54 protein-coding genes and 1 tRNA gene are annotated in these 55140 nt (G+C 69.5%); 30 read left to right on the top strand and 25 right to left on the bottom strand.

Annotated features, from left to right (window positions below):
• Positions 1-23: 23 nt before the first annotated feature.
• The 5 genes from ACWEOW_RS15385 to ACWEOW_RS15365 form a co-directional block, all read right to left on the bottom strand.
• The gene (locus ACWEOW_RS15385; protein ID WP_452270089.1) at positions 24-557 is read right to left on the bottom strand and encodes a hypothetical protein; all 534 of its coding nucleotides are present in this window, start codon (positions 555-557) and stop codon (positions 24-26) included.
• A 244-nt stretch (positions 558-801) separates the two neighbouring features.
• On the bottom strand, positions 802-2298 hold the full coding sequence (locus ACWEOW_RS15380; RefSeq protein WP_452270088.1) for an alkaline phosphatase: 1497 nt from the start codon (positions 2296-2298) through the stop codon (positions 802-804).
• A 226-nt stretch (positions 2299-2524) separates the two neighbouring features.
• Entirely contained in the window at positions 2525-2905 is a 381-nt protein-coding gene (locus ACWEOW_RS15375) for a hypothetical protein (protein WP_452270087.1), read from the bottom strand.
• Between the two features lie 434 nt (positions 2906-3339).
• A complete protein-coding gene (locus tag ACWEOW_RS15370) occupies positions 3340-5859 on the bottom strand; it encodes a LuxR C-terminal-related transcriptional regulator (RefSeq protein ID WP_452270086.1) in 2520 nt (839 codons plus the stop codon).
• Between the two features lie 375 nt (positions 5860-6234).
• Positions 6235-6621 (bottom strand): DUF7144 family membrane protein, encoded by a 387-nt coding sequence (locus ACWEOW_RS15365; RefSeq protein ID WP_452270085.1) that lies wholly within the window; start codon positions 6619-6621, stop codon positions 6235-6237.
• A 166-nt stretch (positions 6622-6787) separates the two neighbouring features.
• Here ACWEOW_RS15365 and ACWEOW_RS15360 point away from each other — a divergent pair, with 166 nt between their 5' ends.
• The gene (locus tag ACWEOW_RS15360) at positions 6788-7030 is read left to right on the top strand and encodes a hypothetical protein (protein ID WP_452270084.1); all 243 of its coding nucleotides are present in this window, start codon (positions 6788-6790) and stop codon (positions 7028-7030) included.
• 62 nt (positions 7031-7092) lie between these two features.
• Entirely contained in the window at positions 7093-8403 is a 1311-nt protein-coding gene (locus ACWEOW_RS15355) for an MFS transporter (protein ID WP_452270083.1), read from the top strand.
• Here the strand turns inward: ACWEOW_RS15355 and ACWEOW_RS15350 are convergent.
• From ACWEOW_RS15350 to ACWEOW_RS15340, 3 genes are all read right to left on the bottom strand, one after another.
• A complete protein-coding gene (locus ACWEOW_RS15350) occupies positions 8400-8957 on the bottom strand; it encodes a hypothetical protein (protein ID WP_452270082.1) in 558 nt (185 codons plus the stop codon). The genes ACWEOW_RS15355 and ACWEOW_RS15350 overlap by 4 nt on opposite strands.
• A 214-nt stretch (positions 8958-9171) precedes the next feature.
• Complete coding sequence (locus ACWEOW_RS15345) at positions 9172-10845, bottom strand: M28 family peptidase (protein WP_452270081.1); 1674 nt, start codon at positions 10843-10845, stop codon at positions 9172-9174.
• 308 nt (positions 10846-11153) lie between these two features.
• A complete protein-coding gene (locus tag ACWEOW_RS15340; RefSeq protein ID WP_452270080.1) occupies positions 11154-13604 on the bottom strand; it encodes a carboxypeptidase regulatory-like domain-containing protein in 2451 nt (816 codons plus the stop codon).
• A gap of 155 nt (positions 13605-13759) precedes the next feature.
• Here ACWEOW_RS15340 and ACWEOW_RS15335 point away from each other — a divergent pair, with 155 nt between their 5' ends.
• The 3 genes from ACWEOW_RS15335 (at position 13760) to ACWEOW_RS15325 (ending at position 16103) form a co-directional block, all read left to right on the top strand.
• Positions 13760-15013, top strand: a complete 1254-nt coding sequence (locus ACWEOW_RS15335) for a DUF2652 domain-containing protein (RefSeq protein WP_452270079.1) — start codon at positions 13760-13762, stop codon at positions 15011-15013.
• 17 nt (positions 15014-15030) lie between these two features.
• Positions 15031-15240, top strand: a complete 210-nt coding sequence (locus ACWEOW_RS15330; RefSeq protein ID WP_452270078.1) for a hypothetical protein — start codon at positions 15031-15033, stop codon at positions 15238-15240.
• Positions 15241-15350: 110 nt separating this feature from the next.
• Positions 15351-16103 carry an SDR family NAD(P)-dependent oxidoreductase gene (locus ACWEOW_RS15325; RefSeq protein ID WP_452270077.1) on the top strand — a complete coding sequence of 251 codons (753 nt, stop codon included), beginning with the start codon at positions 15351-15353 and terminating at the stop codon, positions 16101-16103.
• A 40-nt stretch (positions 16104-16143) separates the two neighbouring features.
• Here the strand turns inward: ACWEOW_RS15325 and ACWEOW_RS15320 are convergent, their stop codons facing one another.
• Complete coding sequence (locus ACWEOW_RS15320; protein WP_452270076.1) at positions 16144-16659, bottom strand: DinB family protein; 516 nt, start codon at positions 16657-16659, stop codon at positions 16144-16146.
• 159 nt (positions 16660-16818) lie between these two features.
• Between ACWEOW_RS15320 and ACWEOW_RS15315 the strand changes: the two genes are divergently transcribed.
• From ACWEOW_RS15315 to ACWEOW_RS15300, 4 genes are all read left to right on the top strand, one after another.
• Positions 16819-17199 carry a hypothetical protein gene (locus ACWEOW_RS15315; RefSeq protein WP_452270075.1) on the top strand — a complete coding sequence of 127 codons (381 nt, stop codon included), beginning with the start codon at positions 16819-16821 and terminating at the stop codon, positions 17197-17199.
• Between the two features lie 507 nt (positions 17200-17706).
• Positions 17707-20022, top strand: coding sequence for a hemagglutinin (locus ACWEOW_RS15310; protein ID WP_452270074.1), 2316 nt, complete (start codon positions 17707-17709; stop codon positions 20020-20022).
• A 322-nt stretch (positions 20023-20344) separates the two neighbouring features.
• A complete protein-coding gene (locus ACWEOW_RS15305; RefSeq protein WP_452270073.1) occupies positions 20345-21001 on the top strand; it encodes a hypothetical protein in 657 nt (218 codons plus the stop codon).
• Between the two features lie 142 nt (positions 21002-21143).
• Positions 21144-21782, top strand: coding sequence for a VOC family protein (locus ACWEOW_RS15300; protein ID WP_452270072.1), 639 nt, complete (start codon positions 21144-21146; stop codon positions 21780-21782).
• An 86-nt stretch (positions 21783-21868) separates the two neighbouring features.
• On the opposite strand, the gene ACWEOW_RS15295 is transcribed toward ACWEOW_RS15300, so the two are convergent.
• Positions 21869-22243 carry a PRC-barrel domain containing protein gene (locus ACWEOW_RS15295; protein WP_452270071.1) on the bottom strand — a complete coding sequence of 125 codons (375 nt, stop codon included), beginning with the start codon at positions 22241-22243 and terminating at the stop codon, positions 21869-21871.
• A 242-nt stretch (positions 22244-22485) separates the two neighbouring features.
• Between ACWEOW_RS15295 and ACWEOW_RS15290 the strand changes: the two genes are divergently transcribed.
• The 4 genes from ACWEOW_RS15290 to ACWEOW_RS15275 all read left to right on the top strand — a co-directional run bounded on the left by ACWEOW_RS15290 (position 22486) and on the right by ACWEOW_RS15275 (position 24939).
• Positions 22486-22989 carry an RNA polymerase sigma factor gene (locus ACWEOW_RS15290; RefSeq protein WP_452270070.1) on the top strand — a complete coding sequence of 168 codons (504 nt, stop codon included), beginning with the start codon at positions 22486-22488 and terminating at the stop codon, positions 22987-22989.
• Entirely contained in the window at positions 22982-24055 is a 1074-nt protein-coding gene (locus ACWEOW_RS15285) for a hypothetical protein (protein WP_452270069.1), read from the top strand. Before ACWEOW_RS15290 ends, ACWEOW_RS15285 begins: the two co-directional genes overlap by 8 nt.
• A 35-nt stretch (positions 24056-24090) precedes the next feature.
• Positions 24091-24675 carry a hypothetical protein gene (locus ACWEOW_RS15280; protein ID WP_452270068.1) on the top strand — a complete coding sequence of 195 codons (585 nt, stop codon included), beginning with the start codon at positions 24091-24093 and terminating at the stop codon, positions 24673-24675.
• A gap of 87 nt (positions 24676-24762) precedes the next feature.
• A complete protein-coding gene (locus tag ACWEOW_RS15275) occupies positions 24763-24939 on the top strand; it encodes a hypothetical protein (protein ID WP_452270067.1) in 177 nt (58 codons plus the stop codon).
• A gap of 68 nt (positions 24940-25007) precedes the next feature.
• Here ACWEOW_RS15275 and ACWEOW_RS15270 read toward each other — a convergent pair whose 3' ends face one another.
• Positions 25008-25601: a TetR/AcrR family transcriptional regulator gene (locus ACWEOW_RS15270; protein ID WP_452270066.1), complete on the bottom strand. Its 594-nt coding sequence runs from the start codon at positions 25599-25601 to the stop codon at positions 25008-25010.
• Between the two features lie 61 nt (positions 25602-25662).
• Between ACWEOW_RS15270 and ACWEOW_RS15265 the strand changes: the two genes are divergently transcribed.
• Entirely contained in the window at positions 25663-26640 is a 978-nt protein-coding gene (locus tag ACWEOW_RS15265; RefSeq protein ID WP_452270065.1) for an alpha/beta hydrolase, read from the top strand.
• Positions 26641-26816: 176 nt separating this feature from the next.
• Here ACWEOW_RS15265 and ACWEOW_RS15260 read toward each other — a convergent pair.
• Both ACWEOW_RS15260 and ACWEOW_RS15255 read right to left on the bottom strand, forming a co-directional pair.
• Positions 26817-26893 (bottom strand) — tRNA-Pro (locus tag ACWEOW_RS15260).
• Positions 26894-27070: 177 nt separating this feature from the next.
• Positions 27071-28009 carry a metallophosphoesterase gene (locus ACWEOW_RS15255; RefSeq protein WP_452270064.1) on the bottom strand — a complete coding sequence of 313 codons (939 nt, stop codon included), beginning with the start codon at positions 28007-28009 and terminating at the stop codon, positions 27071-27073.
• A gap of 80 nt (positions 28010-28089) precedes the next feature.
• Here ACWEOW_RS15255 and ACWEOW_RS15250 point away from each other — a divergent pair, with 80 nt between their 5' ends.
• Complete coding sequence (locus ACWEOW_RS15250) at positions 28090-28545, top strand: GatB/YqeY domain-containing protein (protein ID WP_452270063.1); 456 nt, start codon at positions 28090-28092, stop codon at positions 28543-28545.
• A gap of 135 nt (positions 28546-28680) precedes the next feature.
• Here ACWEOW_RS15250 and ACWEOW_RS15245 read toward each other — a convergent pair whose 3' ends face one another.
• Positions 28681-31101 carry a transglycosylase domain-containing protein gene (locus ACWEOW_RS15245; protein WP_452270062.1) on the bottom strand — a complete coding sequence of 807 codons (2421 nt, stop codon included), beginning with the start codon at positions 31099-31101 and terminating at the stop codon, positions 28681-28683.
• Positions 31102-31383: 282 nt separating this feature from the next.
• Between ACWEOW_RS15245 and ACWEOW_RS15240 the strand changes: the two genes are divergently transcribed.
• Positions 31384-31689 carry a WhiB family transcriptional regulator gene (locus ACWEOW_RS15240; protein WP_452270061.1) on the top strand — a complete coding sequence of 102 codons (306 nt, stop codon included), beginning with the start codon at positions 31384-31386 and terminating at the stop codon, positions 31687-31689.
• Between the two features lie 163 nt (positions 31690-31852).
• Here the strand turns inward: ACWEOW_RS15240 and ACWEOW_RS15235 are convergent, their stop codons facing one another.
• From ACWEOW_RS15235 to ACWEOW_RS15225, 3 genes are all read right to left on the bottom strand, one after another.
• Positions 31853-33028 (bottom strand): ArsA family ATPase, encoded by a 1176-nt coding sequence (locus tag ACWEOW_RS15235; RefSeq protein WP_452270060.1) that lies wholly within the window; start codon positions 33026-33028, stop codon positions 31853-31855.
• Positions 33025-34053 (bottom strand): ArsA-related P-loop ATPase, encoded by a 1029-nt coding sequence (locus tag ACWEOW_RS15230; RefSeq protein ID WP_452270059.1) that lies wholly within the window; start codon positions 34051-34053, stop codon positions 33025-33027. Before ACWEOW_RS15230 ends, ACWEOW_RS15235 begins: the two co-directional genes overlap by 4 nt.
• Before the next feature lie 168 nt (positions 34054-34221).
• On the bottom strand, positions 34222-35082 hold the full coding sequence (locus tag ACWEOW_RS15225; protein ID WP_452270058.1) for an alpha/beta hydrolase: 861 nt from the start codon (positions 35080-35082) through the stop codon (positions 34222-34224).
• Between the two features lie 84 nt (positions 35083-35166).
• On the opposite strand from ACWEOW_RS15225, the gene ACWEOW_RS15220 reads away from it, so the two are divergent.
• The 4 genes from ACWEOW_RS15220 to ACWEOW_RS15205 are packed head-to-tail and all read left to right on the top strand — an operon-like array spanning position 35167 to position 37504.
• Positions 35167-35325 (top strand): hypothetical protein, encoded by a 159-nt coding sequence (locus ACWEOW_RS15220; protein WP_452270057.1) that lies wholly within the window; start codon positions 35167-35169, stop codon positions 35323-35325.
• 1 nt (position 35326) lies between these two features.
• The gene (locus ACWEOW_RS15215) at positions 35327-35791 is read left to right on the top strand and encodes a RidA family protein (protein WP_452270056.1); all 465 of its coding nucleotides are present in this window, start codon (positions 35327-35329) and stop codon (positions 35789-35791) included.
• Positions 35792-35801: 10 nt separating this feature from the next.
• On the top strand, positions 35802-36698 hold the full coding sequence (locus ACWEOW_RS15210; protein ID WP_452270055.1) for an NUDIX hydrolase: 897 nt from the start codon (positions 35802-35804) through the stop codon (positions 36696-36698).
• A complete protein-coding gene (locus ACWEOW_RS15205) occupies positions 36695-37504 on the top strand; it encodes an MBL fold metallo-hydrolase (RefSeq protein WP_452270054.1) in 810 nt (269 codons plus the stop codon). Before ACWEOW_RS15210 ends, ACWEOW_RS15205 begins: the two co-directional genes overlap by 4 nt.
• Here the strand turns inward: ACWEOW_RS15205 and ACWEOW_RS15200 are convergent.
• On the bottom strand, positions 37485-38162 hold the full coding sequence (locus tag ACWEOW_RS15200; RefSeq protein WP_452270053.1) for a Crp/Fnr family transcriptional regulator: 678 nt from the start codon (positions 38160-38162) through the stop codon (positions 37485-37487). The two genes, ACWEOW_RS15205 and ACWEOW_RS15200, sit on opposite strands and share 20 nt — an antisense overlap.
• Positions 38163-38393: 231 nt before the next feature.
• On the opposite strand from ACWEOW_RS15200, the gene nth reads away from it, so the two are divergent.
• The 5 genes from nth to ACWEOW_RS15175 all read left to right on the top strand — a co-directional run bounded on the left by nth (position 38394) and on the right by ACWEOW_RS15175 (position 43057).
• A complete protein-coding gene (gene nth / locus ACWEOW_RS15195; protein ID WP_452270146.1) occupies positions 38394-39053 on the top strand; it encodes an endonuclease III in 660 nt (219 codons plus the stop codon).
• A 171-nt stretch (positions 39054-39224) separates the two neighbouring features.
• A complete protein-coding gene (locus tag ACWEOW_RS15190) occupies positions 39225-39989 on the top strand; it encodes an NUDIX hydrolase (protein WP_452270052.1) in 765 nt (254 codons plus the stop codon).
• Positions 39986-41188, top strand: coding sequence for a MarP family serine protease (locus ACWEOW_RS15185; protein WP_452270051.1), 1203 nt, complete (start codon positions 39986-39988; stop codon positions 41186-41188). Before ACWEOW_RS15190 ends, ACWEOW_RS15185 begins: the two co-directional genes overlap by 4 nt.
• Before the next feature lie 61 nt (positions 41189-41249).
• Positions 41250-42233 (top strand): CorA family divalent cation transporter, encoded by a 984-nt coding sequence (locus tag ACWEOW_RS15180; protein WP_452270050.1) that lies wholly within the window; start codon positions 41250-41252, stop codon positions 42231-42233.
• Positions 42234-42235: 2 nt separating this feature from the next.
• Positions 42236-43057 carry a GNAT family N-acetyltransferase gene (locus ACWEOW_RS15175; RefSeq protein ID WP_452270049.1) on the top strand — a complete coding sequence of 274 codons (822 nt, stop codon included), beginning with the start codon at positions 42236-42238 and terminating at the stop codon, positions 43055-43057.
• An 8-nt stretch (positions 43058-43065) separates the two neighbouring features.
• Here the strand turns inward: ACWEOW_RS15175 and ACWEOW_RS15170 are convergent, their stop codons facing one another.
• Genes ACWEOW_RS15170 through ACWEOW_RS15150 form a run of 5 tightly spaced genes read right to left on the bottom strand, consistent with a single transcriptional unit; the run spans position 43066 to position 47467 of the window.
• Positions 43066-44487 carry an aldehyde dehydrogenase family protein gene (locus ACWEOW_RS15170; protein ID WP_452270048.1) on the bottom strand — a complete coding sequence of 474 codons (1422 nt, stop codon included), beginning with the start codon at positions 44485-44487 and terminating at the stop codon, positions 43066-43068.
• On the bottom strand, positions 44484-44918 hold the full coding sequence (locus tag ACWEOW_RS15165) for a cupin domain-containing protein (RefSeq protein WP_452270047.1): 435 nt from the start codon (positions 44916-44918) through the stop codon (positions 44484-44486). The genes ACWEOW_RS15170 and ACWEOW_RS15165 overlap by 4 nt, the downstream gene beginning before the upstream one ends.
• The gene (locus ACWEOW_RS15160) at positions 44911-46014 is read right to left on the bottom strand and encodes an isocitrate/isopropylmalate dehydrogenase family protein (RefSeq protein ID WP_452270046.1); all 1104 of its coding nucleotides are present in this window, start codon (positions 46012-46014) and stop codon (positions 44911-44913) included. Before ACWEOW_RS15160 ends, ACWEOW_RS15165 begins: the two co-directional genes overlap by 8 nt.
• Entirely contained in the window at positions 46011-46328 is a 318-nt protein-coding gene (locus tag ACWEOW_RS15155) for a putative quinol monooxygenase (protein WP_452270045.1), read from the bottom strand. The genes ACWEOW_RS15160 and ACWEOW_RS15155 overlap by 4 nt, the downstream gene beginning before the upstream one ends.
• A complete protein-coding gene (locus tag ACWEOW_RS15150) occupies positions 46325-47467 on the bottom strand; it encodes an Ldh family oxidoreductase (protein ID WP_452270044.1) in 1143 nt (380 codons plus the stop codon). The genes ACWEOW_RS15155 and ACWEOW_RS15150 overlap by 4 nt, the downstream gene beginning before the upstream one ends.
• 61 nt (positions 47468-47528) lie before the next feature.
• Here ACWEOW_RS15150 and ACWEOW_RS15145 point away from each other — a divergent pair, with 61 nt between their 5' ends.
• Positions 47529-48215 carry a GntR family transcriptional regulator gene (locus tag ACWEOW_RS15145; RefSeq protein WP_452270043.1) on the top strand — a complete coding sequence of 229 codons (687 nt, stop codon included), beginning with the start codon at positions 47529-47531 and terminating at the stop codon, positions 48213-48215.
• Positions 48216-48699: 484 nt separating this feature from the next.
• On the opposite strand, the gene ACWEOW_RS15140 is transcribed toward ACWEOW_RS15145, so the two are convergent.
• Together ACWEOW_RS15140 and ACWEOW_RS15135 are read right to left on the bottom strand one after the other, a co-directional pair.
• Positions 48700-49389: a response regulator gene (locus ACWEOW_RS15140; RefSeq protein WP_452270042.1), complete on the bottom strand. Its 690-nt coding sequence runs from the start codon at positions 49387-49389 to the stop codon at positions 48700-48702.
• Positions 49386-50960: a sensor histidine kinase gene (locus ACWEOW_RS15135; protein WP_452270041.1), complete on the bottom strand. Its 1575-nt coding sequence runs from the start codon at positions 50958-50960 to the stop codon at positions 49386-49388. The genes ACWEOW_RS15140 and ACWEOW_RS15135 overlap by 4 nt, the downstream gene beginning before the upstream one ends.
• Positions 50961-51188: 228 nt before the next feature.
• Between ACWEOW_RS15135 and ACWEOW_RS15130 the strand changes: the two genes are divergently transcribed.
• Genes ACWEOW_RS15130 through ACWEOW_RS15115 form a run of 4 tightly spaced genes read left to right on the top strand, consistent with a single transcriptional unit; the run spans position 51189 to position 54793 of the window.
• Positions 51189-52202, top strand: coding sequence for a Bug family tripartite tricarboxylate transporter substrate binding protein (locus ACWEOW_RS15130; protein ID WP_452270040.1), 1014 nt, complete (start codon positions 51189-51191; stop codon positions 52200-52202).
• Entirely contained in the window at positions 52199-52828 is a 630-nt protein-coding gene (locus ACWEOW_RS15125; RefSeq protein WP_452270039.1) for a tripartite tricarboxylate transporter TctB family protein, read from the top strand. The genes ACWEOW_RS15130 and ACWEOW_RS15125 overlap by 4 nt, the downstream gene beginning before the upstream one ends.
• Positions 52828-54393 carry a tripartite tricarboxylate transporter permease gene (locus ACWEOW_RS15120; protein ID WP_452270038.1) on the top strand — a complete coding sequence of 522 codons (1566 nt, stop codon included), beginning with the start codon at positions 52828-52830 and terminating at the stop codon, positions 54391-54393. The genes ACWEOW_RS15125 and ACWEOW_RS15120 overlap by 1 nt, the downstream gene beginning before the upstream one ends.
• Before the next feature lies 1 nt (position 54394).
• Positions 54395-54793: a universal stress protein gene (locus ACWEOW_RS15115; protein WP_452270037.1), complete on the top strand. Its 399-nt coding sequence runs from the start codon at positions 54395-54397 to the stop codon at positions 54791-54793.
• The last annotated feature ends 347 nt before the right edge of the window (positions 54794-55140 follow it).

Genomic DNA, 55140 nt, shown 5'->3' with positions numbered 1-55140 from the left:
ACTGGGAGGGCGCGTCGGGGCGGTTACTCGTTGACGAGAACGGGGACCCCGACGGCCGCTGAGACGGCCTTGCCCCGGAGCTCCTTCGGCACGGCGATGCGGACGGTCTGGAGCTCGCTCGGCGGGCCGGCCGCCTCGTGGCCGGGCTGCGCCTCGTCGAGGTGGTAGTCGAAGCGGCCGGTCCCGATCAGTGCGCCTCGGGCGTCGTAGAAGCCGGCGAGCGCCGCGAACTCCAGCACATCGCTGACATCGCTCGTGATCGTGGCGGACGCGTGGACTGCCTCGCCGTCGAAGCGCAGAGCAGTGAGCGTGAAGCGATCGTCGAAGGGGCCGGAGGCCTGAACGGCGGTGCCGGGGCGGGGGTGGAGGGTGGACAGGGACGGCAGGTCGGGCTCACCGGTCGCCGGGACGTTGCCCGGCAGGGAGACCCGGGCGGCTGCCGGGCTCGGCGAGGCAGAGGGCTCGGATGGCGAGCCGGTCAACAGGCGGGTGACTGCCCACGCCCCGGCGAAGACTGCGACGACGAGGATCGCGATGAGCAGGGTCGAGCGCTTCATGGTCGTGCGTCCTTGGTGCAGCTGGGGATTCGGATACTCGAGGTGTGTGCTGGTGGCGTTACCGCCCCGGCGGGGCCAGGCGCCGGCGGGGACGGGCGCCGGCGGGGTCGGGCGCCGGCGGCGGGGCCGGGCGCCGGCGGTGTCGGGCGCCGACCCGCCGGCGGGCCACGCGGCATACACCGCGCGACCCACCGGGGTTCAGCCGGTCACATCGTGACTGCGCGACGCCGTGACGCCCGCCGCCTCACTTGAGGCGCAGTGCGCTCGTGACGACGTCGAACAGGTCGGTGTTGTCGATCTCCCCAGCGAGCTGCTGTGACCCCGGCCCGTAGGCGAACACCGGCACATCGGCACCGGTGTGGTTGCCGGACAGGTAGGTCAGCCACAGGCTGGCCTGGGCCGTGCCGTCCTTGACGTCCGCCGGGTCATCGGCGGTGCGGAACGTGGCCGGCGCGAAGTTCTTCGGGTCGGCAGAGCCGGCGCTGTTGATGATGCCGGAGGAGCGGGTGGCGTCCTTCGTGTTGCCGGACGTGCGCAGCGGCGTCGAGTTGTTCGCCGGGTTGCCGCCGTCGTTGTTGAGCGGCGGGGCCGCCGCCTCGGCGTTGGTGAACGTGCCCTTCTCGATGATGTTGAAGCCCGCGCACTCGTGGTCCGCGGTGACGATGACGAGCGTGTGGCCGTCCTTCTCGGCGAAGTCCAGGGCGACCTTCACCGCGTCGTCGAAGGCCTTGGTCTCCTCGAGCGTCTGGGCCGCGTCGTTGGCGTGCGACCGCTTGTCGATGAGCGCACCCTCGACCTGGAGGTAGAACCCGTTACCGCCGGACGTGGCCTTCGAGCTGAGCAGGTCGATGGCCTTGGTGGTCATCTCGGGAAGCGACGGCTCGGCGGCCTGCACCGAGCTCGGGTTTTCCCGCTTGAACTTCTCGATGGTGAGGTTGCCCTTGTTGAACAGGCCGAAGACCTTGCCATCCTTGACATTCTCGAGGTCGGACCGGGTGGCGACCGTCTGGCTCGCCGGCGAGCCCAGGACGGCGTAACCCTGTGCCTTGAGCGCATTTTCGTCCGCGGCGTCGAACCGCGAGAGGCCACCGCCGAGGATGACGTCCGCCGTGCCGTTGCGTGCGATCTGGTCGGCGATCGGCGTCACGCGGACGTCGCTCGTCGGGAGCGCCTGGCCGGTGATCGTCAGGTCCTGGCAGGAGGTCGAGCTGTAGTTCGGGCCCTGGCAGCCGCGCGCGAGGGCGTGGCTGAACTGCCCGGCCGGGGTCGCGTCGGTGATCTCGGCGGTCGAGACGTTGCCGGTCGCATATCCGGCGGACTTGGCCATCTCCATGGCCGTCGGGACGACGTTGCCCTTCGCGTCGACGCCGAGTGCCGCGTTGTAGGTCTTGACCCCGGAGGACCATGCGGTCGCCGCCGAGGCCGAGTCGGTGACGTAGTTCGGGTGGAAGTCGGCCTCGCCGGGCTGACCCGAGTTCTTCTCGACGGCATACGTCGCGTTCTGGCCGACGACCGGCATCTGCTCCATGTTGAGCTTGCCGTTGCCGCCGTAGTAACGCAGCCGCGCTGCATCGACGTGGGTGCGCCCCATGCCGTCACCCAGCAGGTAGATCACGTTCTTGACCCGGCCGTTGTCGGTGCCCTCAGCCCCCGCCGCGGGCGCTGCCATCGCGCTCGCTGCACCTGCGACGGCGGCGAGGACCGCAAGGGCCGCGCCGGTCGCTTTCATCGTGGTTCGCATATGAGTTGTTCCTCACTCGCGTGTCGGACGGCGCCATCCGGCGCCAGCGGGGACGCTAGGCGCGCCGCATCGGGTCCCCGCCGAAGGCGAGGTGGCCGCACGATGAACACTTGTGGTCGAGCCCTGGCGCTGCTTGCCGGCGAGTGTGGTGCCAAACAGCACCGCACAGCGTGCACGTGGCACCACACAAGCAACCGAATGACAGGTCCGAGCGCCCCGGTCCCGCTCACCAACCGGACCCTAGGCGCCCTTGCTGCCCCGGCGCCTCGACGGCGCGTGCTTCCTGCTCGTCCGCCTCGGCGGCGCGGAGGTGGCCGGACGCTTTGTCGTTGCGGCCCAGTCGAGTGAGCAGCGCCGCCACCTGGCGATGGGTGGTCGCGCTGAGAATGCGTTCCTCGCGGCTGTGCCGGCGCGCGGCCTCGGCGGCATCCGCCGCTTCTCGCATCGCTGCTTCCGCGCCACGCAGATCAGCCTCGGTCAGGGTCTCGCCGGACTCCAACCGGATCACGAGCTCTTGCAGCTCACCGACTCGCTGTGAGGCTCGCACGGCGCGCTGCTGTGCTTCCACCATGCGGCGCCGCGCCGCCTCGGATCGCGACTCCTCCACCGTCACATTGTCACCCCGATGCCCGCCGGCGGCTGGGTATTCGGGTCCGGCGGGCCTGGCACGAGTGGCCCGCAGGACCTGTCCGGAGGGTCGCTCGTCCGGCGCGCGCAGACGTACTCGACCTGCACGCCGAGCTCATCCAGGCGCCTGACGAGCGCGGCGAGGGGGAGCTCGCCGTCGTTCGTGATGGTCAGTGTCGTGCCTCGCGCGTGATGCCTCACCCCCGTCGATCCGAGTGCTCCCGTGAGGAGCATGCCGAGCCGACCGGAAACGCGGGCTTCGTACCGCATCGGATCCACCTGCCCTTTCACGCCTGGCGGTGGCACGGCATACCTGGGCACCCTCCCGGCCGGAGGTATGCCGCGTCCCAGAGTGAGTGAAGCAGCCCGGAGGGCTCCGGTGCCTCATCCCGAGCGGGTAGTTGGCGGGGTCGCTCAGATCAAGCCGAGGACCCGCGCGCGCTTGATGGCCTCGCGGCGGTTCGTGACTTCGAGCTTGCGGTAGATGGACCTGGTGTGGGCTTTCACGGTGTTGACGGACACGAACAGCGAGCTCGCGATCTCGTCGTTCGTCTCGAGCGTCGCCATGTGGCTCAGCACGACCCGCTCCCGATCCGTCAGGGCACGGGCCAGCGGACTGGGTGCCGCCATCGCCGGCGCGGAGTCGAGGCTCGACAGGAGGCCCTCGGCAAACCTGCCGTCACCGCCGAGCCGCTTCCGATGCTGCAGGAGTGCCTGGACTCGACCGGAGCCCGCCGCGAGAAAGGGTTGGCGAATGCCCTCCGGCTCGGCCACGGTCAGAGCGCATTCCAGGGCGGCCAGCGCTCGATGGTCGTCGCGGTCGTGCTCGGCCGCCAACGCTGTCACGAGCCAGGCCTCGACGGCGGCGACCCGGTCGCCCGACGACTCACGGACCGCGGCAACCTCGGCCTCGGCCCGCGCAGGCCGGCCCAGGGCGAGGTCGACGAGTCCGGCAACCACGGTCATCTCGGGGGACGAGGGCTCCTCGGCGGCAGCCCGGATCCGGTCGAGGGCAGCGTCCGGAAGGCCTTGCGCGACAAGCGCCTCGACCTGGACGCGGGTCAACCGGCGTCGAACCCGAGCCGGTTTGTCTCGTCCCCTCGTCTCGGCCGCGAGGGTCCGCAGCAGACCCACCGCCTTGTTGACCCGTCCGCGGGCCAGCAGGATCCGGGCCTGAAGAGCCCGCAGGGCCATGTACGGGATCCACTCCGGATCGTTCCGCTGCGCACCCAGGCCGCTGTCGAGCAGACGTTGTGCGTCCGCAAGCTCGCCTCGGTCGAAGTGGATCTCGGCTAGCGCCAGGTATGCCGCGATCGCCTGGGCGAGCTCGGTGCATCCTCGCTGCTCGGCCAGGTCGAGTGCCTCGACGGCCAGCGTGGTCGCGGCCTGAAGCCGCCCTCGCCCGGCCTCGACCAGGGACAGGTAGCCGAGACTGTTCACGACGGTGAGGTCGGCTCCCGTTGCGCGAGCGACATCGACGGCTGAGCGGAGGTAGGGCTCCGCTTCGTCTCCCCGGTCGGACCACACCAGCGCGACGCCGTGGTTGCCCAGACTCGGCGCCTCGTAGAGCCGGGCCGGCACCGGGTCGCCATTGAGGTTCGGGTCGCCCAGCCACCGCAGGAGCTGGCCGGAGGCCGCCGACAAGGCGGTCAGGTCGCCGGTCGCCCTCGCCAACACCATGTCCCCGACGGTGAGCAAGGTCTCGACCGGCGTGCGGGACGACGGGTCGGCACCGTTGAGCATCGTGCGCGCCTCGGACACCTGCAACGCCATGCCCGGGTAGTCGCGCTGCAGAAAGCGGACCACGGCCGCCGTTGCCCGAAGCTCGGCGCTGCTGCTGAACTCGCTGGCCGGGACCTCGGCCAGCAGCGCGGCGAACGCCTCACGCTCCGCCGAGACCGCATGCGGCGCAGCAACAGTGACCATCAGCTCCCCGACCAGTCGCCAGTCGCGTGCGTGGACGGCATGTCGGACGGCCTCGAGCGCGTCCCCCCGAGCGGCGAACCAGCGGGCGGCACGGCGGTCGAGCTCTGTAGAGAGCTCTGGGTCGTCGAGCCGAAGCCGCTGGCGCAGCAGGTCGGCCATGAGCGCGTGGTACCGGAACCAGCGGTGCCCGGCGCCGAGCGCGACGACGAAAGCGTTGGACCGCTCCAGCAGCTCCAGCTCCTGCTGGCCGTTCGTCCCGCCGGTCAGCACGTCGGCGAGCTCGCCGCACAGCTTGTCGGTGACGCTCGTGCGGAGGAGGAACTGGCGCCTCTCTGTGGGGAGGTCGTCCAGCACCTCTTCGAAGAGGTACTCGGCCACGGAGTCCTCACCGCCCGTGAACTCGGCCAGGCGGTCGGCCCTGCCGGTCCTCGCTGCGAACAACGCGGCCATCCGCAGACCGACCGCCCAGCCCTCGGTGCGCTCCAGGACCTGCTCGGCCACCTGTTCAAGACCTGACACTCCGGCCTCCACGAAGAGCGCTTGGGCCTCCGGTCTGGAGAACGCCAGGTCAGCCGCTCGGATCTCGGTCAGCTCGCCGTCGACCCGCAGTCGCTGCAGGTGGAGTGGCGGGTCGGACCGAGTGACCAGGACCAAACGGAGTGAGGAGGGATGGCGCACGAGGTCCACGACACCCCCCAGGACGTCGGGACGGCGGATCTCGTGGAAGTCGTCGAGGACGAGGGTGAGCGGCGTCGGCAGCGTGCTCAGTCCGAGGATCACCCTCCGCAGCATCTCGGGACCGAGGGGAGGCCTGATCACGAGCTCGCGCAGAGGCGGGCTCACGTCATCAACGGCGTCGCGGACAGCCGCGAGGACGTAGGACCAGAACAACACGGGGTCGTTGTCGGTGCGGTCAAGGGACAGCCAGGCGACCGCTCCGTCGGCCTGCCGTGACTCGGCCCAGCCGGCTACTGCCATCGTCTTGCCCCACCCCGGGCCGGCGCTCACCAATGTGACTCGGCGTGTGGCACCTCGATCGAGCTGGTCACGCAGACGTGGCCGGGACACCAGGCCGAGTGGTAGCTGAGGCACAGCCAGCTTGGCCGAGAGCAGGTCCAGGCCGTCGTGTTCGCGAGTGCGGTCGGACGGTCGCGACACGGACACGCTCATGCGCCGAGTCCGGTCACCGTCGACGGGCGGCCCGACACGAACGACGTCCCGGCCGCTGATGCCAGTGCCGTCAGCACGACAACGTGACCCGTGGTTCTTCGCCGCACTCGTCCCGACACGTCATCAGGCTAACCGGCGGAATAGCGACGTACTCCCTGAATGGAAAGCCTGCGGCATACGTTGCCGACTGCCCAAGGTGGACCGATTATCGGGTCACTCGTGTACGCGACGGTGCACGAACAGTGAGTGAATGACCCACAGGTCGACAATCACGAGGATCGAGGCCCACCATGGCTGGACTGGTATGAACAAGAAGTTCCCGAATGCCTGAATGCTCACGAAGATGATGCCCAGCCAGCGTGCCCAGAAGGCGCCGGAGATCACTCCGAAGCCTGCCGCCACGACGATGATGCCGATGATGAGAAGAATCCAGCCCCACGTCGACGCGCTGGTGCTGATGAAGTAGCCCTTCGGCTGGACGTAGTAGTCGGACTTCGCCAGCAAGGCGATCCCCTGCAGGATCCCGAAGCCGCCCGCGATGACCATCAGGACGGCCGCGAACGTCGCGCCTCCCGTCCCGCGCCTGCTTACCTCGGTCATGACAACCACCCTTCTCGTGCAGTCCCGTATGCCTCCATGTGGGTGACGCTGACAACCCTGGCCCCACCTCGCTGGTTCGCGCACTACCCGTGGCGGGTGAGGTGACGAGGCAGGCTTTCGCGGGAAGGTCGAGGTGACGTCAGGTCGTCGGAGGAGGTGCTGGCTGGTGGCTTGGGTGTACGAGGTCCACGTCCTCGGGCTGGTCACTGACGAGGCTCTGCTCCAGCTTCGCTCCGACTTCGACGGCGTCACGGCGAGCACGGAACCCGCGAACACGGTCCTGACCGGATCGGTGCCCGACCAGGCCGCACTCGTCGGCCTGCTCGAGCGCCTCCATGGACTGGGGATCGAGGTGCGCGAGCTGCGGCGTGCCGTCGACGAGTCGGCCGAGCTGGCGGCTGGTTCATGACGGACTGCCCGGGTCCGCGAAAGAAGGCACCCCAGCTCTGCGACCTCACTAGCGTGTCCACAGTGGCCACGCCGAGCCCGAGCCCACTCGCCACGGTTGAGAGGTCCGCGCGCCGCAACCTCGCGGCAGCGTGCGTCGGAAACGCCATCGAGTGGTACGACTTCGCGATCCTCGGAGCCCTGGCTGTCGTCGTCGGGGACGCCTTCTTCCCGGAGAGCGAACCGGGGACCCGTCTCGTCGCCGCCTTCGCCATCTACGGCACAGCCTTTCTCGCTCGTCCCCTCGGGGCCGTCTTCTTCGGCCGTCGCGGCGACAGGGTGGGCCGACGCTGGTCCTTGGTGGCCTCGGTCCTGCTCATGACCGTGGCGACCACCTCGGTCGGTCTGCTCCCCGGGTACGCGACCCTGGGCATCGTGGCGCCGGTTCTCCTGGTGTTCCTTCGGGGCGCCCAGGGGTTCGGCGCCGGTGGAGAGCTCGGCGTGGCCGCTGCCTTCATCGTCGAGCACGCACCATCGGGACGTCGCGGTGCGTACGGCGCGTGGCACACCGGCACGCTCGCGGTCGGCACCGCAGCGGGATTCAGTGTCGGTGCACTCCTGACCGGCCTGTCCGACACCCGGTCGGACAGCTGGTGGCGGGTGGGCTTCCTCCTCGCGCTGCCTCTCGGGCTCGTCGCCCTGGCGCTGAGGCGCCGGATGCAGGAGACCGACTCGTTCACGGCGGTCGAGCAGGACGCGGTGCTCGATGCCGCGCCGTTGCACACGGTGTGGAGAGATCACCGTCCGGCGCTGGTCGCCGGCTTTACGCTCATCGCCGCAGGCGCCCTGGCGTTCAACACCTTCTTCGTCTTCCTGCCCAACTGGCTCGGCGCGACTCGCGACGTGCCGCTCCCTGCTGCTCTGGGCGTTGCCGCTGCCGGGCTGGTTCTCGGCGGCTGCGCGGGACTGGTCTGGGGGCGGGTCTCGGACCGGGTGGGCCGCCGACCAGTCGGTGTCCTGACCGTCGCCCTGCTCGCGGTCCTCGCGGTCCCGCTCATGCGGGCTGTAGACCGAGGCGGCCTGCTCGGGTTTGCGCTCGCCGTGGCGGTTGTCGGCGTGCTGGTCGGGGGCGTCCTCACCATGGCCACCGTCGCCGAGATGTTCCCAGCCGCGGTGCGAGCGACGGGGATGTCGCTCACCGTCGGACTTGCCTCCGCCCTGCTCGGAGGCACGGCCCCCCTGGTCGGCCAGCTGCTGGCCTCTGCGACCGGTCTGGTCGGGCCGGGCGTGTACGTCGCCGTGGTGGCCGCCGCGGCGGGCGTCGCACTCCATCGCTGGCCCGAGACCGCATTCGCACCCCTCCCGGACGACCGACAGCAGTCAGGTCTCGGTTAGGAGCAGTTCAAGCCGCTGGTCACGCTGTCGAGAGCACTCTTCAGCTGGTCGACCGGGCCCTGCATCGTGGACTGTATCTGGCCGATGTCCGACTTGCTCAGGCCCTGGAACGTGTGCTTGACGTTGTCCCACGCCGACTGGAGCTCAGCCGCGCCTGCAGCCGCGCTCGACGAGAGTCCGCTGAGCAGGGTCTTGAACGCGGCCTCGAGGTTGCTCACGTCCGCCGTCACCGCAGCCAGCTTCCTGGCCTGAAGGTCCGACTTGAGAGTTGCGGCTGAGCTCTTGACGTCGGCCAGTGCCGGACACAAGGTGCCACTGGCCGCGGTCCCGGTGCTGCCGGCGGTCGTTGTGGTTCCCGCGCTGGTCGTCGTGGTGCCCGCCGATGTCGTCGCGGTGCTGGTGGCAGCTGGGCTGCCCGGCGACGATGCACCTCCCGAGCCCGATCCAGCTGAGCTGGAGCACGCCCCAAGCGCAAACGCCATGAGCGTGGCCAGCGCGAGCGTGGGCAGCGTCTTGGTCTTCATCACGATCTCCTCGTCGTCGGCTCCTCGCATCGTCCGTCCGTACGTTCAGAGGTCGCATCACCCGCGCTGGATAGTCCATCGCATGCCTGGTGGGGGATGACGGATGCGGGCCGGGCCATCGCTGTGACGGGGCGCTCGCTCGACGGACGAGTGAGCGTGACGGGGCGCTCGCTCGACGGACGAGCGAGCGCCCGCAAGCGACGTGTCGGAGCCCTCGCGGCGAGGGCGCCTCGTCAGAGGCCGGTCAGCTGGTGACCACGCCCTTACGGGTCACGAGCCTCAGCTGATCCGCAGATGGCCGGTGGTGGCCGTTGCCGCTCTGCGGTGCGTCGAAGACCTGCGTGTCATAGGCCATGTGTCCGACCATGTTGGCGAAGGTCTTCGACATCCAGGTCAGCACCTCGGGGTCGTTGTTGCCGAGGTTGTCACACCACCGGAAGGGATTGTCCACACAGCCCCCGTCGTCCCCGGGCACGTTGCCCTCGAAGTTGCCCTCGGACCCGCCGAAGAGGTCGACGTCCGATGCGAGCTTGCAGCAGTCCTGGCCGGTGAGGACGCCACTGGCGGGAATCCCGGCCGCCTGGAACATGAAGGCGTCGGTGCCGTCGGCCGAGAAGAGGATGTTGTTCTTCCCGATCGAGCTGAGGTAGTCGATGCCGTAGTCGCGGGCGATCGCCGAGGGCGCCCAGATGCTCGGCGGCATCGGCGTGCCCGGGTTGCGTCCGAACAGGGTCACCCCATCCTTCGGGTCGAGAACTCCCGCGACGTAGTTCGGCGTTGCTGTGACATCGGCGTCGAGATCGAACTTGATCTTCGCGAGCTCGTCGGCCGGAAGGGTGTTGACGTAGTAGTCCGAGCCGAGCAGGCCAAGCTCCTCGCCGCCGAACCAGATGAAGCGCAGCTTGTTTCGAGTGTTGGTGTTCTTGAGCTGTTGGGCGATGTCGAGGATCGTCGCCGAACCCGATGCGTTGTCGAGCATCCCTGCCCCGTAGATGGCGTCAAGGTGCGCGTCGATGACCAAGATGTTGTTCGGATCGCCGCCCTTGGAGTCGGCGATGACGTTCCAGTCAGAGCGGTTCGGGTCGTCGATGAGGTTGACGTCGACGGTCACGACCGGGGCCGAGCCCGGGACGTACTGTGCCAAGAGCTGGGTGCCCACGGCGTAGGTCGTGAAGAGCACGGGGATCTGCTCAGCACCGGAGAGACCGCCCGTGAAGACGCCCGTGCGTCCGGGGTTGCCCTCGTTGAAGATGATGGCCGCCGAGGCGCCGGCCGCTGTCGCGTTGGCAACCTTCTGGGAGAACGTGCACGTGCCCCGCTGGATCAGTGCGATGTTGCCCGGGACGAACCCGCTGAAGTCGGAGGCCAGGCAGCCGCTGGCCGAGCTGGGGGTGGGCGTCGCGGGCACGACGATGCCGCCCGCAGGCTGGACCTTTGCGCTCGGCGAACCGGCGACCTGCGCCGGGTTGAAGTCCGTGCCGAGCACGAAGGAGTGCGGCGTCGGCGACTCCTCACGCATGACGGGGGTCCCGACGAAGCTGAAGTAGTGGAACGTGTACTCCTGGAGCGTCACGTCGTAGCCCGCGGCTCTCATAACGTTGGCTACGTAGTCGGCCGAGGCCTTGTACCCGGGCTCGCCGGAGTTTCGGGACGGATGGCCATCGGCGCCGGGGTTGGCGTCGGCGATCTGCTGGAACTTGACCATGTGGGCCCAGAGGTCGTCCTTGTTGACGCAGTCGACCAGCCTCTGTGGAGTGTTGTTGACCCGGTTGGCACATGCCGTGACATTGGCGTCGACGGTCGAGGTTGTCGCGTTCGCGTTCGTGGCGACCATGGGCAGGCCCCCGGCCACTGCCACCGCAGCGGCCGCGGCGAGCGCGAGCCGCCATCCTCGGCGTCGTCCGTGTCGTGGGCTCATCGTGTGCTCCCTTGCTGACGGCGAAACCCGCCGGCGTCATTGTCGACGAGCCTTCCGATGCTACTGCCGCTAATACGCCCGTTGCGGCTTTAGCAATGACGTTGATTGCCAAACCTCCAGCCGTATGCCGCGTGAATGACTTGGCGCGTTTCCATTCGAGTGAATGCGATGGCGGCAAAGGCTGTGCGTCCTTCTGGGAGTTTCATGAATGTATCGTGTGAATAAACTGAAAGCATTCGGTGAAAGGCGCTCGGCCGGGGATTCCCAGCCGAGCGCCTTTTCTCATCCGATCCCTTCGTCAGCCCTCGTCAGCCTTCGTCGGACGGCGTCCAGGGGACGTGGAAAGTGATCGACTTCTCCTCGCCGCGCGTGAGGTGAACGGTCGTCGCCTCCGCCGGGGACCGGGCCCCGTCGAACCAGTAGTGCCGCCGCCCGGCGTCGTAGTGCAGGACGAGCTGGTAGTCACCGGGAGGGAGCGCGGTCGACCGCAGCGACGTGCCGTCCCAGAACAGGGATCCGATGGTGCGTCCCTGAAGGTCCACCACGTCGCCGTCCAGGAACCGTGTCTCCGGGGCGCCGTCGGTGCGGACGGCGTCGCCCGTGACCCGAGCCCCTGGCGCCACCTGCGCACTGAAGGTCGACATCTTGGCGGACTTCACGGAGATGGGCTCTGCGCGGTCGGGCGAAGCGGCGTCCCCCGACCACTCGGGGGCGAACGCGTCGTAGTCGGCGGCATACACGATCGGGCGATAGTCGCCGGCCGGCAGGCCCTTGATGGCGTAGTGGCCGGAGCTGTCCGTCTGCGCCACGTGACGACCCTCTCCGGGGCCGGCCCTTCCCGGGAAGTTGCCTGATGCATCGACGAAGGCGCCGACCACGGGGTCACCCGACGGGTCGGTGATCACGCCGGTCAGCGTGCCACCCGGTGCCAGCCGAACGGCTCGGACGGACTTCGTCTCGCCGGCGCTCACAGGGACCAGCTCAGCCGTGGCCTGGGAATCGGCCTTGAAGGTCCACGCGGGCACGTAGTCGGAGGACGCGTCGCCGCCGACCTCGATCGCGAAGCTGCCGGCGGGCAGCCCGCGAACGGTCCAACGACCATCCGCGCCGGTGCACTCGATCGTCGTCCACTTGGCGTACGGTCCCCAATGGTCCGAATAAGGAGCGGGGCACACGTTCTCGATCGGCGTGCCGAGCTTGGCGTCGACCGCCAGTCCGGTGATGGTGGCGCCGAGGGCAAGACTCGCGTCGACGGTCACTGCGGTGCTCTCGCCCAGCTCGAAGGACGACGACTCCGATGCCGTCCCGGTGTTGCCGTGGTACTCACCAGCGAACCGGCCCGACGGGTCGCGGATCTCCGCTGTGAACGTCCCCTCACCCGACACCTTCACCGAGTAGCGACCGGTCTCGTCGGTGCACGCCTCGCCGTTCGAGGTCGGGCTGTCGAGGTCGACCGGCCACGGCACGACCGACACGCAGGCCCCCTCGACAGGCGAACCGTCGACGTCGCTCGTGACCGTGCCGCTCACGGTGCCCATGCCGGCCAGCTGGTCATCGACCGCGACGGTGTCGCCGCCCGCCAGGGTGTACAGGCGCGCTCCCTGACGATCAGGAGACCCGACCGCCCACTGCTGGATATTGCCGGAGGTGAACTCGACCACGTACGAACCCGGACGAAGGAGTGCGCTCCAGGTCCCGTCGTACGAGGTCCATGCGGGAGTCTGCGCGTACTCGTCGTCGACGGAGTGGATCGTGACGCTGCCCGTGGACGGTTCACCCGTGAAGGTGGTCAGGGTTCCGGACATCGTCGCGCCGAGCTCGAGGCTCACGTCGATGGTCGCAGGCCCGACGTAGGTCGCCGCGCGTTCGAACGAGCCTGAGTCGAGACCCCACTCCGATACATGCGTACCGTCCCAGGCCTCGAACTGGAACTTGTACTCCGTCGCCGCCGGGAGCCCGTCGATCGTCCAGTGTCCCGGCTGGCCGGACGCGTCCTCGCCGGTGCAGGCGCCGGCGCGGAACTCACGCGTGTCTGCGGTGTACGCGTAGACACAGCCGTCCATCGGCTCACCCGTGTCGGCAGCGCGGAGGGTGCCCTCGAATGGAGCCTCGTCGATGCCGGGCAGCGTGTCGTCGACGCGTGCGGTCTCGCCGGAGACCGCGGTGACCGGGTCGGCGTCGGCCATCGTGGTCTTCCCGAAGGCCCACTGCTGCAGCGGCGGAGCGTCGAACCGGACCCGGTACTGCCCGGGCGACACCACTGCTCGCCACTGGCCGTCCGTGGGTGTGGCGTAGGAGACCTGGTCGCCGCGGGAGTCGTAGATGGTGACTGATGCATTGGCTGGAACGGGATCGCCGTCGGCCATCGTGATCGTCCCGGCGAGCACGGCACCCGGGCTCAAGGCGACATCGACAGTCGCCGGCGCAACGAACTCGGCTGCCGTCTGGAAGGAGTCGGCGTCCTGGGCCCACTCTCCGATATGGACGTCATCGCTCGCATAGATCTGGACGCGGTAGGCCGTGCCGGCCGTCAAGCCATCGACAGTCCACTGCCCCGACTCGTCGGTGCAGTACCCGCCGCCCCAGTTGTCGTTGATGTCGTAGACAAATGCGCAGCCCGGAATCGGCTGGCCGGTCGTCGCGGACGTGATGGTGCCGGAGAGGGCCGCCGGCTCGGCGTGCGCGGGTGCGGAGACGACGGACATGGCGAGCAACGCGCCCACCACCGCCATCCCCGCCCGCTTCAGTGCTCGTCGCATGAATAGGCGCTTTCGTGTGAGTTGTCCCCTGGGCCCGGGTCGACCGGGCGACCGGAACCTAGCAGGACAGACAGACACAAAGGGGTCCTAGCGGCCAAATGGCCTCGAAGGAGTTACCGCCCACGACCTGTGCTGTGCCGTGCGATGGTTGGCGCATGGCAACTGAGTCGGCCTGTCTCCTCATCGCCGACATCTCGGGATACACCGGCTACCTTGCAGGCGTCGAGCTCGACCACGCGCAGGACATCCTCGCCGACCTCATGAGCACGATCGTCACGTCGTTCCGACCCGGGTTCCGGCTCGCCAAGCTGGAGGGTGACGCGGCATTCATGTTCGTCATCGCCGATCGGCTGGACGGCTCGCTGCTGCTCGACACGATCGAACGCTGCTACTTCGGCTTCCGCCGGAGACGTCGTGACGTGCAACAGGCCACGTCCTGCGAGTGCAACGCGTGCGTGCGGATCCCCGACCTCAACCTCAAGTTCGTCGTCCATCACGGCACGATCCTGCGTCAGCTCGTCGCGGGTTCCGAAGAGCTTCTCGGATCCGATGTCATTCTCGTGCACCGACTGCTCAAGAACGACGTGGTCGCATCGACCGGCATCGAGGCGTATGCGCTGTTCAGCCAGCAGTGCGTCGACGCGATGGACGTCGACGTCGAGGCCCTGGGGATGCGCGTCGCTCGCGAGACCTACGAGCACATCGGCGAGGTGTCGGTGTGGGTGCACGACCTCGACCGCCGCTGGCACCAGGAGGAGGAGCGCACCCGCGTCTTCATCGATGGGGGCCAGGCGATCTACCGGTTCGACACGCCGACCTCCGCTCCGCCACAGGTCGTCTGGGAGTTCATGACGACCCCCGGCCGGCGGACCGGCTGGCAGTTGGGCGTGACGGGCGTCGAGGTGGTCGCGCCGGGCAACCGCCGGGGCGTCGGTGCCACGAACCACTGCATGCACGGCGGGGGCGCGAGCATCGAGGAGCTGCTCGACTGGCGTCCCTACGACTACTACACCTACCGCAACACCGTGCCGACGCCGATGGGTCCTATCAGCTTCGTGGCCACGACCGAGCTCGAGCCCACCCCTTCCGGCACGACCATCCACGAGCGGTATGCCGCACCGGAGACGGACCAGGAGCGCGCGGTTGTCGAGCAGATGAGGCCCTGGCTCGACGACGTGCTTGGCCAGAGCTTCACCCGGCTGACCCAGCTCCTCGACGAGGAGCTCGACCACCAGGGACGGATCGCTGGTCCGGTCTGGCGGGCGTTCATCGAACCTCAGTCGCAGCAGGTCCCTCGCTCGAGACCACGGTGGCCGGCCCCGTTCATCTGTACGATGAGTGACGCTCTCCCGGTTCGCGATGGAGCCAGGGACGTCGCCGGTTCACTCAAAGGCGAGGTGCCGAAATGATGAGGAAGAGTTGTGCTGTGGCAGCCCTGACGCTGGCCATTGGCTGGATTGCCGCGATGCCGGCGATGGCTGCCCCGAACCCCAGCCCGGTCGCGCCCGCGCACACCGGCACGGCGTGCGCGAACGTCCTAGCGAACAACCCGCAGGCGGGCAGTGACTCGCACAGCGCGCCCCCGGCCCAGGCGAACTTCTTCGCCGTTGGGGCCGCGTTCTGCGGCATCTCCTGAGGACATCGGGCATCCGACCGTCCGGCGAGGCTCGGCCTCGGCAGCTCAGCGGCCCACACAGAGTGTCGAGGAGGCACGGCACATGAACGGACCGGCTTACGAGGTGCCCCATGTCTCTTGAGGATCGTGCAACGGGTCCGGCTGCGATCATCACTGGTGTGTCTCGTGGCCTCGGGGCCGCTCTCGGCGCCGAGCTCCTCGAACGCGGGTTCACGGTCATGGGCATCGGCCGGTCGGACAACCCGGAGCTGGCGCATGAGCGCTACGTGTTCGTCGAGCTTGACCTGTCCGACACCTCTCGAATCGACCCTGTGGTGGGGCCGGCCCTGGAGGATCTGAGACAGCGCAAACCTGCGTCGCTATGCCTGGTCAACAACGCCGCGAGCATCGCTGTCGTGGGACCGTTGGGGCGGCTTTCGGCGGCCGAGATCGACGCCGCTCTGGCCGTCAACCTGGCGGCTCCAGCGGCCCTGGCCAATCTCTTCTGCCGTGTCTTTGCCGAGGTGGACGTCCCTATGCGCGTTATCAACGTCTCCTCCGGCGCGGCGCAGACCGCGCTGGCAGGCGAAGCGATGTACTGCGTCGCCAAGGCCGGCATCGAGATGCTCACCATGGCGCTCGCCGCTGACCGGCCCGCGGCGAGCTTCCGGGCGGTCACCGTGCGTCCAGGCGTCATGGACACCGACATGCAGCTGCATGCGCGCTCGCAGCCATCGGACATCTTGCCGAGCGTCGACCTGTTCAAGCAGTTTCACCGGGAAGGGCAGCTGGTGGCGCCCGCAGTCGTGGCGTCCAAGATTGTCAGTCGGCTCATCCTCGGAGACGTCGAGTCCGCCCAAACCTACCGGTATCAAGACCTTTGAGACGCGTACTGCTGGCGGGGCGTGAGCCGCTGGGATCGGTCTAGGGCTCTTCCCCTGTTGTCCCGTCGATCAGTTCACGTGCAAGGTCCAGGTGTCCGGCGTGGCGCGCGTACTCCTGGATGAGGTGGAGCAGGATCCACTGCAGCTGTGGGGCCGTGGACGCGTCTGTGAACCGGCCGCCGAGTCGGGCCCTTTCGGTGAGCTCATGAGCCTCGACAATCGCTCGAGTCCGACGTCCGGCATCCTCGAGTAGGGCGGCGAGCTCCTCGGCCGACAGGTCTGGGGACACCCAGCCCGTTCCCACCTGGTCGGCCCACGGGTCGGAGATGGGTTCGGCCATGAATCCCCAGCGCACCCAACGCCGCTCGACGTTGACCAGGTGGTTGACCAGACCCGCGGGTGTCCAACCGGAGGGCACCGTGACCTGCTGGAGGTCCCGGCGTCCCAGCCCGCCGATCTTGCTGATGACCACCGCCCGGTAGTAGTCCAGATAACGCGACAACAAGCCTCGCAGGTCCGGCGTCGAGGACGGCTCTGGAAACGCGGAGGTCGACATGTTGCCATCCTCCCCGGCACCCCGAACCGTCGCACGGCGTCGCGAAGTATGCAGTGCAGACCTCTTGGATGAAATCGCTGCGCAGACGTTCGGGGGAGGTCGACCCTTGTCCCAGCGGGCGGCCAACGGAGCGCCGCTCGAAACAGGAGGAGAATCGGTATGAAGGGATTGACTCGACTCGGTCTGGCCGGAGTCGCGGCGGCCTCGGCTGTGGTCATGGCAGCCGGTCCGTCGCTGGCGATGGACTGCGTCAACGCCAGCAAGATGCAGGCGGCGGGGATCCAGGTCCTCCTCGGACCGAACGGGATCGAGTGGTCGACCAAGGGCGTGGCCACGCGGATCGCTCAGGGCCTGATCAACCCAGACACCGGCGAAGGCTTCCACGGTCTGATCGGGTTCGACTTCGACGGCAACGGAACACTGGACTTCCAGACCTTCATCGTCACGCCCGACAACGAGATCCCGGAGCTGGCACAGTTCAATGGGCCCAGCTGCCATGGCATCACGAACGTCGGAATCTACTTCTCCGAATGCGTGTAAGTCCTGGGACTGCTGTCACCGCGGAATTATCTGGCGGAGAATCGCTGTAGCACTCTGGAAAGGGTCACCCCTGGCGAGTTCTGAGGTCCTCAGCCCGGGGAGAGCGAGCTCGGGGGCTCCGCCCGCCAGGGAAACGTGTCGACTAGGGACCGTTTCCCGAGCGCTCCCGGGGATCTGGGTGCGAGGGGCCAGATGGGCAAGACAGCCAATCCGCGTGCGGGACAGTCGATTTGGGAGATACCTCCCAGGCGGTCGACCCATTCCACCGCACTCCCGGCACTTCACGCTCTTCATAGCGAGCCAGACTTGTAAGGGCAAATGTGGCGCAGTTCTGAGTTCTGCGATGTGACGGCGATCTCGCCCGTACCGTACATGGCAGGGCGTGTCGGGAGGGGTTGTCGAAAGGCATCGTCACGCGTCAGCGCGTTGGTGCGCTCACGTGTGCTTCTGCACGGTCCGTTAGCCGGATCGGGGGCCGGAATACCGGTTCAACAATTGGAGACACACATGAGCACGTCATGGCTCGTCTCTCGGGGAAAGCCCTCGTCAGGGGCAAGCAAGCACTCACTCTCACGTCGGCGCGGTCGGTGGCTTGCCGTCGTCGCCGCCATCACGCTTCCGGCGGCCGTGATCGCGGCGCCGGTCGCACTGGCGGGGTCGGTCCCGCCGTTCAGCATCGACGGCACGGTCCCCGGCGCGGACGGGACCCAGAGCCTCACCGACCCTGACGGCAACGTCAAGGAGCTGGGACCGCTCAACTCGAGCGCGACCAAGATCGGCGTCATCCACAACTCGCCGCTGCCGACCCTTGGCCTGACCAACCCGAACGGGCAGGTGGACCTCAACCACGCCTGGCTCGGGGCCGCAAAGGACTCGGACAACGACGACTGGCTGTACTTCGCGTGGCAGCGCGACGCCAACACCGGTAGCGGCTTCATCGCCTACGAGTTCATGCAGGACCCGCCGCCGGCCGCCTGCGACTACCTGAACAGCACCCAGCAGCAGCTCATCAACACCTGCAACCCGTGGAAGAACCGCAAGGCCGGTGACTTCATGATCCTGTGGGACCAGCAGGGTGGCAGCAAGGACCTCTACCTGCGCACCTGGTCCGGAACTGCTCCGAACCTCGTGCTCAGCGCCCCGCAGCTGCTCAACGGGAACGTCTCGGCCGCGGCATACAGCAGCGACGGCTTCCAGGGTGAGGCAGCGCTGAACCTCACCGACGCGGTCTTCGGCGGCGTCCAGTCGTGTCGCTCGTTCGCCAACGTCATCCCCAGCACGGTGACCGGCAACTCCGACTCGGCGGACTACAAGGACACCATCCTCCAGCCGGTCATCCCGGTCGGTGGCTGCACCTCGACGACCGTGACGACGCCCAAGCAGGCCGACGGCACGACGAACATCCCGGCGGGCGGTCTGTCGATCACCACCGCGGGCGTCCGCGAGGTCAAGGACTCCGCGGTCATCAACATCACCGGCGGTAGCGCCACTCCAGCCGGCACCGTCCAGTTCAGCCTGTGCAAGGCCAGCAACGCGGCCAACGCCACCTGCGACTCGGCCGCCACGCCGATCGGCTCCCCGGTCAACGTGACCGGCGCCGCGTTCCCGGCGACGGTGACCTCGCCGAGTGCCTGGGTCACGGCCGCCGCCAGGTACTGCTGGAAGGCCTCCTACAGCGGCATCAGCAGTGCGGGCATCGGCGGGTCCAGCGATGTCAGCGTCGGCGAGTGCTTCGTGGTCAACCCGGTCCAGCCGACCCTGACCACGACCGCTGGAAATGACGTGGTCCTGGGCAGCGCCGTCACCGACGACGCGTCGCTGACCGGCACTGCACCGAAGCCGACCACCCCGGCTATCCTCACCGCAGCGCCGAACCCGGCCACCCGGACCGCGGCGACCGGAACGATCACCTTCACGCTGGTCGGCCCGGGTGACTGCACGACTGTGGCCGCGACGCGGACAGCTTCGGTGAGCGGGGACAACACGTACTCGGTGTCGGCCACGCCGACGGCTGCCGGTGACTACCACTGGAAGGCGTCGTACGACGGCGACTCGCCGAACACGCTCAACGCGTCGCACAACTCCGGCTGCACCGAGACCGGTGAGGACGTCACGGTCAATCCCGCATCGACGACGACCGTCACCACTCCGCGCGTGGGCAGCACGCCGATCACCAACTTCGTGACGGTGGGCACCAGCGTGACCGACCACGCGGTCGTGACCGGCACCGCGGCCGGTGGCTCGCCGACCGGGACTGTCGACTTCTTCATCTGCAACCCGACCCAGGTCTTGGCCAACGGGGGCACCTGCTCGACGGGCGGAACTGCTGCCGGGACGGACAAGAGCATGACGGCCGGGGCCGGCAACACGGCGACCTCCGACTCGGACGCCGTCATTGCCAGCTCGGTGGGTGTCTGGTGCTTCCGGGCGGTCTACAAGCCGGGTAGCAACAGCAACTACACCGGCTCCAGCGACGCCAGCACCGGCGAGTGCTTCACCGTGAAGGACTCGACGTTGGCCAGCTCGGAGCAGACCTGGCTGCCGAACGACTCCGCCACGATCGGCTCGGCCGGCGGTACCGCGCTCAAGGGCACCCTGTCCTTCACGCTGTACGACAGCGCCGACTGCACCGGAACGGTTCTTCGGGATCCTCAGTCCTTCTCGATCGACCAGGCTTCCCCCGTGACGAAGTCGACGACCAACTCGGACGTCTTCGTCAGCGAGTCGAAGACCGTGTCGTGGAAGGTCGTCTTCACGAGCGACAACCCGTTCGTGGACAGCAGCAACCACTGTGAGAAGACCCAGCTGGTCATCACCAACTGAGTTCGACTCGCGCCCAAAGGCGGTGACCCGGCCGGAGCCGTCCGGCCGGGTCACCGACCCCAGAGCAATCCCAGTCACCTGTCCCCACCAACGGCGGGCTGGTCCCGAGCAGCCGTATGCCGCGCGACAGCCTCACTTCCCTGGGCGGCATACGGCCTCGCTCGTGTTTGGTCCGTGCTGACCCGGGCATGGTCCGCCGTCCAGGCGGCCTCGGGATCTCTCCGGACTTCAAGGCACCGACGTCCTGCCGCGGCGACTAGGGTTGCGCCACCGCCGCCGCGGGTATGTGGGCGGGGCCTTCACCTCGACGAGAGGAGGGTCCATGAGGGACGCCGCCGGTGGTATTGCGGTGCTGGCGGTCTTCGCGCTGCTGTTGGCCGCGCCAGTCGCCCTGGCCTTGCACCCCCGAGGGCCGGATGAAGTCGTGACGACCGGTTCGGCCCACGGCCACATGGGGATGGCCATCCACCCACGGCGAGGCCACGCGTTCACCGTCCCCGCCGCATGGGTCGTTGCCCTCGGGGTCATGGCGCTGGGAGTCTTCTACCTCGGCTCGGCGGGCTACGCCGCCGCGTTCTTCATCGCAGCAGGACTGTTCATGCTCTACCTGGCGTGGTCGCGGACCAGCGGCCGCGCAGGTGACGGGACCTTTACCCTGACGCCGGAAGGCATCCACCAGCTCTGGGCCGGGTCCGAGGTCTTCATTCCCTGGGACGACGTGCGTGGCCTGGTCACGACCCGGACAGACTTCATCGTCGAGACCACCGCGGCGGTCGTGCCGATGCACCACATGCCAGCGTTCCTCAGCCGGCGCACCGTCGTGACAGAGGACGCGGTGAGCTTGCCACGACGGAACCTGCCGTCAATTCCCTTCCAGGACATGGTCGAGCTGTACTCGACGAGCCCTGCGGCTCGTGCGGAGCTCGGCACCGACGAGGCGATCCGGCGGGCTCGGGCCATGCTGGTCGGCACGTCCTGAGGCCGAGCTGGAGACATTGGCGGTCACCACCATGGTCCCGACCCGGCCAGCTGACCCCTCGAACGCGTGCTCATGCGCACCCTCGCCGCCTGAGCCCGGACGGGTAGGTTGGCGGGCAGGATCCGAGTCGTGGGGAGGCACGATGGTTATCGGGGCGGGCGAGTTCTACGCGGTCGCGTCCAGCGATGACTGGCGGCTGACGTTCGAGGGCGCGTTGGCGCACTACGTGTGTCCCGACTCGCGCAGGAGAGTCGAGTTCGCTGGGCGGGTGGTGGATCTGGCGCCCGAGGGGTACGGGCCCGATCTGGAGCTGCGGGCGACGGGCGTCACGGTGCGACTGGCCTCCTCGTTCGACGCCGGCGGTCTGCCCGAGGCGGCCGCGGGCCTCGCGGCTTCGATCTCCAGGATCGCCGGAGAGCTCGGCCTGGACGCGGACGTCCAGCACCTGCAGGCGATGCAGATCGCGGTGGACGGCGGGATGGATGCGGTCCCGTTCTGGCAGGCCGTCATGGGATACGACCAGGTCGCCGACGCCGACCTTCTCGACCCGCTGGGCCGCGCTCCGGGAGTGTGGAACCAGGCCGTGAACGACGGCCGGGACGCCCCGGCACGCATCCACATCGACCTGAGCATGTCGGCCGACGAGGCTGCCCGGCGCATCGACGCAGCCGTACGGGCGGGTGGTCGCGTCGCGGACGACTCGCACGCCCCGCACTGGATCACCTTGGCCGACCCGTCCGGGAACCTCGTCGACATCGCGGCCTGGCCCGACCTGCCCTGACCGAGGCACATGTTGTCGCGTCGTGGTCATGGGTATGCCGCCGGGCAGACGCCCGGCGGCATACCTGACTCACACAACCGGTCGGGTCAGAGCGGGTTCCGCTCGTCGTAGGTCCCGCCGTAGTAGGCACCCACGCGGTCGCGGCTCGAAGGATCCGTCAGCTGGTGCTCGTCGACATCCGGCGAGTCCTTGATCTGGTCCTTCGTGCGGTCGACCCAGACGCCCCTGTCGTCCCAGTCGACCCGCTCGACGGTTCCGGCTGGCAGCATCACCTTGCGGCCAAAGATCCATGGTCCGGTGTCGACGACGACGTAGCCGGCGCCGACGTCGCGGGTAGCCGCATCGATCTTGCCGATGTCGCCATCCACGGCGTGGACCCTGAAGCCCGTCAGGTCTTCCTGTCGGGCCGTGATCCCAGTGCTCTCGCGATAGTTCCACGCGTCCCAGTTCTGGGTCGTCATGGTGTCTCCTCTCGTTCGAGTAGGTACTGCGCGCAGTTCGTACCCGAGGGTGTCCGCGTCCTAACGGTTCCAGCGCAGCCACTGTCGCCTTCACGTGACGTGCTCCGCCTACCAGCGTCCACATCGCGCCGGTCAAAAACGGCGTATCGGCCGGGTCACCGGGTGCATGCAACCCAAACGCCGTCTGGGGGTTCGTCCGGAGTGGAAGCATCATCAGGGGGGATTCGGTAGGTGGCCAGCTCATGGATGACGATGACGTGATCCGCGCCGTGTACGACCTGTCGTACCGGCGGCTCGTGACCCAGGTCGTGGCGTTGTGCGGCAACCGGTCCGAGGCGGAGGACGTCGTGCAGGAGTCGTTCCTGGCCGCCCTGACGCATCGACGAGACTTCCACGAGGCCGCCAACAAAGAGGCGTGGCTGCGGACCGTGGCGCTGAACGTGTTGCGCCACCGTTGGCGCCGAGCCCGGGTCGCCGGCCGCGTCCTGCCGAAGTTCCGGGCCGACCTGAGGATCGACCTCGGGGGGCAAGCGTCCGAGGATCACGTCGCCATCGTGGACGCGCTCAGCCGGCTCAGCCTGCCGGTGCGGGTCACGGTCGTGCTGCACTACATCGCCGACCTCAGCGTTGCCCAGATCGCGTCCGAGCTGTCCGTGCCGGAGGGAACGGTCAAGGCGCGCCTAGCCCGGGCCCGCGCCCAGATGGCCGGCCACCTCAGCGACCGTGAGGAGGCGGAGCATGTCTGACCTGCGCGGTTTCGCCCGTGACATCGAGCGGTCCATCGACCTGCCGGACTTCGAGGTCATGATCGCGGCTCAGCGCCGGGCGCGCCGGCGTCGTAGCGCGGTTGCCATCGCTGCCGCCGTCGCCGTAGTCCTGGCCCTGGCGCTGGCCGTGGCCGGCCTGAGCCAGCTCCGCACGAAGCAGATCCCGGCCCGGCCGGCACCGCAGCTGCTCGTGCCGGGCTGGACGGCGGACCAGATCGTCGGGCACCCCGACGCGTTCGTCGTCACCCAGCTCCGGTCCCGCACCCACCCGACCACCGTATTGACCCTGTGGAAACGGTGCACACAACCGCGCCCGGACCATGACTGTCTCGGCCGAGACGCCATCGCCGTCGCGGACGGAGCCGGCCACCGGTTGGCCACCCTCGCAGCCGTCACGGGATCCAGCGCGCAGCCCTCATCGGGCGGCGACGGGCTGCTCCGCGAGGTCGGCGACGGCCTCTGGTACTGGGCTCACCAGGACCCGGGGCCCTACCTGGTGTCGGCGACGATGAGCCAACCGATGCAGCTCGCGGTCCGGGACGACGCCACCGCCCACGCCTTCGGCGTCCCGAGCATCGAGTGCGCGGACCAGGTGGGCCTGTGCACGCTCGACACCAACGCAGGAACCCTGGAGCGGCTCGCCATCCCCCACGTGCCCGACATCCGCTGGGCCACCCCAACCGCCGACGGCTGCGGCCTCTGGGGCCTGGCCGGGGTGGGCGCCAAGCTGAGCCTGGTCATCCAGCAGCGCGACGGCTCCTTCGCCAGCGCCGACCTCCCCAACGCCCCCAACTCCACGACCATGGCCGAGGGCGGACCGAACTGCGAGGTCGCCCTCTACCAAGGCGTCGTCCTGGACCAGGACCAGCTGGTCGTCAGCCTCGACCAAGGCAAGACCTGGCAGATCCGCCAAACCCCGCTGCCGCAAGTTGCAGGACTGGGCGAGCACCTGCCTCACGACCGGTCCTTCATCCCGCCCCACTGGGAAGACCTCCCCCCGATGGCGCATCCACTGCCAGCCCCCGGAGCGCTCCACCCGCTCTGATCGCTCAAATTCATTCTCGCCAAAAGGAGCTCACCATGAACGCACCCCTCAAGTCCCGAAGGACCCACTCGCTCGCACTCTCGGCGGCTCTCGCGGCCGCTCTTGGAGCTGCCGTGGTCGGGGCGCCGGCGGCGCAGGCCGCGATCTGGGGCCAGTTCAAGATCGACAACCAGTTCGCCGCATCGTTCGACGAGTGCGGCATCCCCATCGACTACACGTGGCAAGGCACCGGCATCCAGACGGTCCGCACCATCGACGGCACCGACCAGGCCTACCTCGGGTCGGCAAACGTCCATATAGACGAGACGTGGACCAACGCCGCAAACGGCAAGTGGTTTGCGGGGACCTCGCACATCAACATGCGTGACACATCGGGCACCCACATCGAGGGCGACATCTGGCGATTCGACGTCAAGACCACCATCGGCGACGCCACGTACACGAGCTCCGATGGGACGGTCCTCTACCGCGACAGCGGGCTGGTCCGGGAGTACTACATCTTCGACACGCTGGGGGACCACCAGCCGGGAGGCGAGTTCGTAGACGGAGGCTTCATCAGAGCCAACGGGCACTTCACCTCACCAGACTTCTGTGAGCTCGTCGCGTCGCAGCTCCTCTGACCTCCGGCCGCCTCCTCACGGCTCGGGAGCCGTGAAGCTCCAACCGAAACCGCGCCAACATCGCACGAAACTGAGGACCTACACGCGGTGACGCTGCGCAGGATCGGACCGCTGTCCGCGGGCGCTCACACCCTCGACACGTACCTGATCCTCAACGGCCCCACCTGCGACGGCCTGGGTGACAGCACGGTCGACAACTGCCTGCCGGCCGGGACCACGTGGTTCGACAGCTACGAGGTCACGGTGCTTCCCCAGACTCGGTGACCGAGCCGGTGACCAAGCCGGTGACCAAGCCGGTGACCGAGCTTCTTGGCGGTCGTTGTCACGTCCTTTCATCGTGATGGCCGCGACCGCATGACGCCATCGAGGACAAGATCGACCAGGCTCTCGGCGACACCGTCTTCGAGCGTGCTCCGCCGTGCCAGGATCCGGAAGTGCAGGGTGCCAATCAGTGCCTCATACGCAAGTGGAGCGATGGCGGCGTCTGGGATCTCGCCGCGCGCTTCGGCGCGGTCAAAGACGACTTGGGCTCGCTCGAAGCGGTCGGCCCAGAAGGCGTCCCGAAGGCCACGAGACGTCTCGTCCTCCGCGGTTGCGGCCAGGTATGCCAGGGCGTATCCGGCCGGCGTCCGAAGGTACGCAGCGACCGACTCGATGACGGCGACAAGGTCGCCGCGGAGCGATCCGGTGTCGGGCGCCATGAGCCGTTCGCTCGAGAGGGTCATCAGCACGTCAGCCAGCAGCGCCTCCTTGGTGCCCCACTTGCGATAGATGGTGGTCTCGTTGACGCCGGCGCGGGCGGCGATCTGTCCAACGGTGAGGTCCCCAGGAGGAACCTCGACGAATAGCGCGGCCGCTGCATCCAGGACCGCGGCTCGAGTGCGGGCGGTTCGACCGCCCGGTCGGGTCTTCGGAGTGATGGTCACCACACCAGTATAAACGCAAGTGAGACTTGCATTACGCGTCTGGCCGATCCATAGTCAGATCATGAACTACGCACAGCAACCGGCCTGGCGTGAGCTCCAGGCATTCCTTCCCGCCCAGTACCAGCTGACCCCCGAGACCGAGCCGACCGAGGAGTGGTGGGCGCACCAGGGCCACGAGATCCACCTCGATACCTACCGCAACGCCGAGGCACGGGCGAAGGTCATCCTCTTTCACGGTGTCGGGACCAACGGCCGCCAGATGACGACCATCCTGGGTCGTCCGCTCGCCGAGCGGGGTTACGAGACCATCGCGATCGACATGCCGACGTACGGCGTCACCGAGGTAGCACCCGGCGCACTCGTGACCTACGACGACTGGGTGCAGATCGGCTCCGACCTGATTGATGCCGAGCTCGCCAAGGATGACCGCCCGATCGTGCTCTACGGCCTCTCCGCCGGCGGCATGGAGACCTACCACGTCGCCGCCCTCAACAAGAAGGTCGCCGGCATCGTCGGCATGACGTTCCTTGACACCAGCTCGTTCCGGGTCCGCTTCGAGACCGGCTTCGACCCGGTCAGCGGCACCTTCGGCGCCCCGTTGATGAGGGGGCTGACCAGGATCGGTCTCGGCAAGGTCCGGGTGCCGATGCGCTTCGTCTCCAAGATGCGCGCGCTCGTCAACGGGCGCGAGGCCAAGAGGGCCTGGTACAAGGACAAGACCTCGGCCGGCAACAACGTCTCGATCGCCTTCCTCGACTCGTGGCTTCAGTACCGCCCCGTCTTGTCTCCCGAGGATTTCAGCGTCGGCCCCGTCCTGCTGACTCAGCCCGCCGCCGACCACTGGACGCCGCTGCACCTCTCCGAGCCGTTCCTCGCCAGGATCACGCAGGTGCCGGTCAGCACGGTCATGCTTCCCAACGGTGGCCACTATCCTCTGGAGAAGGAGGCACTCGACCCGATGGTCGAGGCCATCAGCTCCTTCGTCGCCCAGTGCGCCGGGCAATGGGCGAGCCTTGATCCCGACGCCCAGCGTGAATGAGCGGCTGCTGCTGCACTTTGCTGCTGTACGGGCAGCAGAAGGGCGCGCTGCTCAGGTGAGCAAAGGGCTCAGACCTGCGGAGGCATTGGTCGGGGTGACGGGAACAGCAGCGCCCCGGACAACGCAGAGGGCCCGCTGTGCTCGACTCCGTCGATACAGCCGGGCCCCGCGGCATTTGGTCGGGGTGACAGGATTTGAACCTGCGACCTCTTCGTCCCGAACGAAGCGCGCTACCAAGCTGCGCCACACCCCGTTGCTGCATCGTCGACGCCAGGAGCGCACCGGAGGCAGCAAGAGGAGATGCTAGCGCAGCCCCCTGCCCATCACCGAATCGGCCCTGATCGGACCCCCCACGACCCCCGGTTGGAGGTGATGGTCCGGGAGATCCCGCGAACGAATACATCGAACCGGCCGAACAGGCGTCAGGTCGTCAGGCCTGCGAGCGGGGCACCAGGGTCAGCAGCGTCGCCTCGGGGCGGCAGGCAAGGCGCACCGGCGCCGTCGGCGCGGTGCCCAGCCCCGCCGAGACCTCGAGCCAGGCGGCGTCGTCGGGTGCCTGCGACGACGGGGTGTGCCCGGCCCCGGGCCACCAGCGCGACAGGCCCTTGGCACGGCTGGTGTCGAGGTCGCAGTTGGTCACGAGCGCGCCGTAACCGGGGACGCAGACCTGTCCGCCGTGCGTGTGTCCGGCGATGAGCAGCTCGGCCCCGTCGGAGGCAAACGCGTCGAGCACGCGCTGGTAGGGAGCGTGCGTCACGCCGATCGTCAGGTCTGCAGCAGGGGAGGCCGCTCCGCGCACGAGGTCGAGCCGCTCATAGCCGAGGTGGGGGTCGTCGACGCCGACGAAGTCGAGCCGCAGCCCGCGCACGGTCATCGTCTCGCGGCGGTTGGTCAGGTTCACCCAGCCCCGGTCGGTGAACCCGCGGACGAGATCCGCCGCCGGCAGCCGTTTGGTCGTGCCGTTGTCCTTGGCGTGGTGTCGAGTGAGGTAGCGCAGCGGGTTCTTCAGCTTCGGCGCGAAGTAGTCGTTGGAGCCGAGCACGAAGACGCCGGGTGCATCGAACAGCAGGTCGAAGGCCTCCAGCGCCGTCGGCACGGCACCGTACCCGGCGAGGTTGTCCCCGGTATTGATCACGAGATCGGGGTCCAGCGATGCCAGGCTGTAGACCCACTTGGCCTTCGCACGCTGGCGCGGCAGCAGGTGCATGTCGGACACGTGCAGGACGCGCAGCGGCTCCGCGCCCTCGGGCAGCACCGGCACCTCGAACCGCCGCAGCACGAAGGCGTTCCGCTCCACGACCGAGGCCCAGCCGAGCACCCCGGCGCCGGCGAGCCCCAGGCCCAGCACTGTCTTCGTCACGGCACGCATGGCGCCCATCCTCGCATCACCTGGGGGCGTCCCCGACAATCCGGGCGAGGCGCCGCACGGGCGCCTGCCAGACTTGGGCCATGACCACACTCAAGGAGCAGCTGCAGTCCGACCTCACGTCCGCGATCCGCGAGCGCGACCAGGTGCGGGCCGGCTCGCTGCGGATGGCCCTCACCGCGGTCACCAACGAGGAGGTCGCGGGCAAGGAGCACCGCGAGCTGAGTGACGACGACGTCCTCAAGGTGCTCACGAAGGAGGCCAAGAAGCGACGCGAGGCGTCAGCGGCATACACGGACGCCGGGCGCGCGGAGCTCGCCGCCAAGGAGGACGCGGAGCTGGCCATCCTCGAGACCTACCTGCCCAAGCAGCTGTCCGATGCCGAGCTCGAGTCGATCGTGCGAGAGGCGGTCGCCGCCTCAGGGGCCACGGGTATGCCGCAGATGGGCTTGGCGATGAAGGCGGCCAACGCGGCCGTGGCCGGACGCGCCGAGGGCGGTCGCGTCGCAGCCCTGGTCAAGCAGGTCCTCGCCGGCTAGACGGTACTGCCGGCGGCTGGCGCGCGGTCTCGACGCCGGGCGTTGGCGTGCCGGTGTCGCAGGGCCCCACAGCATGAAGCCCGAAAGCACGAACGAGGGGCTGGGCCGATGCGCCCCAACCCCTCGTTCGTCAGGTCAGCGTCTGGGGGGCTTGGTGTGGCCCGGTTTACCGCCGCCGCTCGGTGGTTGGATGACGATCGGCCCGCCGTTGCCGGGTCCGCCGTTGTTGCCGCCGCCGCCGTTGCCGCCGCCACCGCTCGAGACGTAGATCATGACCGTGGTGCCGGTCGGGGCCTTGCCGTACGGCGACGTGGCGGCCACGAGCCCGATGGGCACCTGGGAGCTCATGGTTCCGCCGACGCTGGCCGAGAAGCCCGCTTGCTGAAGTGCGGTGATGGCGTCGTTGACCGACATGCCGGTCACGTTCGGGATGTCGACGTCGCTGCCCTTGGTGAACTTGGCTGACGGCTCGGGGAAGTTGACCAGGGGCTCGCCGTCGAGCGCCCGGTTCATGATCGCCTTCCAGATCGGCGCGGCGATCGCGGCACCGTGCATCACCGGGTAGAACTGGCCCCCGACCCTGACGTTCTTCATCACCCGGGTGTTTCCGTCGTTGGGTGTGCCCACCCAGACGGCGGTCACGAGCTGCGGGGTGTACCCGACGAACCACGACTCGTTGTTGCGGTTGGACGTGCCGGTCTTGCCAGCGGACTGGCGCCGGCCGTCGTCGAGCTGGTTACGGATGCCGGAGCCGTGCGTCATGTTGTACTCGAGGAACTTGTCCGTCGCATGCACGACGTCGGGGTCGACGACCTGTTCGCAGTTCGTCTTGGGAAGTGCGACCGGCTTGCCGCCGACCGTGATCTTGGTGACCGCCACGACCGGGCACTTCTTGCCCGAGGCCGCAAGGACGCCGTAGGCGTGCGCGACGCCCTGCGGTGAGACCTCGCTCGCGCCGAGGATGTAGGACGCCGCGATCTTGCCGATCTCCGAGCCGTCCGACTGGTGCAGCCCGAGCCGCATCATGGTCGACCGGACCTTGCAGCCGCCTAGCTGCTCGGCGAGGGCGACGAACGCGGTGTTGGTCGACTTGGCCGTCGCTTCCATGAGCGAGATGCGCCCGCCACCGAACGGGCTGTCGTTGAAGACCCTCCACTCCGAGCCGGGACCGCAGTTCGCGGTGCCACCGGGCCACTCCTGCGGCGTGTACACGGCCTGCGAGTTGCCCCCGGCCGCTTTGGCGACGACCGAGGCCGTGGTGGTCATGCCGGACTCCATGGCCGTGACGAGGGCGAAGGCCTTCGCGGTCGAGCCGAACTGGAAGCCGCCGGAGCCGCCGTACCTCTTGTCGAGCGCCCAGTCGACGCTGGTCTTGTCGAGCGCGTTCGTCGCCTCCACGGTGTACGTGGTGTTCTGGGCGAAGGCGAGGACGTGGCCGGTGTTGGGGTCAGCGACGTAGGCCGCCGCCCCGATCTGTGCCTTGTTGCCGATCGGGACCTTCTTGGTGACCTCCTTCTCGGCGTAGTCCTGCAGCCTGGGGTTGAGGGTGGTGACCACGGTCATGCCGCCCTGGTAGAGCAGGCGACGGCGCTCCTCGACCGTCTTGCCGAGCTGGGGCATCTCCAGGAGGTAGTTGATGATGAAGTCGCACCAGTAGGGGTACGGCGACGCGAGGCAGGTGCTCTTGGGGTTGCTGACCTTGAGGTCCTGCTTGAGCGTGCGCTTCTTCGCGGCCTGCCAGTCCTTGTCGCTGATCCGCTTGAGCTCGTGCATGCGGTCGAGCACGACGTCGCGCCGGGCGATGGCCCGCTTCGGGTTGTTCACCGGGTCGGTCGTGCCGGGGTTCTGCGTCAGCCCGGCGAGCAGCGCCGCCTGGGACAGGCTCAGCTTGCTGGCCGGGATGCTGAAGTAGTGCTGAGCGGCGGCCTCGACGCCGTAGGCGCGGTCGCCGTAGTAGACGAGGTTGAGGTAGCCCTCGAGGATCTGGTCCTTCGTCAGCTTCTTCTCGAGGGTGATCGCGTACTTCAGCTCCTTCAGCTTGCGCAGGTAGTCCTTCTTCACGGCCTCGGCGGCGGCCTTCTCGTCGCCCTGGCTGAGTGCGGAGTACTGGAGCGAGACCTTCACGTACTGCTGCGTCAGCGACGAGGCGCCGACGGACGTGCCGCTGCGGAGGTTGGAGATGAGCGCGCGCAGCGTGCCCTGGATGTCGATGCCGCCGTGCTCGTAGAACCGGTGGTCCTCGATCGCGACCTGCGCCTCGCGCATGATCGGGGCGACCTGGGACAGCGGGATGACCTTGCGGTTCTGCAGCTGCGGCGTGGCGATGATCGTCTTGCCGTCGGCCGCGTAGATCGTCGACCCCTGGGCGAGCGGGTTGGTCGTGAACTCGCTCGGGAGCTCGTTGAACACGTCGACGCCGCTGCGGGCCAGGGCTCCGGTGGCCCCGACCGCCGGCATCACCAGGCCGGCGGCGAGCAGGCCGAGCACCAGGGCGGACGCGAGGAACGCCCCGAGCAGGCTGATGACGCCGCCGATCGAGGTAGTGCGTGAAGACATGGCCTCAAGGGTAACGGCTCGCACCATGGTCACCGGAATTCCGCTTCCTGTGCGTATCCCGCGCACGACCTGCGGCTCTGATGAGCAGCAGGTGACCATGACGGGCCGCTGGAGGTGACTAGTCACCTCCTCTCCGAAATGGTCCATAGAGGCTATGTCGGGCCCGTGTCAGTGCTCGTAATGTCTCGTTTGGGCCGAAGGGGGGCCCGCCAGATCAGGACCGGTGGGACGGTCTCGATCGGCTCGGCGACTTGGGAGGCGCCGGGCGGGGAGGGGTAGGGAATGAGTGCTGTTGCCATCGCTGATCCTTGGATGGATGAGTGGGCCAGTCAGGCCCGCTGCGTCAGCCAGGACCCCGACGCACTGTTCGTCAGGGGTAAGGCACAACACGACGCGAAGGCCGTCTGCAAGACGTGCCCGGTCCTCGCGCAGTGTCTGGCTGAGGCCCTCGACAACCGGACCGAGTTCGGTGTCTGGGGCGGGATGACGGAACGCGAGCGGCGAGCTCTGCTGCGCAAGCGTCCCGACATCACCTCGTGGAAGACCGCGCTCCGCGCGGGCATGGCCGCCCAGGGGCATCGCCTCTGACAGCCGATCCACGGCAGGCCCGCTGGTGGGGCCGTGACTACCCGGGGAAGGGCACGTCACGACCCCACGAGTGTGTCCGGGCGAGTGAGTCGGGCGAGTGTGTCAGGGCGACTGTGTCCGGCCCGGTGAGCCGGCCCCGCAAGTGCGTCCGTCGTGCCTCGAGTCACGTCCCGGCGAGGGCGCTGCCGACCTCGCGCAGGCTGTCGAGGTCGTGGACGTCGCGCCCGAGGGCGGGCACCTGCACCACGGGTATGCCGGGGTGTGACCTCGAGAACCGCTCCGCGAGCTCGCGCTGCCGTTCGGCCGTGCGCACGAGCGCGGCATGCAGCCGTAGCACCCCTGCGGCGGTCGTCGCCGACTTCGGCCCGCCGCTGTCCTCCAGCGCCTCGGCCATCGCCAGGGCCCGCGAGGGGCTGATGCCGGTCGCCGAGACGCGACCGATCCGGTTCACGACGAGCCCGGCCAGCGGCATACCGTCGGCTTCGAGGCGGTCGACGAAGTAGGACGCCTCGCGGAGCGCGTCGCGCTCGGGCGCGGCGACGACGAGGAAGGCGGTGCCCTTCTCGGAGAGCAGGCGATAGGTCTCGTCGGCGCGCTCACGGAAGCCACCGAACATCGTGTCGAGCGCGTTGACGAACGTCTGGACGTCGCTGAGCATCTGGCCGCCGAGCATCTTGGTCATCGTCGAGGTGACCAGCTGGACGCCGGCGCCGAAGACTCGTAGGCCCGCGCGGCCGCCGGCCTTGGCGGGCGCGGCCAGCAGCCGGATGAAGCGGCCGTCGAGAAAGCTGCCGAGCCGGTTCGGTGCGTCGAGGAAGTCGAGGGCGGACCGTGACGGCGGGGTGTCGACGATGATGAGGTCCCACGGCGCCTCCGGCGTGCCGGCGACGGCCTTGAGCTGGCCGAGCTTCTCCATCGCCATGTACTCCTGCGTCCCGGCGAACGAGCTGCTGACTGCTTGGTAGAAGGGGTTGGCGAGGATCTGGTCGGCCTTGTCGGGCTCCGCGTGCGCGACGACGACCTCGTCGAAGGTCCGCTTCATGTCGAGCATCATGGCGTGCAGGCTGCCGCCCGCCGAGGTGTCGATCCCGGTGACCGGGCGAGGCGTGTTGTCGAGCTCGGTCAGGCCGAGCGACTGGGCGAGGCGCCGGGCCGGGTCGATGGTCAGGACGACGACCCGGCGCCCGGACTCGGCGGCGCGCAGGCCGATCGCGGCGGCCGTTGTGGTCTTGCCGACGCCACCGGACCCGCAGCACACGACGATCTCGATGGCCGGGTCGTTGATGAGGGCGTCGATCTCGAGCGGCGGCGCGTTGCGCGCCACGGTCGCGGCGCTCACGACGCGACCCGCTCGGGCACGAAGTACGGGAGGAGCAGCTCGGCGAGCTCGCGGACCGACCCCGAGTCGACGCCTCCGGGCAGAGCGGGCAGCTCGATGATCGGCAAGCCCGTCGCCTCGAGCAGGGCGAGCTGCTCACGCTCGAGGTCGACCCGCAGGGCATGGTCGCGAGCCTCCTCCAGCAGTCCCTCGACGAGCTGCGGCGTCACCTTGACCCCGGCCTCGACGAGCTGGGCCTTGAGCGAGGGCTTGTGCAGCCGGCCCGACCGCGCCTGCTCGAGGGCGGCGTCGTCGAGGAGCGGCTCGCGCACCATGTTGACGACGATCGCTCCCGGGTGCAGCCCCTTGCTGTGCAGCTCGTCGATCGCCTCGAGAGTCTCCTGGACCGGCATCTCCTCGAGGAGCGTGACGATGTGCACGACGGTCCGGTCGGACTCGAGCATCCGGGTGATCGACCCTGCCTGGGTGTGGATCGGGCCGACCCGCGCGAGATCGGCCACCTCGGAGTTCACCGACAGGAAGCGGCCGATCCGCCCCGTCGGCGGAGCGTCGAGCACCAACCGGTCATATGCCGGTGGGTCCTCTCCCCGGTGCCGGCCGTCCTTGCGCCGCCGGCTGGCCTCGTAGATCTTGCCGATGAGCAGGACGTCGCGGACGCCCGGTGCGATGGTGGTGGCGAAGTCGATGGCGCCGAACTTCTCGAGCAGCCGCCCGGCGCGTCCGAGCTTGTAGAACAGGTGGAGGTACTCGAGCAGAGCCGCCTTCGGCTCGACCGACAGGCCGACGATCTCGCCGCCGTGTGGGAGCCGGACGATCCGGGTCTCCTCGGTGCCAAGCGGGGGCACGTCGAAGGTCTGGCTGATGCCCTGGCGTCCCTCGACCTCGGTGAGCAGGACCCGACTCGGCGCCGAGGCGAGCGCGAGGGCCAGGGCCGATGCGACCGTGGTCTTGCCAGTGCCGCCCTTGCCGGTGACGATGTGCAGCCGGGCGTCCGCCCAGGCAGCAGGAAGGTCGCCGGTCGTCACGTGCCCCACCTTAGACGCGGTGCGATCCCCCCGCCGCCAGCCCGTGACACCCCCCACCCCCGGCAACACACCGAACAGACGCCAACTATGACGGAAATAACCGTCAAGGTTTGCGATTGTTCGGTGTGTTGCCGGGGGTGGGGGTCATTGGGGGTGGGGGTCAGGGGGTCAGGGGGTCAGGGGGGCGACGGTGGCGAGGACGGTCGCGAAGACCGGGTCGTCGGGGTCGATGAGCGAGTAGTGGCCGGCATCACGCACGACCTGCTCGGTCGCATCCCCGCCGGCCGCCACAGCCTGCGCCAGGTAGTCCGTCGCCGCCCCGGGCGGGACCGTGTCGTCCTGGTCGGCGGTGACGAGGCGCACCGGGACCCGTGGCGGGAGCGAGCTCATCGGGTCCGCCGCGGTGAATGCCGGAGTGCCGGGTCCGGTGCCCACGAAGGCCCGCACCGCACCGGAACCGAGCCCGAGCCGGTCCGCTGTGCCGAGGTCGACGACCCCGGCGAGGGCGACGACGCCGACCACTCCTGCCTCGCGCGCCCACGGCTGGTTCGCCACCCAGGCGACGAGGTGGCCGCCGGCGGAGTGCCCGACGAGGATGAGCGGCCCAGGCAGCTCCTCGTCACGAGCCACGGCCACGACGAGGTCGCGCACGTCGTCGAGGGTCCCGGGGACGCCGCCACCCGGCATACCTGCCCGGCGGTACTCGGCCAGCGCGACGTGGTACCCCGCGTCGGCGAAACCCAGGGCCAGAGGCATCGCGTGCGCCCGGTCGTATGCCGCCCGCCAGAAGCCCCCGTGGACCACCACGACGGTGGCCGGCTGGGGAGTCGACCCGGGTGCGGGGCGCAGGACGTCGTAGACCTGCGCCGCGTCCGGGCCGTAGGTCCGCGTCGTCTCGGCCGGGGGTGAGGTCCGCGACAGGATGGCCTCCGACCTCGGGTCGCGAGCCGGGTCGCGAGCCGGGTCGGCGGCTGGGTCTGAGGGTGAGGGTGGAGCGGCGTCGGAGCTCGAGCCGGGGGCCGTCGTCATGGCCGACATCGTGGGCCGAGAACGTAACCAGCGCCACTCCCGCACCCAGCGAGGCCGTCCGGGGCACTGAGTAGGGTGATGGCCATGACCACGTGGGAATACCTCACCGCACCGCTCCTGATCCACAACACCAAGCAGATCCTCGACAACTTCGGGGCCGACGGGTGGGAGCTCGTGCAGATCGTCAACGGCCCGGACGGCACGAGCCTCGTGGCCTACTTCAAGCGTCCCAAGGGCAGCTGACGTGTCCGCCGTCGAACAGCGCCTTGCCGAGCTGGGTCTGACCGTGCCCGAGGTCGTCCCGCCGGTGGCCGCCTACGTGCCCGTCGTCCGAGACGGCAACCTCGTCTTCACCTCCGGCCAGCTGCCGATGGTCGACGGGTCCCTCGCGGCCACGGGCAAGGTCGGTGCCGAGGTCGACGCGGACGCCGCGAAGACGCTCGCCCAGACGTGCGCCCTCAACGCCATCGCTGCGATCAAGTCCGAGGTCGGTGACCTCGACAAGGTCGCTCGCGTCGTCAAGGTCGTCGGTTTCGTCGCCTCCGACCCGAGCTTCACCGGCCACCCCGGTGTCATCAACGGTGCGAGCGAGCTGCTGGTGAAAGCCTTTGGTGACAAGGGAATTCACGCGCGGTCAGCCGTCGGCGTCGCCGCGCTCCCGCTGGACGCCCCCGTCGAGGTCGAGGTCGTCGTCTCCGTCGCGGACTGAGGCGGTGCCCGTGGGTCGATACTTCCCGTTGCCGGCCGCGCCGGGCATGGCCGAGGCGGCCACGCGCTGGCTGGCGGGCGAGCGCTGGGAGGCGGCCGAACCGCGCCGCGCGAGCACGGTGATGCTGGTGCGCGACATCGGCAGCCGCGGCGGCAGCGGCGGCAGCGGCGGCAGCGGCGCCAGCGGCGGCACGGAGGTGTTCATGCTCCGACGGGTCGCCGGCATGGCGTTCGCGCCGAGCACCATGGTGTTCCCTGGCGGAGGCGTCGATGCTCGCGACGGCGACGTCGACCTGCCGTGGGCGGGCCCGTCGCCGTCGGAGTGGGCCGACCGCCTGGGCTGCAGCTCTGCCGAGGCGCAGATGTACGTCGCCGCCGCCGTCAGAGAGGTCTTCGAGGAGTGCGGCGTGCTCCTCGCCGGTCCGTCGGCGAACGGGCCACTGGCGCAGGTCGTCGACGGGCGCTGGCGCCAGGTTCGTGCCGACCTCGTCTCACGGGCCGCATCGCTCGGGCAGGTGCTCGCCGACAACGGGCTCGTCCTGCGCTCGGATCTCATCGCCGCCAAGGCGCACTGGCTGACGCCCGTCTTCGAGCCCCGGCGGTTCGACACGTGGTTCTTCGCCGCGCTCATGCCGTCGCACCAGCTCGCCGACGGGGACACCTCGGAGGCGGACGAGGCGGGGTGGGTCGTCCCCGACGAGCTGCTCCGCGAGTATGCCGCCGGGTCGGCTCTCATGCTCCCGCCGACGGTCGTGTGCGTGGAGCAGATCGCAGCCGCGGGCAGCGCCGCGGACTTCGTCCTGCACACCGAGCACCTGCCGCTCATCATGCCGGAGGTCGTCGAGGGCCCTGCCGGGCCAGCCATGGTGGTCGAGCATCTCGTCGAGCCCACGGAGCGGCAGCCGTGAAGGGAGCTGCGCCAGACCCGGCCTGGGCCGGCGGGCTGGTCAGCGAGCGGGCCACCTGCGTGCTCTGCCACAACCCGTCGCCGATGACCCTGGACGGGACGAACACCTGGGTCCTGGCCGAGCCCGGCTCCTCGGAGGTGGTCGTCGTCGACCCGGGCCCGCTGGACGAGGGGCACCTTCAGACGGTGCTTCACCACGTCGCCGAGACCGGGCGGCGCGTCGCACTCACGTTGCTGACACACGGTCACGACGACCACGCCGAGAGCGCCGACCACTTCCACCAGCTGACGGGAGCGCCGGTGCGAGGCTTCGGTCGCGGCCACGACGACATCCGCGCCGGAGAGACGATCGCCGTGGGCGGGCTCGAGATCCTCGCCGTCGAGACTCCCGGCCACACCAGCGACTCCTTCTGCTTCGTGCTGCCTGCCGACAACACCCTGCTCACCGGCGACACCATCCTCGGCCGCGGCACCACCGTCGTGGCCTGGCCCGACGGCAACCTCGAGGCCTACCTCGGCTCGCTCGACCGGATCGAGGGCCTCACCCAGGCAGGCACGGTCGCCAGCCTGCTGCCCGGACACGGACCGTTCGTCGAGGACGCGGCAGCGACGGTGACGTTCTACCTCGAGCACCGCGCCGAACGGCTCGACCAGGTGCGTCAGGCGGTCGCCGAAGGTGCGCAGACGGCATACGAGGTCGTGGAGCGCGTCTACTCCGACGTGCCGCGAAGCGTGTGGCCGGCGGCCGAGCTCTCGGTGCAGGCCCAGCTCGAGTACCTCCGAGAGGTCAGCGGGCGCGGCGCTTGAGCCGCTCGACGTCGAGCAGCAGCACCGCCCGCGCCTCGAGCCGCAGCCAGCCGCGCGTCGCGAAGTCGGCCAGCGCCTTGTTGACCGTCTCGCGGGAGGCGCCGACGAGCTGCGCCAGCTCCTCCTGCGTGAGGTCGTGGGACACCATGATGCCGCCCTCGACCGGCCGCCCGAACCGCTCGGACAGGTCGAGCAGCGCCTTGGCGACGCGGCCCGGCACGTCGGTGAACACGAGGTCGGCGAGGTGGGCGTTGGTGCGGCGCAGGCGCTGCGCGAGCGCGGCGAGCAGCGCCTTGGACACCTCGGGGCGCCCGGTGAGCAGCCCCGTGAGCGAGTCGTTGCCGAGCCCGAGCAGCTGCGTCTCGGCGACCGCGGTCGCGGTCATCGTGCGCGGGCCCGGGTCGAACAGGCTGAGCTCGCCGAACATCTCGCCCGGCCCGAGGATCGCCACGAGGTTCTCCCGGCCGTCGGCGCTCGTGCGGCCGAGCTTGATCTTGCCCTCGGCGATGACATAGAGCGTGTCGCCGCGGTCGCCCTCGTGGAAGAGCACGTCGCCGCGCTCCATGCGGCTCGGGGACATCTCCGACTGCAGCGCAGCGGCCGCTTCGTCGTCGAGAGCCTTGAACAGGGGCGCGCGCCTCACCACGTCGAGATCCACGGGGTCAGTGTGCCACGTGCCGTATGCCGCCGCCCGCCCTCCGCGACGACGTCCCGGGTGCTTGTCCGTCGGGTGTCGGCGCCTGAGGGCCGGGGACCGAGACCGCGCCGGAGCGGACGTGGCCGGTGTCGTTACCACCCAGCCCGGCGGCATACAGTGTCGTCTGTGTCTGCCCGTGCCCTCGTGACCGCCGACGAGACGCCGGTCGCGCGCGTCCGTCGAGCTCGGAAGATGTACCGCGCGCTGCACGACCGCTACCCGTACGCCCACTGCGAGCTCGACTTCACCACTCCGCTCGAGCTGCTCGTCGCGACGATCCTGTCGGCTCAGACGACCGACGTCGGGGTCAACAAGGTGACACCGATCGTCTTCGCGAAGTACCGCACCGCCGCCGACTACGCCGGCGCGGACCGCGTCGAGCTCGAGACGATCATCCAGCCGACCGGTTTCTACCGGAACAAGGCCGACGCGCTGATCAAGCTCGGCGCCGCGCTCGTGGAGAACTTCGACGGCGAGGTGCCGGGGCGGCTCAAGGACCTCGTGACCCTGCCCGGCGTCGGCCGCAAGACGGCCAACGTCGTGCTCGGCAACGCCTTCAACGTTCCCGGCATCACCGTGGACACACACTTCGGCCGGCTCGCCGGCCGTTTCGGCTGGACCGAGGAGACCGACGCGGTGAAGGTCGAGCACGCGGTCGGGGCGCTGTTCATGCGCCGCGACTGGACGATGCTCAGCCACGTCGTGATCTTCCACGGCCGCCGCACCTGCCACGCCAAGCGGCCCGCCTGCGGCGCCTGCCCGGTCGCGCGGTGGTGTCCCGCCTACGGGATCGGTGAGACCGACCCCGACAAGGCGGCGAAGCTGCTCAAGTTCGAGCTGGCCCCGAAGTGACACATTCGGCTGTCGCCGAGGTGACATATTCGGCTGTCGCCGAGGTGACATATTCGGCTGTCGCCGGGGTGACCTGTTCGGCTGCCGCCGAGGTGACATATTCGGCTGTCGCCGAGGTGACCTGTTCGGCTGCCATGGTGAGCAGGGTGGACCGGTGAGCTGGGTGGGACAGTGACGTCGACGCTCAGCGGGATCACGTATGCCGGCAGGTCGGGCACCATCGAGCCGTCCCCGACGCTGGGGGGCGGCAAGGCCGGCGCGGTCGGCGATGCCGCGCCGCGGCCCGAATGGATCGACGACCTCGCGGTGAAGCTGGAAGACGCTGCGCCTGAATGGTTCTCGCACTTCGTGCCGCCCGAGGAAGGGGGGCGCGAGTCGGCCGTCCTCATCCTCTTCGGCCCGCCGCCGGCCGGTGCATCCTCCGCGGACGAGCACCTCGTCCTCATCGAGCGGTCGCACACGATGCGCACCCAGCCGGCCCAGATCGCCTTCCCCGGCGGCTCGCGTGACCCGGGTGACGCCGACCTCGTCGAGACCGCGCTGCGCGAGGCCGCGGAGGAGACGGGGCTCGACCCGAGCGGTGTCGAGGTCGTCACGCAGCTGCCCACGCTCTACCTCGCGCCCGCTCAGTTCGTCGTCGCCCCGGTGCTCGGCTGGTGGGCGCACCCGTCGCCGTTGTCGGTGCGCGACCCGGCCGAGGTGCACGACGTGCTCGCTGTCCCGGTGTCGCACCTGGTCGACCCGGCCACGCGCTTCTCGGTGACGCATCCGTCGGGCTTCGTCGGCCCCGGCTTCGACCTCGACGAGCTGCTGCTCTGGGGGTTCACGGCAGGGCTGGTCAGCGCGGTGCTCGAGATCGCGGGGCTGAGCCGGCCGTGGGACGCCGGCGTGCACCGCCCGCTGCCGGAGCGCTACTTCGGAGGGCCGCGACGATGACCGGGAGCGTGGTGCTCGACATCGCCCTGATCGTGCTGCTCGTCGCGTACGGCTACTCCGGCTACCGGCAGGGGCTCATCCAGAGCGTCTTCTCGCTCGTGGGCTTCTTCGGGTTCGCACTCATCGCGATCTGGCTGCTCCCGTCGGGGCTGTCGCACTGGGACGCCGTCGCCCAGGACTCGCGAAGCAGGGTGCTTGCGCTCATCATCGGCGTCGTGGCGTTCGGCTGGCTGGGTCAGTGGCTCGGCAGCATGGTCGGCGGCTCGATCCGCAAACGGATCGGGAGCAACTCGTTCCGCCGGGTCGACCAGGTGCTCGGGGCGATCGTCGTCACGCTCGCCGCGAGTCTCATCGTCTGGTTCATCGGCGGCACGCTCCGCAGCGCCGGCAACCCGTCGCTGGCCAAGGCGATGTCCGAGTCTCGGGTCCTGCGCGTCGTCAACGCCGTCGTGCCCGAGGAGACCGGCCAGCTGTTCGCCAGCTTCCGCGGCTTCCTGTCCAGCCAAGGGTTCCCGCAGGTCTTCGGCGGCCTGTCTCCCGAGCCGATCACCCCGGTGCAGGACCCCGACCCCGGCGTAGCCCGGCTGCCCGCAGTCCGAGCGGCCGGCCGCTCCGTCGTCAAGGTGACCACCCAGGCCGCGCAGTGCCAGCGTGGCCAGGAGGGCACGGGCTGGGTGGTCTCACCGGGCAAGATCGTCACCAACGCGCACGTCGTCGCGGGGGCGGACGAGGTGCAGGTCGAGGGCGGCGACCAGGCGCTGCGGGGGCGCGTGGTCATCTTCGACCCGCAGCGCGACCTGGCCGTGGTCAGCGTGCCGGGCCTCGCCCTTCCGCCGCTGCAGCTCGGTGGTGAGCTGAAGCGCGGCGACTCGGCGGCGGTGCCCGGCTTCCCGCTGGACGGTCCCTACCGCGTGTCGTCCGCACGGGTCCGGGCCATGCTCGACGCTCGGGGTCTGGACATCTACGGCCAGAACCGCGTCGTACGCGAGATCTACTCGCTCGCCACGACGGTGCAGCCCGGCAACTCCGGAGGCCCGCTGCTCGACACCAACGGCCGCGTGTCAGGGGTCGTGTTCGCCAAGTCGCTGGAGGACGACTCGACCGGGTACGCGCTGACCCTGAACGAGGCGAAACCCGTTCTGGACAAGGCCGCCTCGGCCACCAACGAGGTGAGCACCGGAGCGTGCGTCGCCGGGTGACCCACCGCGAGGAGCGCGCCAATCCGGTTCGATGCGGCGGCCGCGGTGACAGAGTTGGACCATGCAGGTGTCGTTCGTCAGCGCCGACGGGATCACCGACCATCAGCCGTCCGAGCTCGAGGGGCTGCTCGGTCGGTCCGACGGGTTCGTCTGGGTCGACATCCCCGAATACGACGAGCATGCGGACGCGCTGCTCGCCGGCCCGCTCAAGGCGCACGCACTGGTCCGACAGGCCTGCGCCGAGCGCAACTTCGTGCCGACGATCCACGCCTACGAGCAGCACCTGTTCGTCATCCTCCACGCACCCCTCACCGGGGAAGGCGGTCACGTGCACGTCCTCGAGCTCGACGAGCTGATCGGGGACACGTACCTCGTCACCGTTCACGGCCCCCGCAACCCGGTGCTCACGCAGGAGGCTGCGACCGAGGAGACCCGAGCGATCCGCGCGCGCCTCGAGGCCGGTCGGCTCCGGCCCGGCAGTGCCCACGAGCTCGCCTATGCCATCGGCTCGGCCATCGCGCGCCGTCAGAGCGCAGCGGTGCGCCAGGTCGCGGGCCAGCTGCCCGAGCTCGAGAACGCCGTCATGGCCGCAGACTTCCGGCGCCCGGAGGAGCTTCTCGAGCGTCTCTTCCTGCTGCGGCACGAGCTGAGCACCGCACGCACCATGGCCTCACAGGCGTACGACATCCAGGCGCGGATCCACTCGCTGGAGCGCTTCGTCCCCGCCGAGGCGCGACGTCACGCTCGGGACCTCGCGGAGCAGTTCGAGCGGGTGCGCAGCCTCGGCGACGGTGAGATGGGGTTCCTCGTCGGCGTCATCGACCTCTATCAGACCCGGGTCACGACGAAGATGACTGTGGCGATGGAGCGTCTGGCCGTGATCGCGGCGATCACCCTTCCGATCACCGCCATCGCGTCCATCTACGGCATGAACCTCATCGGCAACGACGGCACCGACATCGAGCACCTCGTCATCGTGCTCGCCGTCATGCTCGGCATCAGCTTGTGGCTCCTGCGATGGGCCCGGCGCCAGGGCTGGTGGTGACCGTGCACATCGACTCTCCCGGGCTGCGCACCGATCTCGACCTCCTGCTGCTCCAGGGGTCATCGGTCATCGACGCGGGCGACCATCTCGTCGTGCGCACCGAGTCCAACCCGACCTTCTGGTGGGGGAACTTCCTGCTGGTCTCAGGTGAGGCCCGTACATCCGAGATCGACCACTGGACAAGCCGGTTCGAGCACGAGTTTCCGACCAGCGCGCATCACGCGATCGGCTTCACCAGAGCCGGCGGCGACCTGGACGCCTGGCGGGCGGCCGGCTGGGACGCCGAGGTCCACGTCGACCTCGCCACGGAGGCACTGCCTGTGTCGCGGGACGCCCGGGACGGCATACAGCTGGAGGGCACTGGCGCTGACAGCGGCCTCACGCTGCGGTCTCTCGAGACGCCCGAGGACTGGGAGCAGTCGGCGGTCGTCGGGGGCAGCGACACGCCCGCCGACCGGCGCGACGACCAGCTCGTGTTCGAGCGGCGGCGCGCTGCGGCGCAGCGCGCCCTCGTCGAGTCGGGACGGGCGCGGTGGTTCGGCGCGCTCGACGGCGTGCGTCTCGTTGGCAACCTAGGGATCGTGCGGCTCGGTGACCTCGCGCGCTACCAGGACGTCGTGACGCTCGCCGAGTACCGCCGGCGCGGCATCGCCGGGGCCCTCGTGCGCGCGGCGGGCGAGTGGGCGTACGAAGACCCGCACGTCCGGCGCCTGGTCATCGTCGCGGAGGACGGTGGGCCCGCGATCGGCCTCTACGAGCGGGCTGGCTTCAGCGAGGTCGCTCGCCACTCAGCGGTGTCACGCACACCCCTGCCCGCCGGCTGACGACGAGGTCAGGCGGGGGCGGCGACCCAGTAGGTGCGCTGGTTCGTGAAGGCGAGCAGGCCCGCGTCGGCGAGCTCGCGCCCGTAGCCACTGCGGCGGGTGCCGCCGAACGGCAGCCGCGGGTCAGACGCGACGACCGCGTTGACGAACGCCGCGCCGGTGGTGACCTGCCGCGCCACCCCGACCGCGCGCTCCGTCGAGCGGCTCCAGACGGACAGACCCAGGCCGTATGCCGTGTGGCCGGCCAGCGCGACCGCGTGCGCTTCGTCGCGGGCGACCGCCACGGCTGCGACGGGGCCGAAGGTCTCCTCGTCGAAGACCGGCATACCGGGCCGGGTGTCGACCAGAACGGTCGGCTCGTAGAACCAGCCGTCCGTGTCGAGTCTGCGGCCACCCAGCGCGACCGTGGCACCGAGAGCGACCGATGCGTCCACCTGTCGCTGGAGGACGTCGCGCAGGTCGATGCGCGCCATCGGCCCGATGTCGGTGGTCGGGTCGGTCGGGTCGCCGACGCGCAGGTCACGGACGCCCGCGACGAATCGCTCGACGAACGAGTCGGCGACGGGCTCCTCGACGACGAACCGCTTGGCGCAGACGCAGCTCTGGCCGGCGTTGGTGAACCGGGCCCGGACCGCGGCAGCGGCGGCGGCCTCGACGTCGGCATCAGCGAGGACCACGAAGGCATCCGAGCCGCCGAGCTCGAGCACCGACGGCTTGGCCGCGCGGCCGGCGGCCGCACCGACGTGCTCGCCCGCCCTGTTGCTGCCGGTGAGGGTGACGCCCGCGACGCGGTCGTCGTCGACGAGACTTCCGACGACGTGAGGCACGTCGCGCTCGGCGATGACGAGCGCGGTGACGAGATGCGCAGGCAGGGCCGCCTCCTCGAACAGCCCCGCTACGGCGAGCGCGGAACCGGTCACGTTGGGCGAGTGTTTGAGCAGCACGCCGTTTCCGGCCGCGACCGCGGGGATGGCGAACCGCATGACCTGCCAGATCGGGAAGTTCCACGGCATGACGGCGAGCACCAACCCGATCGGCTCGTGCGCGACCCAGGCGGTGACGTCGGGGGAGTCGAGGTCGACCGGCCGGTCGGCCAGGATGCGGGCGCCGTGCGCGGCATAGTGGTCGGCGGTGAGTGCCGACTTGGCAACCTCGCCGCGCGCTTCCGCGAGGGGCTTGCCCATCTCGCTGGTGACGAGCGCGGCGAGGGCGTCCGTCCGGTCCCTCAGCACGGCCGCCAGCCGCCCGACGGCGGCGAGCCGCTCGGCCAGTGGCGTCGAACCCCACGCGCGGGACGCGGCTGCGCCTGCCGCGACTGCGGCCTCGATCTCTTCGGTTGTCATCGCCGGAAACTCTTGCAGCACAGTGCCGTTCGCCGGGTTGACGGTCTGGATGTGCGCCCGCCCTGCTGAGACGGTGGTGGCAGTCATGGCGTGCCCAGTCCTCCGCGGTCGTGCTCCGACAGATGCTCGAACGTCTCACCGGTGGCGGTGATGGTCCGCGTGACGTCGTGGCCGCCATAGACCCAGTAGATCCGCATCGTGCCGGCGCCGCGGTTGTAGAAACGGTGCGGCACCCCCGCGGGCACCCAAGTTGCTTCTCCCGCAACGAGATCGAACGACTCGTCCCCGATCTCGGCCACTGCATCGCCCTCGAGGATCAGCACCGACTCCTCGACGTTGTGGCTGTGCAGCGGCAGGCCGGTGCCTTCGGCGAACTGTGTCTGCCCGGTTGTCACACGGTTCGTCTCGCAGTTCCACTTGCCGACATAAGGGATCGTGACGACGCCATTGCCGCGGTCGAACGGCGCGACGGCGTCAGGGCGGATGAGCAGGTTGGGTGTGCTCGGCAGGTCAGGCATGGTGGTCCTCTCGGGACAGGGCGGATGTGAGTGCGCGAGTCGGCAGGGCGGCGACGACCGCGTCGGCGACCTGCGCGGTCGTGAGGGTGCCGCCGAGATCGAGGGTGCGAGTCGAGGGCTCTGCGATCACCGCGCTCACCGCGTCGTCAACAGCCTGCGCCGCGGCGACGAGCTCCGCGCGTCCGGCTCGCCTGCCATGCCACTCGAGCAGCATCGCGGCTGACCGGATGAGCGACACAGGGTTGGCGATGCCGCGGCCCGCGATATCGGGCGCCGAGCCGTGCTGGGCCTGGGCGACGCACACGCCTTCGCCGACGTTGATCGCTCCGCCGAGCCCCAAGCTGCCCGACAGCTCGGACGCCTCGTCGCTGAGGATGTCGCCGAACATGTTCGTCGTCACGATGACGTCGAAGCCACTGGGGTCGCGAATGAGCCGGGCCGCCGCGGCATCGACGATGAGCTCTCGCAGCTCCACGTCGGCATAGCCCTCGGCGACGCGGCGCACCTCCCGCAGGAAGAGCCCGTCCGACAGCTTGAGGACGTTGGCCTTGTGCACCGCGGTGACCACACCGCGACGCGTCCGGGCGAGCTCGAACGCGGCGTGTGCCACCGTGGCCGAGGCACGCGCGGTGATCTTGCGGATGGAGAAGGCGGAGTCGGCGTCCGGCATGAACTCGCCGGAGCCGGCATACATGTTGCGGTCGGAGTAGAAGCCCTCGGTGTTCTCGCGGACGATGACGAGGTCCATCGGCGCTCGCAGCACGCTCAGATCCGGGACCGACCTGCACGGACGGATGTTGGCGTGAAGCGCGAACCGGGTCCGCAGCTCGGCCGACGGATTGAGGCCGCCCTCGGCGCGTGGTGGGTAGTCGTAGTGCGAGACCGGGCCGAGGATCGTCCCGTCGACCTCGGTGACGCGCTGGACGACCGCGTCGGGGAGGGTCGTGCCCTCTGCCGCCAGCGACGCGAGCCCGATCGGCGCCGACTCGACCATGAGCCCGAGCTCATGCAGCTCGTCGGCCGCTTCCAGGACACGCAGCGTGGCCGCCGTGATCTCCGAGCCGATGCCGTCGCCCGACAGTACGAGGATCCTCATGCCGCTCCTACCTCCTTGTGCCGGACCCGCACAGCGGCAAGGGTGTTCAGCTGCGTTCCGGGCACGACGCAGCGGTCGGCGGCGCGTCGCCAGTCGGCGAAGTGCTGAGCCGCTCGGTGTGCTGCCACCGCGTCCTCGTCGACGTACCGCTCGTAGAAGACGAAGTGATGCGGGTCGGCCAGGTCCTGGGTCACCTCGAACCCGAGGCAGCCCGGCTCGTCGTTGAACGAGCGCTCGGCGTTCGTGCCGATGGCGTCGACGAACTCGTCGAGGCGCTCTGGGATGACGTCGAGCGAGACGATGAGGGCGATCACGGTGCGGTCTCCTTCGGGTCGTGGGTCGGTGGGTCGGTCCCGGGAATGGGTATGCCGTGGGGCTGGGCCAGCTCGCACAGTGCGGCCCACGTGGCCGGTGCCAGCCGTATGCCGTCGCGTTCGTTCGCGACCCGGGCGCGGTCCTCGAGCTCGCCGGGGACGAGGATGCGATCGGCCCACGAGGCGAGCTCGCCGGAGTGGGTCTGGTCGACGAGCTGCTCCATGCGAGAGGCGAACTCGTCAGCGTCGGCTACTGATGCGACGTCGATGACGACCAGGAGATGGCCCGCTCCGCTGCGCCGCTCCGGGTCGTAGGGGCCGGCGACCGCATCACCGAAAGCGCTGCCGGTGAGCACTCCGGCGAGGACGTCCATCATGAACGAGATGACGTAGCCCTTCGCGCCGGCCATGGGCAGGATCAGCCCGTCGATGGCCGCGGCAGGGTCGGTCGTCGGTGTGCCGTCGGCGGTGGCTGCCCATCCGTCCGGGATCTGCTCGTTCCGCTCGGCGGCGAGGTAGACCTTGCCCCTGGCGACGGCGGTGTTGGCAAGGTCCATGACGACGACCCCGTGCCGGCCGGCGGGGGCGGCGATCGACCACGGGTTGGTGCCGACCGACTTGCGGCGCCCGCCCCAGGGAGCCATGGCCGGGCTGGCGTTGGTCACGAGGATGGCCACGCATCCGGCCTCGGCGACGGCGCGGGTGAAGTAGGCCGCGGTGCCGAAGTGGCCCGAGTTGCGGACCGCGATGCCGGCGATGCCGTGGGCTCGGGCGCGCTGGACACCGAGGTCGGCGGCGCGCCGGGCAACGACCTGGCCGATTCCGTCGTGCCCGTCGAGCACCACCATCGCTCCGTGGTCGATCACGGTCTCCACCTCGGTGACCGCCGCCATCGCTCCGGAAGCGAGGCGGGCGGCATACCAGGGCAGTCGCAGCACGCCGTGGGACGCGTGTCCCCAGAGCTCGGCGGTGACGAGTGTGTCGGCGAGGAGGGCCGCATCGGCATCCGGCACGCCGCGGACGGTGAGCAGGTCGGTCACGAATGCTGCGAGCGCCGCCGGCGCGACGAGGACGCGCTCGGCTGCCGCGGAGGCACCCGTGTCGGGCCCGGCGACCGAAGGGTTCGCGACGTGTGCCACGGATGCTCCTTCCTGGTGGGGGTTCGTGCAAGACTGAGTGCATGGAAGCATACTTGTATACATGTGTGCAACGAGAGGTCGCGACGTGGACCGGATGAAGCGCGCCTCGGGCGGCCAGCTCGTGTACGCCGAGCTCCGGCGCCGCATCCTCGACCTCGAGCTCGCCCCGGGGCAGCGGCTCTACGAGCCCGAGCTGGCGGCAACGCTGCAGGTCAGCCGCACTCCGCTGCGTGAGGCGCTGCGCCTGCTCCTCGCCGAGGACCTCATCGACCAGCTGCCGACCGGAGGCATGGTGGTGCGGCCGCTCAGCGCTGCCGACATCGAGGAGCTCTACGGCGTTCGAGCCGTCCTCGAGGGGCTCATGTCGGCCGAGGCCGCCCGGCGGCTCACCGACGACGACGCGGCGAACCTGACGAACCTGGTGGAGCGCAACGCCCGCCTCGTGGGGCAGGCTGACGACGCGATGCGCGCCGGTCACGACTTTCACCTCGGCATCGCACAGGTCGCCGGACACGGATGGGCTCGCCGGCTCCACGAGCAGGTCGACGGCCACATGTCCCGTTACCGGCCCTTCACCAACGAGAGCCAGGAGCGGCGCACCGCTGCGCTCGAGGAGCACCGCGGCATACTCGGGGCCATCGTCGGGCGCGACCCGCAGGAGGCGCGCCGCCGGGCCGAGGCGCACGTCATCACCGCGCGTGGCGTCGCTCTCGACGCCATCGCCGACCGTCTCGCCGCCCATCCCTGAGCCCGGACCCCCTCTTCGTCGAGTGGGCGCCCCGTCACAGGGGCCCCACCCGTCACGTGACTGGTGGGGCTGGGCGCCCACTCGACTGGGGCTGGTGGGGGCTAGTGGGGCTGGGCGCCCACTCGACTAGGGAGACTCGGGGCCGCCGTCAGGACCCTCCCTCTTCGTCGAGTGGCCGCCCGGTCACAGGGGCCCCACCCGTCACGTGACTGGTGGGGCGGAGCGCCCACTCGACTGGTGGGGGATGGGGGAGGGGGCTGATGGGGCTGGTGGGGCTGGGCGCCCACTCGACTATGGAGACTCGGGGCCGCCGTCAGGACCCTCCCTCTTGTCGAGTTCGTCTTGTCGAGTGGCCGCCCGGTCACAGGGGCCCCACCCGTCACGTGACTGGTGGGGCTGGGCGCCCACTCGACTGGTGGGGGAGGGGGCTGATGGGGCTGGTGGGACCGGGCGCCCACTCGACTGGGGCGGCGGGGCGTGGAGGTCAGTGGGAGCGGCTGCGGTACCGGCGCTCGGGGCGACCGGCGGTGCCGTAGCGCGGCCGCATCTCCGCGCTCCCGGTGGCGACGAGGTGGTCGAGGTACCGCCGCGTGCTGCTGCGGGAGAGGCCCGTGGCCTCGGCGCACTCCATCGCCGACAGCCCGTCGTCGCCGGCCTCGTCGAGCGCTCGTGCCACGAGGCCGATCGTGTCGGGGCTGATGCTCTTGGGCAGGCGCTGGGTGCGGCGGGCCGCCTGCGTGCGGAAGGCGCGGTCGACGTCGTCCTGGCCCACCACGTCGCGGTCGTCCAGCTCGGTGAGGTCGGCGCGGTGGTCGGCGTAGTCGGCCAGCCGCTGTCTGAGCGACTCGATCTCGAAGGGCTTGACGAGATAGCTGAACACGCCGCCGTGCAACGCGCGACGGACCGAGTCCACGTCGCGAGCGGCGCTGATCACGATGACGTCGACCGCGCCGGACGACTGCTCGCGCAGGTGGCGCAGCACGTCGAGCCCGCTCAGGTCAGGCAGGTAGATGTCGAGCAGGACGAGGTCGGGATGGGTCGTCCGAACGGCCTCGAGCGCTGCCGCGGCCGAGTGGACCACGCCCACGACCTGGAAGCCGGCCTGGCGGGACACCACGCTCGAGTGCACGCGCGCCACCATGAAGTCGTCGTCGACGACGAGCACCCGGATCATCGAGCCGCGCTCCCGGGCAGCGTCGCGGGCTCGAAGGGGAGAGTGGCGACGAACACCGCGCCGCCGTCGTGGCTGACCTGGACGTCGCCGCCCCGCTTGCGGCAGATGACGCGCACGAGGGCAAGGCCCATGCCGCGGCGCCCGCCGGGCTCGACCTCCTTGGTGCTGACACCGTGCCGGAAGACGCGTTCGCCGAGGTCGGTGTCGATGCCCGGACCGGTGTCGCGCACGGTGATCCTCACCGCGCGGTCGTCCTGGACGAGCTCGACGGTGACCACCGGGTCTGCCGCGTCGGACGAAGCGTCGAAGGCGTTGTCGATGAGGTTGCCGAGGACCGTGTTGACGTCGGTCGCCAGCCGCTCGTCGAGCTTGTCGAGCTTGCTGAGCGCGGTCGACTCGTCGAGCTCGAGCTCGACACCACGTTCGTCGGCCTGGCTCGACTTGGCGATGAGCAGGGCCGCGACGGCCGGGTCGGCGACGTGCGCCGTGATGCTCCGGGTGAGCCGGGTCTGGCTGTCGGTGATGTGCCGGACGTAGGTGCGCGCCTCGTCGTACTCGCCGAGCTCGATCAGCCCGGTGACGACGTGCATCCGGTTGCTGAACTCGTGGGCCTGGGCGCGCAGCGCGTCGGTCGTGTCTCGCGTGACGTCGAGCTCACGCTGCAGCTCGAGCAGCTCGGTGCGGTCACGCAGCGTCACGACCCACCCGATGTGACGACCACGGCTGAGCACCGGCATACGGTTAAGGGTGAGCACCCTTCCGCGGTAAGGGATTACGCGGTCGGGGGTGGCGTCCGACTCGGCGAACATGTCCGCGAGCCGACCCGTCGGGTCGAGGTCGTCGAGGTGGCGTCCGACGGAGGTCTGCGGGATGCCGAGCAGGTGCGCGGCCTCGTCGTTGACCATCGTGACCCGGCGGTCGAGCCCGACTGCGAGCATGCCCTCCTTGATGCCGTGGAGGATGGCCTCGCGCTGCTCGACCAGACCGGTGATCTCGCGCGGCTCGAGGCCGAGCGTCTGCTTCTTGACGCGACGAGCGAGCAGGAGGGAGCCTGCCACCCCGAGGGCGGTGGCGATGCCGAGGTAGGTCAGCAGGTTGGGCAGTGCCGCCGCCAGGCTCTCCATGGCGGACGGGTGCATCCGGGTCACCACGACGACGCCGTCGGTCTGGAACGTCTTGGGGTTGATCACCGGCGCGGTCGCCATCGCGGCCCCCGACTCGGTCTCCGAGCCGACCCACGCGCGCCCGAGATAGCTCGGGTCAGGCTGCAGCCGGACCACGTTCCTCACCGGAAGGGGGTCGGTCGACACGAGCACGGTGCGGTCGGCGAGGGCCAGCATGATCTTCGTGGATCCGGAGTCGACACGGGCGCTCTCCGCGAGGTAGTGGGCACCCCTCATGACGTCCGGGTTGTGCGTGGAGGCCGCCTCGCGCATGGCGCTCGTCCCGGCGAGCCGCTCGGCCACCTGGAGCGCCTGCCGCCCGAACGTCTCATGAGCACGTGCGTCGGACTGGGCGAGAGAGACCAGGACGACCCCGATGATCACCACGCACATGATCGCGAGCTGCATGGCTAGCATGCGACCGGCGAGGGTCCACCTCCGCGGCCGCAACCGTGATCGCCACGTCGCGCTCATGCGGACATTCTGGCGATCCGCGTCGGCAAGGCCAACGTGCGCCTGAGCAGAATGAACAAAATGGAGTTTGCGCTCCTAACCGTGACAGCCGTATGCCGCCTCGGCACGCTTGCGGACCAACCGGGCCTTTGGTGCCCGCCCTGTCAGACAAAGGAGTCTCCAGTGCGTTTCCGGACCACGACCACAGTCGGCGTCGCGATCCTTGCCGCCAGCCTCGCCCTGTCCGCCTGCGGCGTCAGCAAGGACGAGTCGTCCGACACCAGCTCCGCGCAGGCCGCCGCCGGCCCCGTCAAGGGCCTGCGCCTGCTCGTGCCCAACTCTCCGGGCAGCGGCTACGACACGACGGCGCGCGCCGCGGCCAAGTCCATGCAGGACGCCGGGCTCGCCAGCACGATCGAGGTCTTCAACACCGCAGGCGCGGGCGGCACCGTCGGTCTGCAGCGCCTCGTCAACGAGCAGGGCAAGGACGACATCCTCATGCAGATGGGGCTCGGGGTCGTCGGCGCCGTCTACACGAACAAGTCGAAGGCCACGCTCAACGACACCGTGCCGATCGCCAAGCTCATCGAGGAGTCGGAGGCCATCGTCGTCCCGGCCGGCTCGCCCTACACCTCGCTCGACCAGCTCGTCGCGGCCTGGAAGGCCAACCCGGGCTCGGTGCCCGTGGGCGGCGCCTCCAACGCCGGCGGTCCCGACCACCTGACGCCGATGCTGCTCGCGAAGGCCGTCGGTGTCACGCCCAAGGACGTCAACTACGTCGCGTACGACGGTGGCGGCGAGCTGCTCACCGCGGTACTCGGCAAGAAGGTCGCGTTCGCCGCGACCGGCATCAGCGAGGTCGCCGAGCAGGCCAAGAACGGCGATGTGAAGATCCTCGCCGTCACGAGCGAGAAGCCCGTCGAGGGTGTCGACGCTCCGACCCTCAAGAGCCTCGGCGTCGACATGGTGTTCACGAACTGGCGCGGCATCGTCGGCCCGCCCGGACTCTCGCCGGAGAAGACCAAGCAGTACGTCGACCTCCTGACGAAGATGCACGACTCGGCGCAGTGGAAGAAGACGCTGACGGACCAGGGCTGGACCGACGCGTTCCAGTCGGGTGAGGAGTTCAAGTCCTTCCTGACCGCGCAGAACGAGAGCGTGGCGGGCGTCCTGCAGGAACTCGGCCTGACGTCATGACGTCCCCACAGCAAGACCCGGTGCGACCGGGGCCCGTGACCAGCGGCGCCCCGGTCCCCGCGGACCGGGTCCCCCCGGACCGGCTGCCCCCGGACCGGCCAGCCTCGGACGGGCTTCCCCCGGACGACGCGGTCGAGAAGCAGAAGCCCGGGTATGCCGAGTACGGCGTCGTCGTGGTCCTGCTGGCTCTCGGGGCTTGGGCGATCGTGGATGCCCTGAGCCTCGCGGACATCGCGATGAACCGGGGCCCGGTCAGCTCGAAGACCGTCCCGATCGTCGTCGGCATCCTGCTCCTCGTGACCGGCGTCCTGCTCGCGGTCGACATCGCGCGCGGCGGTCGCGGCGAGCAGGAGGGTGGTGAGGACGTCGACCTGTCCCACGGCAGTGACTGGCGCACCATCGGCCTGCTCACGGCGTCGTTCGCCGCCAACGCCGTGCTCATCGAGCGGGTCGGCTGGCCGATCTCAGGAGCGATCCTCTTCTTCGGCACGTCCTACGCCCTCGGCAGCCGGCACTACCTCCGCAACGCCGTCATCTCGCTCGTCATGTCGGTGAGCACCTGGTACCTGTTCTACGCGGTGCTCGACCTCAAGCTCCCGGCCGGGCTGCTGAAGGGAATCCTGTGATGGACGGAATCAGCTCCCTCATCTCGGGCTTCGGCGACGCGCTGACCCCGATCAACCTGCTCTATGCGTTCCTCGGCGTCCTGCTCGGGACCGCGATCGGGGTGCTGCCCGGCATCGGCCCGGCTATGACCATCGCGCTGCTGCTGCCGCTCACGCTCACCCTCGAGCCCACCCAGGCCTTCATCATGTTCGCCGGCATCTACTACGGCGGCATGTACGGCGGGTCGACGACCTCGATCCTGCTCAACACCCCAGGCGAGAGCGCGTCGGTGATCACCGCCATCGAGGGCAACCTCATGGCGAAGAAGGGCCGAGGGGCCGCGGCTCTCGCGACCGCCGCCATCGGCTCGTTCGTCGCCGGCACCATCGGGACCCTGGGCCTGGCCCTGCTGGCTCCGGTCATCGTCAAGATCGCCGTGCAGCTCGGCGCACCCGACTACTTCGCGGTCATGGTCCTGGCCTTCATCGCCGTGACCACCGTGCTCGGGTCCTCGAAGGTCCGCGGGTTCGCCTCGCTCGGCATCGGCCTGCTCATCGGCACGATCGGCATCGACGCGACCCTCGGTGGTCAGCAGCGGCTGACGTTCGGCATACCGGAGCTCGCCGACGGCATCGACGTCGTCGTGGTCGCGGTGGGACTGTTCGCCGTGGGCGAGGCCCTGTGGGTCGCAGCGCACCTGCGCCGGGCACCGCTCGACATCGTCCACGTCGACGGCGCGCGGATGAACCGCGAGGACTGGCGCCGCTCGTGGAAGCCGTGGCTGCGCGGGACGGTGATCGGCTTCCCGTTCGGGGCCGTCCCGGCGGGCGGTGCCGAGATCCCGACGTTCCTGTCCTATGCGACGGAGAAGAAGCTGGCCAAGCACCCGGAAGAGTTCGGAAAGGGTGCGATCGAGGGTGTGGCCGGGCCCGAGGCGACGAACAACGCCTCGGCTGCGGGCGGCCTCGTGCCCCTGCTGACGCTGGGCATCCCGACCACGGCCACAGCGGCGGTGATGCTGGGCGCCTTCCAGAGCTACGGCATACAGCCCGGGCCTCGGCTGCTCGACGAGCAGGCGCCCCTGGTGTGGGCGCTCATCGCGAGCCTCTTCATCGGCAACGCGATCCTGCTGGGGCTCAACCTCCCGCTCGCGACCGTGTGGGCACGGCTGCTGCGCATCCCGAGGCCGTACCTCTATGCCGGCATCCTCTTCTTCGCCAGCATCGGGGCCTATGCCGCGAACAGCTCCACGTTCGACCTGTGGCTGCTGCTCATCATCGGGTTCCTCGGCTTCTTCATGCGCCGCTTCGGGCTGCCCGTGGTCCCGGCGATCATCGGCATCATCCTCGGCCCGGTCGCGGAGGAGCAGCTGCGGCGGGCGCTGCAGATCAGCAACGGCGACCTGTCGGGGCTCTACGACACGTGGTTCTCGAAGGTGGTCTACCTCGTCATCGTGCTGCTGCTCGTGCTGCCCCCGGTCCTGCGGGCCGCCCGCGGTCGGCGCGGCGGCGACTCCGCGGGCCCGGACGTCCCCCGCGACGAGCCGCTCGCCGCTCACGCTCACGCCAATGTGGAAGGACTCTGAGATGCCCATCGTCGTCGGGTACGTCCCCTCCCCAACCGGCCGGGCGGCACTGTCGTCCGCCATCGGTGAGGCACGGCGGCGCAGCGCCCGGCTCGTCGTGCTCAACGCGAGCCGTGGCGACGCGCTGGTCGACCGGCGCCACTCGTCAGCCGACGACTGGGACGCCGTTCGAACCGAGCTCGAAGGCTCCGGGGTCGAGTTCGAGGTGACCCAGCAGGTCGAGGCCAAGGACCCGGCCGAGCAGGTGCTCGAGGTGGCCCGGAACACCAACGCCGAGCTGATCGTCATCGGACTGCGCCGTCGCACCCCCGTCGGCAAGCTCATCATGGGCAGCCAGGCCCAGACGATCCTGCTCGAGGCCGACTGCCCGGTCCTCGCCGTCAAGGCCGAGACCGGCTGACCCGGCTCGTGGACGCGGCCCCGTCCCCAGGGCCGCCCGCGCCGCCGCGCAGTCCCGCCCCGTCCCCCGGCGCGGCGGCGCACCCCCCCACGTCGAGTGGCCTCGTGGTCACAGCCAAACGTGGGTGACTGCGTGGCCACTCGACGGGGTGGTTGACTCGAGTGGCCTCGTAGTCAGAGCCAAACCCGGTGAATGCGGGGCCACTCGACGGGGTGGTTGAGTCGAGTGGCCTCGTGGTCACAGCCAAACCCGGGTGAATGCGGGGCCACTCGACGGGGTGGTTGACTCGAGTGGCCTCGTGGTCACAGCCAAACCCGGGTGAATGCGGGGCCACTCGACGGGGTGGT

Source organism: Monashia sp. NPDC004114, from assembly GCF_053603855.1.
Note: the sequence above shows the minus strand (reverse complement) of the source record. Positions and strands in the feature narration are given on the sequence as shown.

What these genes read in the sequence shown, in the direction of transcription:
- ACWEOW_RS15300 (WP_452270072.1), top strand. Translation starts at nt 21,144, where the DNA reads ATGGTTATCGGGGCGGGCGAGTTCTACGCGGTCGCGTCCAGCGATGAC.
- ACWEOW_RS15280 (WP_452270068.1), top strand. Translation starts at nt 24,091, where the DNA reads ATGAACGCACCCCTCAAGTCCCGAAGGACCCACTCGCTCGCACTCTCG.
- ACWEOW_RS15320 (WP_452270076.1), bottom strand. Translation starts at nt 16,659, where the DNA reads ATGTCGACCTCCGCGTTTCCAGAGCCGTCCTCGACGCCGGACCTGCGA.
- ACWEOW_RS15380 (WP_452270088.1), bottom strand. Translation starts at nt 2,298, where the DNA reads ATGCGAACCACGATGAAAGCGACCGGCGCGGCCCTTGCGGTCCTCGCC.
- ACWEOW_RS15345 (WP_452270081.1), bottom strand. Translation starts at nt 10,845, where the DNA reads ATGAGCCCACGACACGGACGACGCCGAGGATGGCGGCTCGCGCTCGCC.
- ACWEOW_RS15290 (WP_452270070.1), top strand. Translation starts at nt 22,486, where the DNA reads ATGGATGACGATGACGTGATCCGCGCCGTGTACGACCTGTCGTACCGG.
- ACWEOW_RS15315 (WP_452270075.1), top strand. Translation starts at nt 16,819, where the DNA reads ATGAAGGGATTGACTCGACTCGGTCTGGCCGGAGTCGCGGCGGCCTCG.
- ACWEOW_RS15250 (WP_452270063.1), top strand. Translation starts at nt 28,090, where the DNA reads ATGACCACACTCAAGGAGCAGCTGCAGTCCGACCTCACGTCCGCGATC.
- ACWEOW_RS15310 (WP_452270074.1), top strand. Translation starts at nt 17,707, where the DNA reads ATGAGCACGTCATGGCTCGTCTCTCGGGGAAAGCCCTCGTCAGGGGCA.
- ACWEOW_RS15285 (WP_452270069.1), top strand. Translation starts at nt 22,982, where the DNA reads ATGTCTGACCTGCGCGGTTTCGCCCGTGACATCGAGCGGTCCATCGAC.
- ACWEOW_RS15120 (WP_452270038.1), top strand. Translation starts at nt 52,828, where the DNA reads ATGGACGGAATCAGCTCCCTCATCTCGGGCTTCGGCGACGCGCTGACC.
- ACWEOW_RS15145 (WP_452270043.1), top strand. Translation starts at nt 47,529, where the DNA reads ATGTGTGCAACGAGAGGTCGCGACGTGGACCGGATGAAGCGCGCCTCG.
- ACWEOW_RS15305 (WP_452270073.1), top strand. Translation starts at nt 20,345, where the DNA reads ATGAGGGACGCCGCCGGTGGTATTGCGGTGCTGGCGGTCTTCGCGCTG.
- ACWEOW_RS15340 (WP_452270080.1), bottom strand. Translation starts at nt 13,604, where the DNA reads ATGCGACGAGCACTGAAGCGGGCGGGGATGGCGGTGGTGGGCGCGTTG.
- ACWEOW_RS15385 (WP_452270089.1), bottom strand. Translation starts at nt 557, where the DNA reads ATGAAGCGCTCGACCCTGCTCATCGCGATCCTCGTCGTCGCAGTCTTC.
- ACWEOW_RS15160 (WP_452270046.1), bottom strand. Translation starts at nt 46,014, where the DNA reads ATGAGGATCCTCGTACTGTCGGGCGACGGCATCGGCTCGGAGATCACG.
- ACWEOW_RS15265 (WP_452270065.1), top strand. Translation starts at nt 25,663, where the DNA reads ATGAACTACGCACAGCAACCGGCCTGGCGTGAGCTCCAGGCATTCCTT.
- ACWEOW_RS15245 (WP_452270062.1), bottom strand. Translation starts at nt 31,101, where the DNA reads ATGTCTTCACGCACTACCTCGATCGGCGGCGTCATCAGCCTGCTCGGG.
- ACWEOW_RS15295 (WP_452270071.1), bottom strand. Translation starts at nt 22,243, where the DNA reads ATGACGACCCAGAACTGGGACGCGTGGAACTATCGCGAGAGCACTGGG.
- ACWEOW_RS15325 (WP_452270077.1), top strand. Translation starts at nt 15,351, where the DNA reads ATGTCTCTTGAGGATCGTGCAACGGGTCCGGCTGCGATCATCACTGGT.
- ACWEOW_RS15140 (WP_452270042.1), bottom strand. Translation starts at nt 49,389, where the DNA reads ATGATCCGGGTGCTCGTCGTCGACGACGACTTCATGGTGGCGCGCGTG.
- ACWEOW_RS15165 (WP_452270047.1), bottom strand. Translation starts at nt 44,918, where the DNA reads ATGCCTGACCTGCCGAGCACACCCAACCTGCTCATCCGCCCTGACGCC.
- ACWEOW_RS15220 (WP_452270057.1), top strand. Translation starts at nt 35,167, where the DNA reads ATGACCACGTGGGAATACCTCACCGCACCGCTCCTGATCCACAACACC.
- ACWEOW_RS15255 (WP_452270064.1), bottom strand. Translation starts at nt 28,009, where the DNA reads ATGCGTGCCGTGACGAAGACAGTGCTGGGCCTGGGGCTCGCCGGCGCC.
- ACWEOW_RS15240 (WP_452270061.1), top strand. Translation starts at nt 31,384, where the DNA reads ATGAGTGCTGTTGCCATCGCTGATCCTTGGATGGATGAGTGGGCCAGT.
- ACWEOW_RS15185 (WP_452270051.1), top strand. Translation starts at nt 39,986, where the DNA reads ATGACCGGGAGCGTGGTGCTCGACATCGCCCTGATCGTGCTGCTCGTC.
- ACWEOW_RS15135 (WP_452270041.1), bottom strand. Translation starts at nt 50,960, where the DNA reads ATGCAGCTCGCGATCATGTGCGTGGTGATCATCGGGGTCGTCCTGGTC.
- ACWEOW_RS15335 (WP_452270079.1), top strand. Translation starts at nt 13,760, where the DNA reads ATGGCAACTGAGTCGGCCTGTCTCCTCATCGCCGACATCTCGGGATAC.
- ACWEOW_RS15115 (WP_452270037.1), top strand. Translation starts at nt 54,395, where the DNA reads ATGCCCATCGTCGTCGGGTACGTCCCCTCCCCAACCGGCCGGGCGGCA.
- ACWEOW_RS15350 (WP_452270082.1), bottom strand. Translation starts at nt 8,957, where the DNA reads ATGCGAGGAGCCGACGACGAGGAGATCGTGATGAAGACCAAGACGCTG.
- ACWEOW_RS15180 (WP_452270050.1), top strand. Translation starts at nt 41,250, where the DNA reads ATGCAGGTGTCGTTCGTCAGCGCCGACGGGATCACCGACCATCAGCCG.
- ACWEOW_RS15365 (WP_452270085.1), bottom strand. Translation starts at nt 6,621, where the DNA reads ATGACCGAGGTAAGCAGGCGCGGGACGGGAGGCGCGACGTTCGCGGCC.
- ACWEOW_RS15225 (WP_452270058.1), bottom strand. Translation starts at nt 35,082, where the DNA reads ATGACGACGGCCCCCGGCTCGAGCTCCGACGCCGCTCCACCCTCACCC.
- ACWEOW_RS15170 (WP_452270048.1), bottom strand. Translation starts at nt 44,487, where the DNA reads ATGACTGCCACCACCGTCTCAGCAGGGCGGGCGCACATCCAGACCGTC.
- nth (WP_452270146.1), top strand. Translation starts at nt 38,394, where the DNA reads ATGTACCGCGCGCTGCACGACCGCTACCCGTACGCCCACTGCGAGCTC.
- ACWEOW_RS15125 (WP_452270039.1), top strand. Translation starts at nt 52,199, where the DNA reads ATGACGTCCCCACAGCAAGACCCGGTGCGACCGGGGCCCGTGACCAGC.